Origin of the sequence: Rouxiella silvae, assembly GCF_002093625.1 — a bacterium.
Lineage (GTDB): Bacteria > Pseudomonadota > Gammaproteobacteria > Enterobacterales > Enterobacteriaceae > Rouxiella > Rouxiella silvae.
Map to the genome: position 1 here is coordinate 1 of NZ_MRWD01000044.1, position 48857 is coordinate 48857.

Below are 48857 nucleotides of genomic sequence, written 5' to 3' on the forward strand. Positions count from 1 at the left end.
GTTATATTAATTCTTTGATTTTAATTCGATTAATGAAAACAACCCTTTTTATTTTAAATAGACTTGGGCATAATACTCACAAATAACGTAATCAAAACTAATTCAATTAAGAATATTAAATTCTGGAGACTCCTCGTGCTTAAAGAAGACATGATCAAGCAGCTCAATGAACAACTGAACCTTGAATTCTACTCGGCAAATTTATATTTGCAGATGAGTGCCTGGTGCAGTGATAAAGGTTTTGAAGGAGCGGCTGCATTCTTGATGGAGCACTCTCGCGAAGAGATGGACCACATGCATCGCCTGTTCAAATATGTCAGCGATACCGGCGCACTGCCGCTGTTGGGCACTATCGAAGCACCGCGCGCAGATTTTGAATCACTGTCTGACGTTTTCCATCTTGCTTACAAGCACGAGCAGCTGATCACCGAAGAGATTAACAAACTTGCCGACCTGGCAATGACCACCAAAGATTACTCTACCTTCAACTTCCTGCAGTGGTATGTCGCAGAGCAGCATGAAGAAGAGACTCTGTTCAAATCTGTGCTCGATAAACTCGGCCTGGTTAGCAACACCGGCAACGGCTTGTTCTTTGTCGATAAAGATCTAAAGAACATGGTGGGTCAATCGCCGATAGCCTAAGTTTTCTAAGTCTTGCATCAACGCAGAGCCTGATGATCACGCTCTGCGTTTTTTATTTTATCCTTAGTATTCATAAGATTATTCCCGCTCCCTCCCTGAACTTTTCGTGCGAAATCTGCGCAATTCTCTCATTCAGTAATCATTACCCATTAATTTTGACAGAATCTAGCGGCGGTTTGCGCTAAAGTTGCGCGTAAATTTCATGTTCAGCTAGCCAAGGATAAATTGTGTCTATTAAAAAACTGATGCGTCTGCGCACTTTCGGTACTGCCTGCGTTTTAGCTGCGGGTTTGATTTCACAACAGGCTTTTGCCCACGCCCATCTTAAAAGCGAGACTCCGGCGGCAGACAGCCAAGTCAGCGTTGCGCCAAGTGAACTGACATTAGGTTTCAGCGAAGGTGTCGAGCCAAACTTCAGCAAAGTTGAGGTTAGTGGTCCAGATAATAAATCTGTTAAAACCGGTGAGTTTAAGCTGGCCACCAACGACAATACTCAGGTTTTAATCTCCCTGCCTGCGCCGCTCACCAGTGGGAAGTATGTCGTTTCATGGCATGTTGTTTCCGTTGACGGACATAAAACCCAAGGTAAATACAGCTTCTCGGTGAAATAACGACATGAGTTTGGCGTCGCTTTTTGTTCTATGCCGATTTGTGCACTTTATTTCAGTGATGCAGCTCTTTGGTGCCTGTGTTTTTACCCGACTTTTATCGCCGGAAGGATTTTCGGCGGTTTTAGCGCGTAAAAACCAGACGCTAATTTTGACGTCAGCCTTCGTCTCGGCGTTTACCTCATTCCTGATGCTGGCAGTTCAGGCGGGAGTGATGGGCAACGGCTGGACAGACACCATCAACCTTAATGTTTGGTTGCTGGTACTGACTACCACCTTTGGTGATGTTTGGCGCTGGCATATGTTGATGTCAGTTTGCGCACTGTTACTGCTTCTCATCGACAGACTACCTGGGCGGTATCTGCTAGTGCTGCTGCTCAGTGCGGGAATGCTGGTAGGGCAGGCGCTGATCGGACACGCGGCGATGCGTGAAGGAGCGATGGGACTTTTGCAGCGCGCCAACCATGCATTGCACCTGCTCAGCGCAGCATATTGGTTCGGCAGCTTGGTTCCTTTGCTAACCTGCATGGCATTGACTCATCAATCCGCTTATCGACCGGCAGCAATTGTGACACTGCTGCGCTTTTCGACCTGGGGTCATATTGCCGTAGCCGTTGTGATATTGACCGGTGTAATTAATGGCGGACTGATTCTGCAACGTTGGCCCACCAATATGCATTCACCGTATGAATTACTGTTAGTGTGTAAAACCTTGCTAGTGGCAGTCATGGTCGTTGCTGCGGTCTATAACCGTTACCGGCTTGTACCGCAGCTTGCGCATCACTCGCCTCTTGCGCAGCAGCGAACAATAGCAGTTTGCTGGTTAGAGCTGGGTTTAGCCCTTTTGGTCATTGCTTTGGTAAGCCTTTTTGCTACCCTGTCTCCCAATTAAGCATCCAGATAATGCGTCATGGATGAGACTGGCAACAAGATTGATTTTGAAAAAGTGAAACGAGGAAGAGTCATGAAGAAAACACTGCTGGGGTGCCTGTTGTTCACCCTTTCTGCCAGCTGTTTTGCAGCCCCGCAAGTTGTTACCGTAAGCCGCCTGGAATATGGGAAAGCATGGGCCTTTACCCGTGAAGAAGTCATGCTGCAGTGTCGACCTGGTAAAGCCCTGTTCGTGATTAATGACAGCACGTTGGCCCAGTATCCTCTCAACGACGTTGCGACGCAGCTGGTCAAAGAGGGCAAGGTCAGCGCTCAGCCGTTGAGTATTATTCAGTTAGATGACCCTAAAAATCCCGGCCACAAAATGAGCCTGACTCCGTTCATCGAACGCGCCGTTACACTCTGCTAATTTTTGCACTCTCCAGAGGCTGACCCGTCGGCCTCTAAAAATTCCTGTTAACAAAGCTTACAGGGGTTAAATTCACAATGTTAATAGTATGTTTTGCGAATGTTGTCACAAAACCTTACTAATTTCGCAAAGTTATTATCACCACGCGTCAAACTTGCTGGTAAAGCATCCATCCTCGGCTACGCTTTAAGTTGTAAGGCTTAACCGCCTGCATCAATGCCAACTTTTAGCGCACGGCTCTCTCCCAAGAGCCATTTCCCTAGACCGAATATAGGAATCGTATTCGGTCTTTTTTTATGTTTTTGATTTATATGAATAAAAATTAGTGATACACGAAAATACACGAAATTTCCACGAAATATCATATTCGGTCTTTTACAGCATCTCGTATTCCTTGCCTCTTGTATCGAGGTATTTGTCCGTCATTTTCTCCGATTTATGCCCCAATAATCGCCTCGCAAAATCCTTTCCTTTCTCCTTCTCATATAGCCGACCAGCCAGGCTCCGGATCTCATGGAACGTTGGCGCATTCTCCTCAAAAACCAATCCACTCGCCTTCCTTGCTGCAACAAACTTCTTTGTCAGGCTATCTGGATGAAGGTAGCCATCTTGGCTGTTTTTCCTGAGCCCGGCACTAACCATAAAATTAGTGGTGCTGGCCTGACGACATTGCTCAACGATCTCACCAAGCTTTAGACCAGCTGCTTTTAGTTCCAGCTCCAGGGGGATCGAAAGCATTGCTCCCGTTTTTCCCTGTTCGATTTGCAGACGGCCATTTACAATGTGATCAAAGCGAAGCATTGCTACATCTTCGCGTCTCTGTCCTGTGGCCAGAGCTAAATCCATAGCCAGTGAGAACCATCGTGGCAAGGTGTCCGCCGCTCTCCTGATTGCTCTGTACTGCTCCAGCTCCAAGCGCTCACGTTTAACTGTGACCTTAGCTGATCGAGTTGGGCTTACCGGATTTGACACAACATGGCCCTCTACGACCGCTTCTCTGAATACGTCCGATAAGACGGAACGCATGGTTGCCGCCATTGATGATTTATCCTGAATAACCCAGGTTTCAAGAAATTCAGCAATATGTTTAGTGGTGACTTTGCTTAATACAATAGCGCCCATTCTTTCATCAATTACCGAGAGTTGGCCCTTACGCACTTTGTTTGTGTTTTCTGCTAATTTTCGCCTTTCGAAAATCACCGCATACCGTTTCAACCAGCTTGAAAGAGTAAGTTCGTCACCGCCTTTCAGCTTCTCCAGAAGGAGTACGGGCGAGTAGTTTTTATCGATGTAATTATTCGCCTCAATAGCCTGAGAAATAGCGTCCCTGCGAGCGATTACTCCTAAAGCAATTTCTTTACCTGTCAGCGGATTACGCCAGTAGTATGATTTATACTTTTTACGGTAAGTGAGATTTTTAGGTAAGTTTGCATCATACCTTGCGGGCCGCCGTGTCATTGATCACCTTCTGCATAAAAGCGCTTTTTGCTGGCTTATTGCTTTGTGCTTCTTTAATTTTCTCACCAGTTTTCACATCGGTGGGATTTACGTAAATCGCGTCTGTTCGAACTACGTATTGCCTGCCGTGCTTTTCAGGTGCCGGATAAATCTTCCCGTCACGGGCCCACCGCTGGAGTGTCTGCACCGTGGGTTTGTACTCTTTGTATTTGAGATCTCGCCACTCTTCTAACGTGAGCCACTTGCTCATTACGTCATATGCGGCCAATTGATTGCTTTTAGCGGCTTCTGGGGTTGGGTGTTCTCCGGCGGCCTTGGCGGTTTTTTGATTCATGGTCTTGCCTCTGTATTATGCGGGATATGGCGGTATCGGCGGCGATACATGCCCGGTCTATATCCTGCTGATTGATGGTCTTTTTTCTGATGCTGAAAGAGAGCTTCCCGATCTTTAAATCGAAATCAGTAAGTAGGCATTTGCCTGATTGCCATGGTTGCATTGCCGGGTCCTTTTATTGGTTTCCGGCAATGCTATCCAAGTGGGGTGGCTATTTCTGATTATCGATAATCAGTTTTGGGAAAGCCTGCTTTTCTCGGGTGAGCTTAACTTTTTCAGGAAAATGAAAACCCAGCTCGCTCCGGCTTTGAACTTCGATAATGCCGGTGGAACCGTCCGGAAACTGCACATGGACGGCATCTCCTTTTGAGAGGTACATTCTTAACATAATGATCCTTAATTCGGCCCCGCGGGACCGATGGCATTAACGAACTTGGAGGCTACGTGAACCGATTTCGATGTGTGCGCCAGGTACCTCAACGCCACTCTCAAGAGCTTCTTTGATGGCTTTTTTGTCCGGCGCGGAAATCATCTGCACATCAACTAACTCGTCTGGCAGGAGCTCCACGTTGTCTATGACTACGCTGGCCACGCCTTTACGTGCGGTGAATGTGTTAACAGGCGTTTTCAGCTTATCCAGCCCGGCAGCCAGCAGGCAACTGAGCACGTACTGCCGGAGGTGCTTAGCTTGATTTTCAAAGCTTCTTTTGCGGTCTGCCAATCGCTTGGCTTCCTCATCACAGGTTTTTGAGAGCCCTTCAAGGTTGCGGATAAACTTAAACGTATTGTCCAGCTTCTCCTCGAGCATGCCCTCAATGCTCTCGAGAGTGTCCGCAATCATCTCAGGAGTCAGCTCCTCTGAGGTTTCCAACAGTTGCTGTAATTTGTTGTAGTCTGCGGCTAATGCGATAGCTGTTGTGCTCATGCTGTTTCCCCTTGAAGTTGGTTAATGCGGGCAGTTTTGATTTCTGACAGGCGGCGGAGTCGTCCGGCGAGATACTTAGCTCGTTCTGGATCGCCTTTGGCTTCTGCATCTTTGCGGTGAATATCAATCTCACGGGCCACTGTCTTGAATATTTTCTCGGCCTCATTAGTAGTGACAGCCTTTTCAATGCTGGTGGCATTCTTACTTAGCTTTTCATCAAATTCAGTGCGTGCGGTGGCAATGTCCTCAGCTTTATCGCTGGCGTTCTTAAGGGCAAATTCCTGCTTAACCTCGTTGCGATAAGCTTGATCATCGTAAAGACCCAAGAACACATCTGCAGAAAAGCCAAGTAGCGATAGAGCCTTTTTGACTGCGTCGGTTAGAGACTTTTTAGGAGCTTCGCCATCGGTAGTTAATCCGTATTTGGTGTTGTAGAGATACTCTGTACAACCATAGGATTGGATGTGGCATTTTTCCCCATCCAGCCGATACCAAAAATCAATCAGTACCGTATGATTCAGCTCGCATACCGCATTTCCGTCGGCATCACGTACTATTCTGCTACCAGCAGGTTTACCAGAATCATCGGTGATCTTTTCGGTGATAGGCGCTCCTTTATCAAAGCGCTCCTCATCGATGTTGTAACCCCAGCCTTTTCCTATAGGGCCGAAAATTTCTGTAGCGCGCATCATCATGTAGGTACCGTTGATCGAAGTGCCGCCGCCGTTATTGCTAAAGGCCTTGGTAAATTTCTCATCGGTCTTTTGCACGCTCCGCCAGATGCTTAGATTTTTCTGGGCATCTACCGGGAGTTTTTCGATTTCTTTATCGAGGTTTTCAATAGCGGCCGGGGCTGCTTCTTGAACCTGCACTAACTGTTTCTCGACTTCTTTTGCGGTGCTAGCTTGCTCGATGACAACTGCAGCAGCGGCAACCTCAGGCTTACCTTCTTGTTGTTGCTTTTCAATCAGCGGCTTATTTTCACTAGCCTTTTCGCCCGTCAAACCCTCTATGCTGAAAGCGCCATTACCCAGATTTTGAACTGTGACTTCTGCCTCAGGTGGCTTGGCACCTAGGTTTGATAGGTACGTAGCAATGACATGCGAACGTTCGAGGTTATTAACGGTATTCAGAGGCTTTCTTTTGCATAACTCTTGGACCAGACCGACAATTACTTCACGGCTGTGACATGTCACACCATCAACGGCGCGTATTGATCCAGAGAATGCGCGGAAAGATTTATCCTCGTTCTCTCTGAGCATTTCCCGTGCCTGATTGACTAGCGCAGGTGAAGGGGAGGCGATGTCCACTCCGCAAAGCGCCATAGCTATGTCCATATCAATTTCTTGCAGTGTCCGTGCGGGAGTACTTGCCGGTGCGGGGCGTTCAGTTGGTTTATTCACCCAGTGTTGAGCGAATGCCAATACCTTAGATACGGACAACACCGGGTTATATTTTGCATAGATAGCCTGAATCAGTTCGCGCATCGATGCCGGATACATTTGCTCGAGTGCTTTGATTTGTGAGAGAGCTTCAACGATGGTGCGGAACTGGATATCCGATTCATCATCAGCCAGTGCATCGCAGATCATTGAGTAATCAGATCCCTCAATTTCGTCTTGCTCGAAGAAGATGACTGCGGCGATCTTCTCCTTGAGGGATAGCTTTGCCACATCGAAGGGGCCAACATCTTGGCTTTCTTCATCAGCCTGCGCAATGACAACAGAGCGCCATATGCCATCGACATATTCGTTATCGATAGCAAAACGCTCGTCAAATTTGTCGAGTGCCGGCCGATTTGAGCCGTGGGCATCTTCTGTGACTTTTGGTTCGTTAAAGTTATCAGTAGCTGCAGGATATGCGTCATCTAACATCATGATCGCTTTGCCTTTGGCTCCTTTTAGTGAGTTGGCCTCTATAGCTATGGCCAGTGGTATGGCACCGGCCTTAACTGCCTTTTTGTTGGGTTCGAAAACACAGACATAAACTGTCATTTTGGTCTTGCCTCTTGGTCATGAAAAAATGGTCAGAACGGAAGATCGTTTGAATCGTCGTAAGCTGGCGCTGCTGGGATGTAGTCAATGCATAGCAATGATTGGACCTGGTCTTCCAGCAAGGCTTGTTTATGATTTGCGACTGCCAATATCTTTGCTTGAGATGAGCGCAGTTTTGCCACCTCAAGAGAAAGAATGTCATCGGGCTGTGGGACGTTAATGGTGACTTCAACGATACCTAATAGCACTGAATCTTCGGTATATTCAGAGCTATCAAACTCGCTGATTGATAGGTCGTATTCTTTGGTGTAAGAATTACGTTTTGCGGTGATAAACACTGGTTTTGTCAGCGTCTTAGGTAGTGCTCTCATAGCAACTCCTGATATACTATTTTCAAGGTCGATGGCGTAAGCCGTTGGTCTTGCCTCTGTTTACGGGTTGGTCCCCGTAAGCAATTCCCGGTTAACTTTGGTCGGTGACCCGGGGTAATCAAACCCACTTCGGTGGGTTTTTTTACGTCTGCATTTTGGTGCGGCTCTTTACCCGCCGTCAGAACGTGATAACTAAACTCATCAAACAGCTGCGCCGTTAATTACTCTCCGCAAATCATCCTAGTGTTCATATGCCCCAGGCGGCTACTTCGTGGGCTATCCGTGCCTACTTTGCGGTGTTTCGTTTTGATGGGACTAATGATGCTACTTTTGGTAGTGGTAGTCAACTACAAAAAGTAGAAAGTAATGACGTGAGATATTCCACTTGAAGTTAAGTGTTGATTCACAAAGAATTTAAAAGCCGACGGTGTCGGCTAGAGGTATTAGTAAAAGTCGTTAAATTGAAGGGGTAAGTGCTTGATTAGTCTTCCAAATATGAAAAGTTCATGCATTTCATTTGGCTCAATATAGAAAGGGGGGTAAGTCGGATTATCGGATAACACGGCTAGCTTTCTACCTTTAATTCGTTGTAATCGCTTAATGAAAGTTGAATCTTCGAAGTTAAAAACATATACGCCGTCACCAATGAAATGGTCAATTTTTGAATCAATAAAGAGCAAGTCTTTAGGTTTTAATGTTGGGGCCATACTATCACCATCAACATTTATCAGTTTTATACCTTCAAGCGTTTTTCTGCCAAAGAGTTCATATATTCGCTCCTTGGGGATCTCCATAGACCTGATTATTTCTGGAAAATCTGTGTTTTTGTAACCTGTTCCAGCAGAAGCGAAAACGTCTAACTGCTCTAATCTTTCTGTGTCTTTTTCAACTAAAACAATAGTGTCACCACCAACGCCATAATCTAAATACGCTGGCGACACACCGAAGTGATTGGCGATTTTAATCATCTTTTCGTCTCTGGGCTTCGCTGTGCCCATGGTATAACGCCGCGCCATCTCATATGAGACACCACATACATTTTTTAACGCTGACACCGACACATCTTGCTCAATCATTAGGCGATTAAGTCGGCTCGCGAAATCTTTATATTTTTCTTCATCTTCTACCATACGTAGAAGGTTACTTAGTTCTAGGAGTTTCGTCATTTCTATTTTTTGTAGTTGATTTTATCTACTTAAAGTAGCATTATGATTTCAATTAACACTCGGAGATCGTTATGTCTACTAAATCAAAAAATATTACACATGAGGCCGTGCGGGCGATTGGCTCAATTTCAGCCGTCTCTCGTCGCTTTGACTTCAAGTCTGTCCAATCGGTAGCAAACTGGATTAATCATGATCAAGTTCCTGCGGAAAGAGTTATTCAACTTTGTGCTTGGGGTAATTGGAAGGTTACGCCCCATGAATTACGGCCAGATATTTACCCAAATCCGGGAGATGGCGTCCCCGAAGTTTCATTAGCTTAATCATCAGCTATCTAAAAATCTGATTATCAATAATCAACTTGCGACAGGAGACGCATATGGACATCAACTTACTAAAAACCGAGTTGGAATCGTGGGCGGCAGAAGTAGGGCAAGAGCACGTAGCAATTGAGGTTAGCCGCTATTTTTTACTTCTTGGCGGTGGCCCACGCGTTCGGCTTCATCAAATTGAGCACAGCGGTGTCGCCGATTGGCGGGCAATAAATAACAACCGGCAGCAGATATTTAGATGGCTTCGCGGAGATTCACGCGCTTCAGCTCAAAAGCTTCAAGAGCTGGCCCCTGCGATTCAGGCCGCACTGCCGGCAGAACGACGAGCAAAACTAGATGGCGATGTATCGATGCTTTACCTGGTCTCGATCGCCATTCGCGAGTTTGCCGCTGCGATCATCGCCATCCTTCTAGATGACCGTGACATGTCACAGCGATTAGCAATAGCAAACTCGGCAATGGCAGCTATGGCACCAGTATTACAACTGCGGACGACCACCGCGTAAACAGAGGCAAGACCAATGCACAATTCGATGAACCAGATCACTTACCGGAATGGTTTCCAGCTTAATGGCCAACCGGCTACGGTTGAGGAAATTACACCGATTTTTGAAAAACGCCGTGCTGCCGCGCTTACTGTTTGGGAAGAATACGAGCAAAACAAAGCGCAGCTGCGCCAGATGCTGGATCTCTCACCAGAAGAGTATCAGCGGGCATGTCGCCAGATAGCTGACGCATTAGGGATTTGAATCTATGAGTATGACCCTAATGGCCAAGGCTATGAGCGTCAAAGTGGGTAGCCCTTTGCGTAAACTGGTACTGATTAAGCTGGCTGATAACGCCAACGATAAAGGCGAGTGCTGGCCTTCGTATGGCCACGTAGCTGAACAGTGTGAATGCAGTAAAAGCTCGGTAAAGGAACATATCGCGGCATTGATTAAGATGGGCTTTATTTCGAAAGAGAATCGTCTTGGTGTGAATAATGGAAAGGGGAATACCTCAAACGTTTACTACCTGACCCTTGAAAACCCTGTGCCGCGAGAAAGCATAGCCCCTGTGCCGTCAAAAAGCACAGGTGGGGTTTCTGCTGACTCCCCTGTGCCGTCAGAAAGCACACCCCCTGTGCCGCCTGCTGGCACCAGAATCAGTCACTCTTTTGAACCAGTCAATGAACCTATTGATACTCCGTCTGCTGACGCAGACGAACAGGAAGCGCCAAAAGTTAACGCAATAGATTTCACCAACGTTCTGTCGGCATATCACGAAATCGTGCCTGAAATGCCAGCGGTAAAACTTCTGACCGACTCTCGCAAAAAGACTTTCAGGAACTTCTGGAAGAAATTCAATTTCAATCAGGCTCGTTGGGAGGCGTATTTAACATACATCGCCGGTAACTGCCGCTGGATGCTGGAAGATAGGCCAAATGGCAACGGTGGATTCTGGAAGTGCAAAAACTTCGACTACCTGATGACTGAGCGCTGCTATGTGGCCGTGAAAGAGGAGCGTGCCAATGACCGATAACGTTATCGCATTACTGCCGCATAACATCGAGGCTGAACAGGCCGTGCTCGGTGGTCTGATGCTGAATACTGATGAGGACCGCTGCCAGACAGTCCTATCTATCCTGAAGCCTGACACGTTCCATTTGAGAGGTCATAGAGCCATTTATCTGGCATTGCGTGGATTGATCAAGACCCATCAGCCGACTGACCTCATTACCGTTAGCCACGCTCTTGAGTCGAAAGGGGAGTTGGATCTGATCGGCGGCTTCGGATATCTGGCCCAGCTTTGCCAGGTGCCAAGTGTGGCCAGCATGGTGAATTACGCGAGGATAGTCCGTGACAAAGCCGTGCAGCGCTACACGCTTGAAAAACTCTATTCCTGTATCGAGCTGGTTAACGCAAATAATGGGCAAGACATCGAGTCAAAACTATCCAGCGTCCAGCAGATGATTACCGCAGTCACCGATCATGCTCGTACTGGCCGAAAAGGGGGATTGCGTCCCGCCAGTGATGTAATCGGCGATTGGGTTGATGATATTGATCGCCGGTTTAGCGATCCGGATGGTGCGGCGGGGTTCACCCTGGGAATTGAAGATTTGGATCGTCTCATGGCACCTAAACAGACGCTTCGCGGCGCGCTGGTTGTAGTCGGTGCGCGGCCCAAAATGGGTAAGACATCCACCTACAACAAAATCGCCACACACTTTGCCCTTAATCATCGAGTGCCGACACTCGTTTTCAGTCTGGAAATGACAGACCGAGCGATCATTGAGCGCATGGTGGCACAGGAAGCCAAGGTGAATTCTGAAATCTTCTATGTTGGTGCGAAAAACGATAGCGATATGGCTCGAGCCATGGCGAAAGCGGGGGAGCTGGCAGAATCTAATCTAATGATCGATAGCACGCCCGGTGTAACGCTGGCTCACATTGAGGCGGAATGTCGCAAGGTAAAGCGGCAGCGCGGAGATATCGGTCTGGTGGCTGTAGATTACCTCACGTTAATGAAGCCCGAAGCAGCTGAGCGCCGAGACATTGCTTACGGTGATATCACTACCGGCCTAAAGAACCTGGCTAAGGAGCTGAATTGCGTGGTGCTGCTGCTGACCCAGCTTAACCGAAAATTGGAAGAGCGCGCAGATAAACGCCCACACCCTTCAGACAGTAAGGACTCTGGCCAGATTGAGCAGGATTGCGACGTATGGATCGGCCTCTATCGTGATGCCATCTATAACAAAAACTCAGACCCCACCTTAATGGAAATGATATTGCGTCTGAACCGCGAGGGAGCCAGTGGGACGGCGTACTCAAAAATGGTTGATGGCTCAATCAGAGATATAACCCATGAGGAGGGTGAAAGGCTGGCCCAGACAGGGCAAGAGCGTACAAACCGTTATAGCAAAAAATCCTTAAGCGAAGAATTCTAAACCACGCCTGACCAGCGTTTAAACCAAAGAGGCAAGACCAATGCACTCAGTTAACGATCTGATCGTAGACACTCGCTCAATTTTTGATGACGGCCGCGATTACACCGCGTGCGTACTGGACAATATCAACGCAGCGGCGCGTGCCAGAACCCGGACAAGTTATGTCCCACCTATTAAAGCAGCCCAAGTATCTAAGCCTGTAACTGAATCTGGCCCAATAGTGAAGATTGGGGAGCGTGCCAGCTATGGCCGTAATGTTTGCCGTGGCATTTACGAATTAGAGCTGCGTGGCCGCTCGGCTGACTACATCGCGATAGCTTTACGCATGCCACTTGGCCGTGTTGAGCACATTCTCAAACACGACACGGGAACTCGCAGAAAAATCTATCAAGAAGTGAATAGCGTACCGGCTCCGGCAGAGCGCGAAATAATGAAGCGCATGGCCGCAGAGACCAGGGCGTAGCTATGGGCCAGTCAGATTATCTACCACCTGGATTACCCCATAATCGATGTGAATGGCCGCAGGATCTTAGAGATTTGGAAAACCTCGATATGCGAGCCAGCGGTTTAATCAAAAACATAGTTTTGAAAAAGATCACCCGAGGCAGTGTTGAGCAGCAGATTAAGCAGGTTGACGAGCGGTACCGGGATCATTTCAAAGCACGCCTGAATTACTGGCGCGAATACCACGTAAACAGAGGCAAGACCAAATGAAAGACCAAACAGTAGAAAGCCTGATGCAAAAACTTGATGAAGCAACCACCCTGATTAATAAGCTGCGCCGTTCAGCAAAGCATTACCAGCGTGAGTGCTATACCTGGCGGCAGTGTGCACAGAAAGCAGAGGCCGAACTAGCCAAGCCTAAAGGCGACGCGGTGCCGGTGGCTTACTTGTACCAGTACGCTGGATGTGAAACCTGTGAGGGATTCAGAGACTGGCGCGAGGAGTTGAGTAGAGAGAGACCGCCTGAATGGATGATTAAAACAGGTAAGGTCACTGGATTAGTTGAGCTATTCACCCACGCCCAGCCGGTGCCGGTGGTTGTGTTGCCTCCCGCACCGACTGGTCATGATTGCCCTGAACACATTCAAGACCCTTTTTCTTGGGCGTGCGGCGCAGAATGGATGCTTATGCGTGTGCAGGATTCGCTTAAATCTGCCGATGGCGAGGGGGAGTTATGAGAACTGACGAACTAAAACAGCACATTGAAGAAACTGGGGAATCTGCATTTGAAATTCTATCTGATGCGCTGCCAAAGGTTTCAGCCAAATTTTATCGCCTTGAAAAGAGTATGGCTAAGTTACTTGATGAAGTTAGGGAGCATTTCCCAGAAGCTATATTTTACACGTCCGGTGGAGATGGTTTTGCGCTATCCCTTGGCGATACCCACTCTGGAAGAGGATGGCAACCAAACAATGAGCTTGTCGCAGTATTTGCTACTAAATTACATGTGGCGGGGGGTGACTGGTGATGAGCGATAAAATCAGTGAGCGTAAACCAGATGGCGGCCTTCAAGAGTGGATTGATTTCTACGAGATGGCTGCCGATGGCGACGAAGCCCCTACCGAACTATTGATGCTGCTTATCGAATTGCGTGCTCATCGCCGCCGCGCCGCCGAGGTTAAGCCGGTTGAACTGCCGGAAGCTGACTTAGTTTACTACACGGTAACGGATACGTTCGGGGATGAGGGATGCATGATGATCCCATTATCACTGGCGATAGCAGCCATCAAAGCCGCTGGCGGCACCGTGGCGGGTGAGTGATGGCTAAGTCCGCAGCAGAGCGCAAAGCCGCGCAGCGAGCACGGCAGGCCGCAGGCGGTGGCCGCAAGATGGAGCTGGTTCTCGATGAGCAAGAGGTGATCATGCTGGCGCAGAATTGCGCCCTTCGCCGCCCTCAGCGTGAGCCTTACGACATGGAAGAGTACATCACCATGCTGATACGCAAAGACAATACCGAGTTGCAAGCGCAGCTGGCAGAGCAGTCAAAGCGGAGCTGTGTCCGTTGTGGTGACCAATTGCCTGGTGATGCTGGTGGCTGCCCATTACACGGTGAGGCTGCATGCTGGCAGAGTTGGGGATGGCAAGAGTTGAAATTGAAAAATTGCTAAATAGATTTTGAAAGCTTGCATCAAGGCCCACAATAGGTGGGCCTTGATGTTTAGTGTCCCTGAGTGATCGCCACGGATTTAAAGATTTGAATTCCGATCCAAAGTACAGCAGGGAGGCCCAACAAAATACTTACGACCCATATAATTATAGATGTTTTAGATTCTGCAATTTTAGTTGTAACATCCGACGAACTTTTTTCAATAGCACCTTTAAGTTCAATGCTTTGACTTGCTAAACTTTGGTCAAATAGTGTTTTCTGATTATCAATCCTGACTGATAACTGATCATTCCGAACATCAATTTTATCAGCGATTTTTTCAAATCCTTGATCGATTTTATCGCTTAATCGCTCAAATTTTGAGTCATAGGAAGAAATCTTAGATTCAATTCCTGACAGTGACCCACGGATACCAGTCAATGTTGAATCAATTGAGTCGACTTTCCTTTCGAGACTTTCGAGACGTTTTTCCATGTTGGAACCTCCATTATCTCCTCCACCAAGACTGTTGGTTTGTGTGGGAGGAGACTTCAATACTGGACTTACACCAGTTTGAAAGTCAGCAATAAAACTGCTTAAGCTTTCTTGCACACCAGAATGACTTTCTTGAAGTTTCGTCATCGATGTCATCAACCAACTAATTTGACTGCTTTGGGTGCTTCCGCCGCCAGGCACTGGAGCGTTAGGCGTGGGTACACCGTTGTCTGGGGTATTATCAGAAGGCATAGGCGCCATTTTTACAGCCCCTTACTCGTCAGCCACTCCCAAACACCCCTGTTGTGGAACCCAAAATACGAAGCAAACAATACAACAATTACAGTTCCACCTTCACCATTACTAAAAGCTGCTTTTTCACAAAGCTCCTTAGGAGTATTGATCATAGCTGAGCTCACAAACCATTGCTTGTCGTCAACCTTGTAAATATCACTCGGAGGAAAAGTGTTGTTTAATTTTTTTTCAACTTCGACAGGGGTGCTTGTTGCTACCACTGAAAAGACGGGCATTACTACCTCCAACCGTGCATGTAAAACTATAAGTTCTACAGTATAAATTCTTGTATTATTCAAGACAATGAACCGTCTGAAAGGTTCACGCAAGATATTTTAAATGTTATTCTAACATAGACGACATGAACAATCGTTAAACTCATCAACAGCTGTGCCATCAACCGGAGAGGAAGATGGCTCAGTATTCTTTTATCAAATCACAAGGCGGCGTGCTGCTTCCGGCAACACCGGATACAGTCGATTTCGTCAGCAATAAGCTTAAATTAGGCGCGTTACTCACAGCCGATTTTAAGCGTGTCCGCAATCCAGCATTCCACCGCAAGTTTTTTTCCCTGCTCAATTTAGGCTTCGAGTATTGGGAACCGGTCGGCGGTACGATATCCCCATCAGAAAAAAGGCTGCTTCGCGGATACGTTAGGCATCTGGCCTCGTACGCTGGAAGCGAAGATGCGCTAAGCGCAGTTGCGGATGAGTACTTTGCAACGGTCAGCTCCCGCCGCGCCGCAAACATTTCAACAACCAAATCATTTGAGGCTTTTCGCCGTTGGGTAACCATCGAAGCGGGGCATTTTGACGTCTTCCAATTGCCGGACGGCTCTCTGCTTAAAGAACCGCGTTCGATCTCCTTTGCCAAAATGGACGAGCTCGAGTTTAACGACCTTTTCAAAGCTACCCTCGACGTTCTTTGGACCTTCATTCTTTCAAAGTCTTTCACTGACCAGCAAGCTGTTGAAAACGCCGCATCCCAACTTATGGGGTATGCCGCATGAGCAAACTGCGAAAAGAGGCAAAAGGGCGCGAATGCCAAATACGGATCTCCGGCATATGCAATGGCAATCCTGAAACTGTGGTGCTGGCGCACTATCGCCTTTCGGGAACGTGCGGTACCGGAATTAAGCCGGATGACGAGCAGGGCGCGCATAGTTGTAGCGCATGCCACGACGAATGCGACCGCAGAACAAAGTTCATTGATGCCGACACAGCTCGGCTTTATCACGCTGAAGGGGTCATGAGAACCCAATACATTCTAAAAAGAGAGGGAAAGCTATGATTTATCCTGAGAACGTTGGCCCTGCAGGGGATGAATTGCATTTGAAAACCCTCGAGAGCATTTGGCTGGTGGGTAAATTGAAGATGTGGGGCCGCTGGTCGCGGATCAGCAGCAATAGTTCTGTAAATGGGGTATTCGCTCGGCTGCTGGCCAAAGATAAAATCAGTAAGACCGCACTGAACTCAGCTATTAAAAAGCTGAATCAGGCCGGGATATCAAAAGAGGAGCTATTCCAGTATTTCGGAAACCTCGATCAGCAAAAGACGCATAGCAGCCTGACGCACTGTACCGATACCGAGGGGCTGCTGATTGATGGAGTCATCGGTGTGGCCTTATTCGATACGCCTGGGCTGATTACTATCGTGAAAGATCGTTATGTTAAGGGGTTGAGCAAAAAGGAGATGGCTGAGGACTTACAGGCGGCATTCCCTAAACTTTCATTACGCACCTGCCAGCGCCGGATCGACACCTGGTTAGTTGCAAGTGAGATCATTCTCTTTACGGCGATGTTCGAGGCTTTTGAAAAAGGAATTGAGCAAGACGATAAAAAAGCATTGACTATTTGACATTAAAATATAGGATTTGTGTATAAGCTCGCGCAAATGCAACGCAAGCGAAGGACTCGAAAGGAACCCGCCACTGTGCGGGTTTTTTTATACCCAAAATACACCCTCAAATTTGTAAAGCTGCCACTTTGGCGGCTTTTTTCGTCTTAGCGCCTTGCCACCCACTCCCCTGCAGGTTTGTTCTCCGGTTGGGCGCTATTCCCCCTGACTACAGAACACAGCCAACATTAGTTGGAGGTGGAGACTATGAAAATGAACCAACAAGGTGACAGCTGGTGGACGCATTTCTGGGCCACATTGACGGCATTGGCCAGCGCTGCGGGCCTGACAACGGAACAGTGGATTTATGTTTTGTGCGCCATTTTCGGTGCAGTGCTTTCGTTTAATTCTTACCGTAACAATAAGCGCGCATTGAAAGCGCGTCAGATCCAGGATGAGAAACGCACTAATGCCCTGCAGGCTTATTTGGCTGGCAGGAAAAATAACAGCGCCGTCGATCCTGCAACGGTCGCAGGCGAAGTGAAAAACGTTATTGGCGAACTGGAAGAGGCAGATCACTAATGGCCATGTCACCGGAATTACGGAGCAAGATAGTTAAGTTAGGCGGAGCAACCGCATTAACAATAGCGATTGCGCTGCTCGGTGGACCGGACGGAGTAGAAGGCCAAAGGAGCACGCCATATAGGGACGTCGGCGGAGTCTGGACCGTATGCAGCGGAATAACAGGTCCTGACGTGATTCCCGGTCACCATTATTCTGACAAAGAATGTGATGCATTATTAAACAAACACTTGGCCCCTGTGAAAGTGGCCGTAGACGCAGCGGTCAAGATCCCGATCGACAATTACACGCGTGCTGCACTTTACTCGTTTGCTTATAACGTCGGTGTGACTGCATTCCGGCGTTCGTCTCTGCTGCGTCACGTTAACGCCGGTGACACGCTGGCCGCCTGTGATGATCTGCGCAAATGGGTTTACGTGAACAAGCAGCGTAACCGGGGGTTGGTGAATCGGCGCGAAATTGACAGGCAGGTATGCCTGCTGGGGCAAACATGATTAACAAAATCGCCGTTACCCTGACTGCCTTAATAATCGTGATATTTGGTGTGCTGCTTTTTTTCGCGTTTCACTATCACGGCAAAGCGGTTGCCGCCGCGGGCCAGATATCTCAACTGCAAAGCGATAACAGCTTGCAGAGCCAAACCGTGTCCACCCAAGCATTCAACTTTCAGCTATCAAACAAAATCGCCGCTGCAGCACAGCAATACGCGGTAAAGGTGACGGGAGACAGCCAGGAGAGAGAAATTGAATATCGCACAATCCTTAAAACGGAGCAGACCTGCTCTCTGGCTATTCCTGCTGATATCGCTAACGGGCTGTACGACTACGCGAACCGTCTACGTGCCAGCGCAATGTACACCGATACCAGCGGACCTGTTAAAGCCGTTGTTAGTGCCACTACCTCCCGCCGAATAACGTATTGCCAGGCTGTCCTTTGGATAGACCCGTTACTGACCCTTATTGACCAAGGCAACAATCAGTTGGCGAGCATTCGACAGTTTGAAAAAGAGAGGAAGTGATGTTCTCTAAAATTCTTGCATTTCTAACATCGATTTATTTGAAACCAGCCGCACCGGCTACCACAACTCAGGAACCTACCATGTCCAACGTTCTCGTATTGACCCTTATCGCTAATGGCGCCATCGCTGACGGCTCTGCTGTGAATACCATTCAAGCCAAAGTAACCGACGCTACCGGCGTGGCCGTTGCTGCTCAAATCGTCAGTCTGACCGCAGGTGCAGGCGTAGGTGTTAACATTCCAGCATCACTGGTTACTGACGCTAACGGCGTGGCTTCGGTAAATATCACCAGCGCAACTGCCGGCACTTATAACGTTACCGCGACACTGGCAGATGGTACGTCTCAAAACGTATCAGTGCTGTTCAACGCAGTAACATTAATCGGCACTGCTACAAGCGCAGCAACCCTGACGGCAGCAACCGCTACCGCTGCAGCACTGTCTCCGCTAGCTGAGCTCAAAGCGAAAACCGAGGCGTTCTTTGAGTTCGTTGAGCACGGCATTGAGGTATTGGGTGAGGAGGCAGAGGCCGAGCTAGTTTCTTTGAAAGAGAAGTATTGGTAAGATATCAATGATAAGTGATGAGTAATTTCGTCGTGAAAATTTGCTAATCAAAACCCTATCAGAAGACAAAAGAGAACGATATTCTAAGTGATATTTAACCTTCTAAGGAAAGCTTAATGTCATCTTGGGAATGTCCGTATTGTAGTAGATTAGCAACTGTAACAGCAGTAACCGGAAAGAAAAACGGTTTTGGATTCAGTGCTGATACAAAGTATGGCCCTCTTTACTTTTCCAGCCATGTGCACCTTTGCCCCAACCCAGAATGTCAAGAGTATACTTTTAAGACTGTTGTGCATGAGGGGGAAGTACACAATGGACTTGTCTATCAAGGGGAGAAAGTACTCCACACTTGGGTAAATAAGCCCCAAGGAATAGTAAAAAATTTTCCAGAATATATACCAAAAGTTATTTTGGATGATTACGAAGAAGCAGCACTAATCAAGGATTTATCACCAAAGGCGTCTGCAACGTTAGCCAGACGCTGTTTGCAAGGGATGCTTCGAGACTTTTGGAAAGTTAAACCAGCAAGGCTTGTAGATGAAGTTCTGGAAGTAAAAGAAAAAATATCACCAGATACCTGGCAAGCAATTGATGCAGTCAGGAATATTGGCAATATCGGTGCTCATATGGAAAATGACATCAATAAAATTATTGATGTCGATCCTGAAGAAGCTGAGCTGCTTATCCAATTAATCGAGACCCTAATCAAAGACTGGTATATAGATAGACACGAACGGCAAAAAAGAAACCAAAGCATCATTGATTCAGCTGCTAAAAAGAAAGCTGAAAAAAAAGCATCATAAACTACCGCCTACGGGCGGTTTTTTATTGCATCACCGAGTAGCTTTCCGAGGCTACTGCGTAATGCGCAAGCAAAGTTACCGGGGGCACCTACCTGCTCACCCTGAGTTTGGCTGCTGGTAGCTTTTTTAATAAGGGCAGAAACAATGTCAAAGCCAGAGGAAAGCGGCCTCGAGCGCGATTACTGTGCCGGGCAGCTCACCCTGAGAGACATGGCTGAGATATACGGCATCAGTGAAGGGGCGATAAGAAAGCGCGCCAAAAAAAACGGATGGGTACGCAAGGAAAAATCTGGTACGCAAAAAAGTACGCAGGAACGCAAAAGCGGTACGCAAAAAAAAGAGGTGCGTACCAGCACCAAGACAAACAAGAAAGAGCCATCATCGGATACTGACCCGCCCCAAATCGAGGAATACAACGAAAGCGACGAAGTAGGGTTAGAACCGCGCAGATACGGGCTCAACGAAATCCAGCGGCGATTTGTTAATGAGTACCTCATCGACTTGAATCGGACAGCGGCCTACAAAAGAGCAGGAGGGAAGGGCGAGGGTAATACTGCCTACGTCAGCGCAAGCCGAATGTACAGAAATGCTAAGGTGAGCCGAGCGATAAGTGATGCGCTGGAAGCCAGGGAGCGCCGGACTCAAATAACCCAGGATGCAGTCCTGAAAATGTGGTGGGACATCGCCACTGCTGACGCCAATCAGATCACTGAGTACCGCCGGTTGTGTTGTCGTCACTGCTGGGGCTTCGGCTTTCAGTACCAATGGCGGGATGCTGTAGAGCACGAAGAAGCTGGCGAGAAAGCAAAGGCCGCGAAGAAACCGCCTCCACGCGATAACGGTGGCTATGGCTTCGATGCCACGCTTGACCCTAACCCTGATTGTCCGCGATGTAACGGTGCTGGCGAGGGGCGTGCTCATTTCCACGATACGCGCGATCTGAATGGAGCTGCGCGACGCTTGTTCGCTGGTATCAAAGAAGGCAAGTTCGGTATTGAGGTCATCACCCGCAATCAGGATGATGCCTTGAAGATGGTCGCCCAACATCTTGGTATGCTGAAAAACAAAACCGAGATCAGCGGACCCGATGGCAGCCCGGTAAAAACGGAAGCTGTTACCATGACCCCAGAGGAAGCGGCAGAGGCTTATCGCCGTTTAATGGGATAACTGCCGGAAATACCCGTTTCGCCCTAAAAAAACGCTATACAAAATCACGCTACTTTTATGCATGATTTATGCAGGCAATTTTTACCGTTCGCTCCCTGAAAACTATTGAAAAAAAGGCACTCAGTCGTTTTGCTCGGTGAGTGCCTTCGGCGCGGTGCGGGTAACATCCATTATGTTAAAAAGTAGCTACATCCGCTCATTTACGACAATCAAGAAGACCTGTGGGCTTTTAAGGTATCTGATAGAAATTCGCTGTTCATTACGGTGTTATCAAAAAACCAAACGACATGGATTACGTTGCCTCGGATGTTTACTACGGTCATTTTCGGGCCGCCTGAATTTAAAACAACAACATCCCCGACATTAAATTGCACGGTCATATAAACCTCATTTTTTTAAAGAGATTTAAATATGTATCTGATTAATCAATAACGCAAGAAATGAGATAAAAATGCCAATCCCGTTCCCGTTTGACTTCAAAAATCCGGACTACGGGCAGGTATTCGAATGGCGCATGGAGCGGCTGGAGCGCCTGAGAAAGCAGCCCGAGATGCTCCCAGCGATGAGGGCGTTTTATAAAACCAACCCCGCCCAGTTCATCATTGACTGGGGCATGACCACCGACCCCCGCAACATCGACTACGGCCTACCGGTTACGATCCCATTTCTGCTTTTTCCAAAACAAGAGGAGTGGATCCACTGGATTATGGACCGCCGTGAGAACATGGAGAACGGCATCACCGAGAAGAGCCGCGAAATGGGCCTGAGCTGGACGGCAATCGGGATGGCGTGCTCTCTGTGTTTGTTCAACAAAGAAATGGTGATCGGCTTCGGCTCCCGCAAAGAGGAGTACGTGGACAGCACCGGCGACCCTAAGGCGCTTTTCTGGAAGGCTCGGAAATTTGTTGAGACATTGCCGGTGGAGTTTCGCGGCTCCTGGAATGACAAAAAGCACGCACCCTACATGCGCGTTGAATTCCCTGAGACTGGCGCTGTTATCAAAGGCGAGGCGGGGGACAACATCGGGCGCGGCGACCGTACAACGCTTTATCTCGTCGATGAGGCGGCATTTCTCCAGCGGCCACTACTTATCGATGCTGCACTATCGCAAACAACACGCTGCCGTATCGACCTCTCCTCGGTCAACGGCATGGCTAACCCATTCGCACAGAAGCGCCACGGCGGCAAAATACCGGTGTTTACGTTCCATTGGCGCAGTGATCCGCGCAAAGACGATGCCTGGTACCAAAAAGAGTGCGCCAAAATCGACAACCCGGTTGTGGTGGCTCAAGAGCTCGACCTCAACTATGCGGCCTCAGCCGAGGGCGTGCTCATTCCTAACGAATGGATTAGGGCCGCCATCGATGCACATATCAAACTCGGCATACAGCCGACCGGTAAACGCCAAGGAGCGATGGACGTCGCCGACGAGGGCCGCGATAAAAATGCCTTCTCAACTCGTCACGGCTTCTTGCTTCACGACGTCGTGGAATGGTCCGGCGTTGGCAGCGATATTTATGCCTCATCTGAGAAAGCCTTTGGGCTGTGTGACCTACACGGTCTCGACGAGTTCCGCTTTGATGAGGATGGGCTCGGCGCAGGTGTACGCGGCGATGCTCGAGCAATTAACGAAATCCGCAAAGCGGAGCGCGTGCGCTACATACTGGCCACTCCATTCCGGGGCAGCGCTGCAGTATTCGATCCAGATGATGAAGCGGTGCCAGGTGACAATGGGCAGGCCGCCCGAATCAACAAGGACTTCTTCGCCAATGCCAAGGCGCAAAGCTGGTGGCATCTGCGCAAGTTGTTTAGAAACGTATATCGCGCCGTGGTGGAGGGTATGGAGTACAACCCTGACGAAATCATTTCTATCAGTGGCGATATCAAAAACCTCGACAAGCTGATTATCGAGCTATCACAGCCGACCTATTCAATAAACGGGGTGGGGAAAATCATCGTGGATAAACAGCCGGAAGGAACCAAATCACCGAACCTATCTGACTCAGTGATGATCAACTACGCGCCAATGGATACCTCAATGGATGTCTGGAACAAATTAGGAGGCCAGTAATGGCACGCTCTAAACCGGTCGCCACTGCTGACTCTTACGATAACTTCGTTGCTAAAGTCGGAATGCAGCAGCAAAACCAGCATGCCGCGTCTACCTATCGCGCCAACTACACCAGTCGAAACCGTCTGCTTATTGAGTGGGCCTATCGTTCGTCGTGGATCATTGGCGCGGCGATAGATTCTATTGCAGATGACATGACCAAAAAAGGCGTTCGCATTACTTCGGAAATCGACCCTAAGCGCCGTGGCGTGCTCGAGGCTGAATTCGAGGTTCTGAATATCTGGGACTGCCTGAGCGACACAATTAAGTGGGCGCGGTTGTATGGTGGCGCAATGGCCCTGGTCCTCATCGAAGGGCAGGCACCACTTACCCCACTCGAAATGAACAAGGTAGGCAAGGACAGCTTCAAGGGTTTAATCGTTCTCGACCGCTGGATGGTGAACCCGAACTTTGGCCGACTGATTAAAACCCTGGGGCCAGACCTTGGCAAACCAGAGTTTTACGACATCGTTACTTCTGCGCAGGGATTGCCTGCATGGACAGTCCATCACAGCCGCCTTATTCGCTTTGATGGTGTAACCCTGCCTTACCAGCAGTCGCGCACGGAGAACGGATGGGGAATGTCTGTGGTTGAGCGCATTTTTGACCGCCTGACCTCTTACGACAGTACCAGCGTCGGTGCTGCGCAACTTGCTTATAAAGCGCATTTGCGGACGATGAAAATCAAAAAGCTACGTGAAATTATCGCGATGGGCGGCAAGCCTTTTGATGCGCTGGTAAAAAATATGGACATGGTCCGCCAGTTTCAGACTAACGAAGGTTTAACACTGATAGACGGAGAGGATGAGTTTGAAACGCACACTTATGCTTTCGGTGGCCTGGCTGACTTAATCGCAGAGTTCAAAGAAGAAATCTCCGGCGCGACGGGGATCCCTCTGGTACGCCTGTTTGGGCAGTCGCCTAAGGGCTTCTCTACCGGTGATTCCGACTTAGCCAACTATTATGACGGGGTGGGCACCAATCAGGAGCGCCGCCTCCGCCAGCCCATCCGCATGCTGTTTGACATCATCCACCGCTCTAACTTCGGTGAGCCGCTCCCGGATGATTTCACGTTCGAATTTAACCCGCTATGGCAGATGAGCGAGGTAGACCGCTCAACAGTTGCCACCAACATGGCAAACGCCATCTCGACACTAAGTGACCGTGGCTTGCTCCCTACCAAAGCGGCAATGACTGATATCAGAGAGCTGGCAGACGTAACCGGCGTAGGTTCGTCAATTACCGATGAGGATATCGATAATGCAGAAGACAGCCCGCCGCCAAGCGCGAAAGACATCGGAGTTAAAGGCCCATCCGAAGGCGGTAGAGAATCAGTATCAGAAAAGCCTACGGGCGATAGCGCGAGAAGTGGGAAAGATAATCCACGACGGCTACGATGGTTCCAACGATTCGGTAACTGAAATCATGGACCGGCTGGACCAGTACAGCGCGATTATTGGTGACTGGGCGGACAATGTAGCCACTAACATGGTGCTGGCCGCCAATAAAATCGATGAAACTGCATGGAAGGCGCGTAGCCAGGCAATCAGCAAAGAATTGCACAACGTCATCAACAACACGCCTGTTGGCCACGTCATGCGGTCTATTGTTGCCGAGCAGGTGAAGTACATCAAAAGCCTGCCTATCGAAGCTGCTGACCGTGTCTATGACATCCAAAATCAGGCAATAGAGCTGGCGGCCAATGGCGGTCGCTCAAGCGAGCTTGCTGCCGAAATCATGCGAAGTGGTGAAGTTGCCGAATCCCGCGCCAAGTTGATTGCCCGTACTGAAGTGGGACGCGCCACACAGGCATTGACGCAGGCGCGAGCGTTATCAGTTGGTTCTGAGGGTTATATCTGGCGAACGTCTGAGGATGGCGATGTGCGGCACTCTCACTACTTAATGGAGGGCAAGTTTGTACGCTGGGACTCGCCGCCTACGTTGGACGGTATGACCGGACATGCGGGATGCCTACCGAACTGCAGATGTTATGGGGAAGTCGTTATCTCAGAAATCTAAACTATATTTAGATTTCAAACGATAATCGAATGTATGGAGCATGGAATGAAAACTTGGTTTATGGCATATGAATACACAAACGAAGAGCGCGTTGCCGTTAAAAGTTTTACTTTTATCACGGAAAATGAAGAACACGATCTTCCTAAACAAGTTGATGACTTTATCAGGAATGAAGCAGGTGCATTGGGTTTTGGGACTAGTGCCATAGCTGTGACTGCATTGAACATTGTTTAAAGCATATCAAACGACATAGGTCGCCATATGGCGGCCTTTTTTTATGCCCGCGATTCAGCAGGTGAACAATGAAATATTTCTTTAATACTCGTCTGGGTAACACGCGTTACCAATTGGCGGACGGCTCCGTATTGTTCAAAGACGTGCCGATTGCCCGCACGGGATCGCAGGTTTACGGCGCTGACGAGCTACCAGACCTCGAAACAGACAAAAACGGCCTGATAACCGTTCATCGTTACCCTGAGGAAGTTTTCAGCGCCGAGACAATAGCCTCGTTCGAAGGGATGGCTGTCACAATTGGTCACCCCAAAGATTTCGGCGGCAATATCATTTTCGTCTCGCCGGGCAACTGGCGACAACTGGCGAACGGCCACATTCAAAACGTTCGGCGCGGGACCGGTGACCAAGCCGATCTCATGCTGGCTGACGTTATCGTTAAAACGCAGGACGCCATTGAAGCCATCGATGCTGGTGACGATGAGGTTAGCTGCGGTTATGACGCCGAATACAAAAAAATCTCGCCGGGCGTGGCATCACAGTACGCCATTACCGGTAATCACCTGGCTCTCGTCCCTAACGGGCGTGCCGGTTCACGTTGTGCATTGGGAGACAGCATGCCTGTTACTAACTCAAAAAACTGGTTCACACGCCTGACCAAGGCGCGTAAAACCAACGACGCCAATGAAATGGCAAATCTTATCGATAACCCGCCAGACGACATCACCGGCGACGACGGTGGCGTAGAAACCACGTCCACGGCGGGTGGTGTGGTAAACATCCATCTTGGCCCACAACAGCCTATCCCCGGTCCAGCATTGGCCGGTACCGGTGATGCAGAGGAAGATATCCCCGCGTGGGGAAAAGCGCTTATTGAAGCCGTCTCCAAGCTCACTGGCGCTGGCAATTCAGAACCGACCGGCGATGAAGACGAAGAAGAGAAAAAAGAAGAGGAGGGGAAAATTACCGGTGATGCCGCGTATCTGGCCGACCTTATTCAGCCAGGTATCCAACTGCCCGAGAAAGCCAAGCTAACGGCATTTAAACGCAGCGTGCTGGCTGGTGGCGATCAGAAAATTGTTCGCTCTATCGTTGGTGATGCCGATATCTCCAAATTGCCTAAGCGCACTGTAGACATGGCTTTCAAAGCGGTCTCCGAGCTTTCCAAAACCCGCAATACCAAAACCACCGACGCCGCTCGCGCAATGGGTGATGCCACTCGCAGCACCATTGCCGGCTTGAATCAGGCCGCTCAGGACTTCTGGGCCAAACGAGGTTAATTCCCCATGGTTGCATATTTAAAACGGATGCCTGCGGGCATTGCCGGGGCGGTTTCACGCCCGCAAGACCTCACCGTTGAGCCAGTGATGCTGGACTCTACGAACCTTTTCTCAGCCTACGGCCTTGGCGGCAAATACTCCGGCGGCAAGTTTGTGCCGATTGTTGCCGCTGATACAGCAGCTGTATTGGCAGGAATTTACGTCCGCCCATACCCAACTATGTCGCAGCCAGATACCGTGCGCCAAATTGGCACCGGTAAGAATTACATGGGCGATTGCATGAAGCGCGGTTACGCCAGCGTGAATATCGGCGGTGATGCTTCGGCGGTTACGCTCGGTGGCGCGGTGTATATGCGAGTGGCGACACCGTCCGCACTGAGTCCGCTCGGCGCGTTCTTGTCTGCGGTAGATGGTGCCAACACCGTCCAGATCACTAACGCTTATTTCACGGGTCCTGGCGACGCCAGCGGCAACATCGAAATCGCATTTAATATTTAAGGACTCTACAACATGATGACTTTTGACCAGGCGACGATCGACAGTACCGGCGCCTTCCTTGTAGGTGAGCTTGAGCGGCTCGACCAGACGCTGAATATGCCGCTTGTCGCTTATACCTGGTCGCGTGACGTTCAACTGCGCGAAGACGTTTCTATTGCCGATGAAATCAGCTCATTCACGCAATCGGGCTTTGCCGCTGCTGGTGCGCCTGCTTCCAACGGCAAGAACTGGTTGAGCAAAACCGCGACCGCAATCCCAGGCATTAACGTGGATATCGGTAAGCAGGGTTTCCCGCTGAGCCTTTGGGGTATGGAGCTGGGCTGGACACTTCCCGAGCTACAAGCCTCGGTTCAAGTGGGCCGCCCGGTTGACTCCCAGAAATATGAAGGGATGCAGCTTAAATGGAACATGGACACCGATGAGCAGGTTTATATCGGGGATACCGGTCTGGGCGTTAATGGCCTGCTGAACCTTTCCCAGGTTACTCCGACGAACGCTACAAAAACCTTTGCGCTATCTTCGGCGGACGAAATGCGCGCCGCGATTAACACGTTGCTGACCGCCGGATGGGTTAACTCAGGCTATTCAATCGTACCAGGTGATCTTCTCGTTCCCCCTGAGCAATATGCGCTGATGGCCAGCACAATCGTTTCCACAGCCGGTAATCAGTCTTTGCTGACTTATCTCGCAACTAACACGATTGCCTACCACCAGAACGGCCGACCTCTGAATATCCGCCCGGTTAAATGGGCTAAAGGGACAGGAGTCGGCGGTACCGACCGCATGATGGCTTACACGAATGATAAAAAATTCGTGCGCTTCCCTATGGTCCCCCTGATGAGCGTTCCGATCCAGTATCGCGGTATTTATCAGTTGGTGACTTATTACGGCAAGTTGGGTGCGGTTGAACCGGTGTATACCGAAACTCTCGCGTACATGGATGGCATCTAAATTCTAGCCCCGAAAGGGGCTTAAAAGAGGCAGCAATGAAAACGATTTACGTGTTGAAAGCGTTCAACTTTAACGATGGTACTGGACCGGTAAAACCTTACAGTGCGGGATTTCATGATGTCGAAGACGAGATTGCCGAGCATTGGTTTGTCAAAGCTCATCTCTCTCCGGACGGTAAGGCACCTACATCTGAAAGCGGTACCCGTATCACGGAGCTTGAGGGGCTGCTGGCGGTACAAGCCGCGTTTGTCGGAGAACTGCAGGCGGCTGCGGAAATCAAGGACACTCGCATTACGGAGCTTGAGGGGCTGCTGGACACATCCAAAGAACAGGTCACCACTCTGACGGCACAAGTTGCGACATTATCAGGCGGTGAAACTAATGGCAGTAAATCAAAGTCTACCGACACCAAGTGATTTCCGAGTCCTCTTCCCTCAATTCGCTGATACAACCAAATACCCTGACCTGCGGATAGCTGCCCGCCTGGCTGTGGCGGATCGGCTGCTTAATGAGAACGTCACCGGTACTGATTTATTCCCGTACTACTCCGGCCTGTTTGTCGCGCATTACATGTACCTCGATGCTGCTGACAGTCGCTCAACGGCAGTCGGCGGTGCGGGTGGGGCCAATAGTGGGGTATTGACGTCAAAATCCGTGGATAAGGTTTCCATGAGCTATGACGCCAGCATGACGATGAACCCTGATGCCGGTTTCTGGAACAACAGTCGCTACGGGTCGGAATTTTGGGAATTGATGATGCTGTTTGGCGCGGGCGGGATTCAACTGGGGGCACCATGAAAAGCGGCCTGACGGTAAGGCTGGATAACTCAAAAGCTATTCTGGATGCGTTGAAGACTATTGGTAATCGTGACGTGCTGGTGGGCATTCCACAATCAGCAGACGAACGGCCACCGGAGGAAGGGGAGAAACCAACCTTTGGTAACGCCGCGATCGGCTATATCAACGAGAAGGGCTCACCGGCGCAAAACATTCCGCCGCGTCCGCACCTGGAGCCCGGCGTTCAATCTGTTCAACCCCAGACTGTTGAAAAACTTAAAGCTGCCGCGCTGGCGGTGCTTGAGGGCAATAGCGGGGCTGCTGAGCGGGCGCTGGAATCAGCGGGCATCATCGCCAGCCAGGCGGTTAAGCGTTACATGACGATCACAGGCTTCACGCCGCTGGCAGATAGCACGCTGGCGGCCAGAGCACGACGTGGGAGAAAGGGGGCAGCGAAGGAGTTGGAAAGCCGCGCTGCTGGTAACGACCCGGATAATGCCAACGCCCGACCGCTCATCGACACCGGCGAATACCGCAACTCAATCACCTACGTTGTAAGGGCCAAAAATGCCAAATCTTGATGTGTCAGAAATCCTCTTCGATCCTGATTTTGCGGATTTCTCACTGATGGTCACTCGTAACGCTCAGACCGTTGATAGTGATGGATTTGCGGCGAATGCCACGACTAAGACAACGTTTACCGGCGTCGTTACTGTCGATCGCTCCCTGGAGGCGCAGCGCCGTATGGCTGGACAGGTGGTTAACGGTGCAATTTTGATTGTGACGCAATTCCGGCTCACTCAGGGCCAGACCGGTATTGACGCTGACATTGTGACCTATCAGAACCGTGATTACCGCGTGACTTCTGTTGACCCTTATACGGCATATGGTGCTGGATTCGTGCAGGCGCATTGCGAGCTGCAACCGTTTGATGGAGGTACGCCTATTGAGCAATGACAGTACTGCAGCTGGTTGGCTGACTCCGACCGGCGATCCGCCAGACACCGATGAATCACTCGAGCGAAAACTCAGTCAGTGGGTCAAGGCATTGTCCGGGCTGCCAGATGGAATGGTGCGGCCACGGTGGACACCCGTTCAACCAGCGCAGCCAGCACAAAGTGTTAACTGGTGTGGTTTCGGTATTTTGAGCATCACCGGTGACGACAATCCAGCCTTCGTGAATCAATCAGATGATTCAACTGAGATGTGGAAGCACGAGCAAATCGAGTGCATGACCTCGTTTTACGGTCCGGGCAGTCAGGGTGTTGCATCTCAGTTCCGTGATGGCCTCAAAGTCTCGCAGAACAACGCACAGCTAAACACACTGGGTTTATCACTCGGTGAGTACAGCAAACTGGTATCAGCCCCCGAGCTGATTAACCAGCAGTGGGTACGACGGTACGACATGACCATATTTCTGCGCCGCAAACTTATCCGCACGTACGGCATTAAATCCGTTCTCGGAACAAATTTCACAATAACCACTGGAGATTAAATCCATGTCAGGATTATCCGTCAGTCGCATTTCTAATGTGACTGTGACTCTATCCGCCAAGGCTGCGCAGGGGTTTAACTTCGGCTCTATGCTTATCCTCGGCACATCGACCGTCATTTCGATTGCTGAGCGCCTGCGGGCTTATACTGCCGCTGATGACGTTGGCGCCGACTTCGGCGTAGACAGCGAAGAATACAAAGCCTCTGTGATCTGGTTCTCCCAGTCCCCGCAACCCACCCAGGTGTATATCGGGCGCTGGGTTAAAACCCTGGCCGCCGCCGAGGCTGGCGCAGTTGAGACACTCCTCGAGGCTGTGAATACGCTGCTGGGCTATACGTCTTGGTATGGCCTGCATATTGCCGACACTGTCGATCCAACCAATGCAGAGCTCATTAGCGTTGCTGCCGCGATTCAAGCCTCAACGATTTCCCGCGTGCTGGCCTATACAACGCAGGATGCTGCGGTGCTGGATTCTACTTCAACCACCGATATCGCCGCTCAAATGAAGGCTGCTGCCTACGGTCGCACCTTTGGGCAATATTCATCCTCAAGCCGCTATGCAGCCATTTCTGCTTTTGGTCGTGCTTTTACCGTGGACTTCACCGGCAGCAATACGACGATCACCCTCAAATTCAAAACAGAGCCGGGCATTACTTACGAAACGCTGACCGAACCACAGGCTGACGCTCTCGAAGCTAAAAACTGCAATGTTTACGTGCTGTACAACAACGATACGGCAATTCTTGAGCAGGGCGTGATGGCTAACGGCGATTTCTTTGATGAGCGCCACGGACTTGACTGGCTACAAAACACCGTGCAGACGGCTGATTACAACACCCTCTATACCTCAACCACCAAAGTTCCTCAGACCGACGCAGGGACAACCACGCGCATGGCAAACATCGAGCTTGCGCTCGAGCAAGCTGTGACAAACGGATTGTTTGCGCCAGGGAAATGGACCGGTGGCCCGATTGGTCAACTTAATACAGGTGACAGCCTTACCAAAGGTTATTACATGTATGCCGACACAGTAGATAACCAGTCACAGGCCGACCGTGAAAAGCGTAAAGGGGTCGCCATTCAGGTGGCCGGTAAGCTGGCTGGTGCCGTGCACTACGGCTCTGTCGCAATCACCGTCGTTCGTTAAGGGGTAAATAATGTCAACTTATAGCTTTATGGATATTTCCGTGAGCCTTACCGGGCCATCGGGAAGCATTGACCTCGGCGCGGGCTCTGCGAACTCGGACGAGGGTATTACCGTTGCGATGGGCGGCGCCAAAAACACCATGACCATCGGTGCCGATGGCGAAGGCATGCACAGCCTTCATGCTGATAAATCGGGGACAGTAGTTGTAAGCCTCCTAAAAACATCCCCACAAAATAAAAAGCTCTCGCTGATGTATAACGCGCAGATCCTTTCCTCAGCTCTCTGGGGAAACAACGTTATTGTCGGCAGGAACTTGGCTTCCGGGGATATCGTTACAGCGCGCAGTTGTGCGTTTCAGAAAATACCGGACTGGAAAAACGCCAAAGACGGCTCGATCGTCGAGTGGGTTTTTGACAGCCTGAAAATTGACGAAGTGCTGGGGAGCTACTGATGGAATTTGAGATTAAAGACCAGCAGTACCGCACGGCCAAGTTGAGCGTATTCGACCAGTTGAAAGTCTCCCGTAAGCTGCTGCCGGTATTATCCGGGCTGTTGGGCGATTTCCATGGGATTAAAGCTGCTGCTGATGGCGGTGACGTCTATAAGGCGATGGAAACCGCGCTACCCAAAATCGCCGAGTCGCTGGCCAGCATGAGCGAGGAAGATACCAACGCGATTATTTTCCCGTGCCTGAAAGTGGTTTCTCGCAAGCACCTCAAGTCATGGGTGCCGGTTTTCAGCGAAGACAGCCTCAACTTCGATGATATTGAGCTGATGGACATGCTGCAGCTGGTGGCCCGCGTGGTGGGGGATTCGCTTGGAAATTTTTTCAGCGGACTCCCCGGCAAAGAGACTGCGGACCCGTCGCTACAGGATTAACGCTCGATGTGATGCCCGATGGCACCGATATGATTTGGAAGGTAACCAGAGCGTACCAACTGGACCCGAAAGACCTCCTCTCCGGTGCAATCGACCTCTGCTACATCTCAGAAATGCACGATTACCTCACGCTCGAGGAAGACAACGAAAACCGGGTAACTCGCTGGAGACAGGCTAATGAACGCTGAAACAATTAAGGACTTTCTGGTTTCTCTGGGTTTTCAAGTTGACGACGCAGGAGCCAAAAAGTTTGATTCGGTGCTGGCGGGCGTCACGACGAACGTTTTTAAAATGGCGGGGGCGGTCGAGGCGGCCGCCGGTACCGTCATGCTGTTTACCACGAAAATTGCGGCGGGTCTGGATAACCTCTACTGGGCTTCTCAGCGCACCGGCGCGTCCGTGGCTGGCATCAAGGCGTTGGGCTATGCGGCATCACAAACAGGCTCAAGCGCGGAAGCGGCGAGGGGTTCTCTCGAGAGCCTGTCCCGCTTTATGCGCAATAACCCAGGCGCGGAAGGTTTCCTGAATCGCCTTGGCGTGCAGACGCGTGACGCCAGCGGCAATATGCGGGATATGTCGTCTGTGTTCACTGGCGTTGGCCAGCAACTCAGTAAAATGCCTTACTACCGCGCCAATCAGTACGCCGAGATGTTCGGCATTGATGAAAACACGCTGATGGCCATGCGCCGGGGGCTTGGTGGCTTCAATGCTGAATATTCGGCAATGGCAAAAGCGATCGGCTATAACGCCGACCAGGCGGCGGTAAGCTCGAATAAATTCATGACGTCGCTGCGTGACTTCGGCGCAATGGCGGGCATGGCGCGGGATAAAATTGGCTCGACCCTCGCTAATGGCCTGGCTGGTTCAATCGATAATCTCCGCAAACAGTTCCTCGAAAATTTCCCCAAAATTGAGGATACGATCACCCGTGGTGTGAATGGTCTGCTGTGGCTGGCGGGAGTAATCGGCCAGGTGATATACCGACTCATCCAAGCTGCTGGCGATATACGGGACTGGTGGGGAACGCTCGACAAAGGCACTAAGCAACTAATCGAGACGTTCGGCGGCCTGATTCTCGCCTGGCGCATCCTCAATAGCGCTTTTGTTATGTCGCCAATCGGAATGGTCACTCTCTTGGTTGGCGCTTTAATTGCGCTTTACGATGACTATAAAACATGGAAAGAAGGTGGCAAGAGCCTCATTGACTGGGGGAAATGGAAGCCTGAAATAGATTCTGCGCTGGATGGCATCGACAAGCTATGGACCGAAATTAACCGCCTTAAAAATGAGCTGTTGGATCTTTTCGGCATCGACCCCAAAACATGGTCCATTAAATTTGAGTTTACCAGTCTTACTAAACAGTTTGGTGAGCTCACCAAGATGCTCGGCACGATCAGCGACATCGTTAATGCAATTAACGAGGGTAGATGGTCCGATGCTGCAAGCCTGGCTAAGAAGCTAATGAATCAGGGAGGAGACCAGCCTGATGCGCTGCCGGGCGTCACCGGTGTAGCGACCCAAAATAGAAACTGGTTGCTGGATAAATACTTCCAGATGAATGATGCCGTGAACCGTTTCTTCACTCTCCATGCTGGCAATGATGGCTTACTCCCATCTGGCGGGTTAGCGAGTGGTGTAAAACGGCCTCAGGCCACCGCTGCGGGATCTGCTTTGCTAGGGTGGTTAAGCCCGACGCTCGACAAACTGGAAGCGCTCTACCACCTACCCGCAGGCTTACTTAAAAGCGTCGCTATCACCGAGTCAGCTGGAAACCCTAATGCCGTTTCTGGCGTGGGTGCACAAGGTCTTTTCCAACTAATGCCCGGTACCGCGAAGGATCTGGGGTTGAAGGGTGGAGATGCTTTTGACCCTGTGAAGTCTGCCCAGGCGGCCGCAAAATATTTAGCCCAACTCATGAAGATAAATGGCGGTGATCTCAATAAAGCATTGGCCTCTTATAACTGGGGCGTCGGTAATGTGCAGAAATACGGCATGGCGTTAATGCCTCAGGAGACGCGGAACTATGTTCCACGCGTGATGAGTAATATGCCTGGTGTCGGCACAACAATTTCACAGGAAACCAATATCCACGTGCATGGCGTCTCCGACCCAGTTCGCGCTGGGCAGGAAGTGGCTCAGAGGCAAACTAACGTTAATTCACGGTTAACGCAGCAGACGGGGGGAGGTGCAAGCTAATGGACATTCTTTCTACGCTGTTCCAGCAGTCGTCTAGGAAAATAGACCTGATAATTCCAAATGTTGTTGTGTCTGAAAAACATTCAGATGCACTGGAAATAACAGAGCACCCGGTGGAAATTGGCGCTCCCGTTGCAGATCATGCCTATAAAAGACCCTCTGAGGTCACAATGGAGATTGGTTTTGCGGGGGGCGGGTCACTTTTAGACGGTCTGGATACTTCGTCGGTTGGACTTTCTCTCGGCACAAGCCCGCAGGAGATGTATCAGAAAATACTCGACCTGCAAGCCACTCGAGTACCCTTCAATGTAATTACGGGCAAAAAGAAGTACAGCAACATGCTTATCCGGGGTATTGATGTCACGACCGACAAGACCAGTGAGAACGTGTTGATGTGCGTTCTCACACTGAGGCAGGTGCTAATTTCTCAAACTCAGACCGTTTCTGTAGCTGATAAATCTGATATGGCCAATGGTGTGAGCACTTCTGCTGTACAAAATAGCGGCGTTAAAACAGTCATCCCTACAACAACCTCGATACTTCAGAAGCTGGCAACATTCCTGGGGATTTCATTATGACTATGACGGCCAATGAAATTCCTCTATCGCCGGATAATCAGAAGTTCAGCATCACGCTTAACAGTGTTTCTTACCGGATGAATATCATCTGGCGAGATACACCTGGCTGGGTCATGGACCTGCAGGATAGCTCTGGCGTGAATTTGATTGCCGGAATTCCTCTTGTGACTGGTGCTGATCTGCTGGGTCAGTATGGGTATCTGGGTCTTGGGTTCTCGCTTTTGGTTATGTGCGACGACGACACACAGGAATACCCAACAAAGACGGATCTCGGCACCGGCAGTCATCTCTATTACGTTTTGCAAAGCTAAGGGGCAACGATTGAGCCAGAACTGGATGCGGCATTTTGAACTACTGCTAACGGATGATAGCGGGAAGGGGATCAGCCTATCTGACTTCAAAGTCACGTTTGATATTGAGTGGTTCAATATCAAATTTTCCCGCGTGGCCACCATTAAAATTTATAACCTTTCCCAAGCCACTAATAATCGCATTTTGGGGAAGGAGTTTTCCAAGCTCCGGATCATAGCGGGTTACGATGGGCTGGCCCAAGCAGTTGATCAAAGTCAGGTCGGCGTGGTTACGCAGGTCCCTGCTAATCAGGTCGGGCAAACCAATGGCCAGAATTATGGGCAAATTTATGATGGTGATATCCGTTTTAGCCTGACAGGTCGAGATAACCCCACCGACACCTACGTGTTAATTCAGGCCGTGGACGGGCATCAGGCGCTTATGGGGGCTGTGGTCACAACGACCCTTGCGGCGGGGTATACGGTCGCCGACGTGCACGCAGCGACAATGCAAAGCTTCAGCCCGTTCGGCGTAGTGGCGGGTATCACCGGCGACATGCCTACGACTGTCTTCCCACGGGGGCGCGTGATTTTTCAGGCAGCTCATAAGACGATGGATAATATCGCGCAGCAGTGCGGAGCTACCTGGCAGATTGTGGAAGGCAAGGTTCAGCTAATCCCGGTTAACAAATACATTCAGGAGGCGATCGTACTTAACAGCAACACAGGCCTAATCGGTATGCCTCAGCAGACTATGGGTGCTGGTGTTAACGTTCGCTGCCTGATTAATCCCAATATCCGTGTTGGCGGTCTGATAGAGTTGGACCAGACATCAGTCTATCGCGCGGCGCTGTCATCGAACGACATACAGATGTCTGGGGGGCGTATCTCGGAAAAGGACGATAACGGCAATAAGGTTGTGAGCGGTGTAGCCAGCATCCCACCGGCCAGTGTGGCCACGGATGGCGTTTATATTGTTCAATCAATATCCTATACTGGCGATACAAGAGGCCAAGCTTGGTACATGGATATGATGTGCTTTGCGCGTGGTTCAAAAGATCTTCTTACTGGTTCTGCCTTAAACAAGGGAGTAGTGAATGACTAGTCGTTGCTTGATTATTGCTCTAACTTTGATGTTCTCATCTTCAAGCATGGCTGCATTCGTTTGTGGTGGCTGGAAGTTAGACGTTAACAGCGCTGGGGAAACCACTCTCAATGGACAAGTAACCGACACACAAAAAATCACGTTCTTAAAAAAAGATGGTGATTACGCGAACATTAAAATGGACATGGCTCTATCCAGCTCAAGAGATGGGAACATGTACGGCTTCGAATTTATAAAGAGGGCTGGGAGGGCCTTTTTGAACGTTCAGTTGCTCCAGGCTAGGATGGATGCACCGAAGGTTTTTGGCACGTTTGACTGTCATAAAGTTAATTGATACTTAACGTTTCATAAAGTTTAGACCATGGATATAATGCAGGAATTACAGATAAATCCTATGGCGGCATTATGGAATACATTCCTTTAGATTCGTATGTGAAGAAGAAAACTCGAGCAATTTTGTTTCTTTTGATTGCATGTATAGCCCTGAGCTTGAAGGGCGGGGTTCATCCTGGATTAGTTACAATTGTCGCTATCATTGGATCTGTAATTTACTCTTACATGAAAAAAACTTACTACCCAAAAGTGTGGTCTAAAACTGTAGGGAAGCTGGCTTATAGCGCAAGAGAGCTAGATGAGGACAATTTTAAGAAGGAAATAATTAGGCACCTTCCTGTATTAGCAAGAAAACGTAATATGTTAATTACTAGCGATGATTATGGAAATATAATAGTTGATCCGTGGGTGAAGGAGAAAAAATATTATATAAGCAAACTAAACTACTTCCCTCATGTAACACCTTATTATTCAGGAATGGATGACTTTGATCAGTTCTTAATCCTAGATGAAATGATTGATGATTATCTTCAATTTAATGATGTTGAATCCATAAACATTATAGATATGACACCAACAGAATATGAGCACTATTGTGCTGATGTTCTTAGAGACCAAGGGTGGGAGGCTAGAGTCACTAAAGGATCGGGGGATCAAGGGGTGGATGTACTAGCAGAAAAAAATGGAGTTACTATTGCTGTTCAGTGTAAAAAGTACTCATCCCCAGTCGGAAACAAAGCCGTTCAAGAGGTTGCTGCTGGAAAAGGATTTTACGGTGCTGATTATGGAATGGTTGTTACAAATAATACTTATACAGCGTCGGCTAAACAACTCGCTAATTCGCAATTGGTTTTTTTACTTCATCATGATGATCTATATTCAATAGATGAGCTTATAGACGTCGGTGTCAATGTAGCTTGATAGAACCCGCCTAGTGCGGGTTTTTTTATGGAGTTTTTCCCATGCCTGTTTCTAACTCTGCCCAAACCGGCGATACCGCCGCGTTAACTGAGGCGCTAGCCAAGGACATATCGTCCAACCTTCGCGTTTCAATGCCAGGCATCATTCAGTCATTCGATCCGGGTGACGATACCCGAGGCCCGACGTGCGTTGTGTTACCTGCAATCAAAGGCACAAAGACTGACTCGGACGGGAACGTCACCTCGGAGGATTACCCGCTATTGGTGGACGTGCCGATGGTATTCCCTCGCGGGGGCGGCGTCACGCTGACTTTCCCTATCGGTGAAGGTGATGAGTGCCTGCTTGTGTTCTCTGACCGCTGCATTGATTTCTGGTGGCAGAGTGGCGGGGTACAGGAGGCAGTCGATAAACGCCAGCATGATTTATCCGATGCTTTCGCTATCGTCGGCCTACAGTCTGGCGCAACGAAAATCAGCAATATCAGCACGACGGCTGTGCAGCTGCGCACCGATGATGGCGCGAGCTTCATTGAGTTGAAGCAGGGCGGCGCGGTAAACATCAAATCAACCTTGGTGACGATTGACGGCGATGTGCAGGTTAATGGCGCCATAACCTCGACCGGCGACCAGACAGCGGCAGGTATCAGCCAGACCGGACATGTTCATGGCGGCGTCGAGTCAGGGGGCAGCAACACAGGAGAGCCGCAATGAGATACCGACGAGAAGACGCAGACGGCGATTACACGTTTGGACAGGGTGACAACACCTGGTTGATTAACTCCCCTGACGCGGTGGCACAGGCCATCAAAACCCGATTTCTGCTCTGGTACGGTCAGTGGTTCCTTGATACCACGACCGGTACACCGTGGATCCAGTCCGTATTGGGAAAGCAAAACCCAACGGCTTACAACATGGCCATTCGCCAGCGTATTCTTGAAACCCAGGGTGTTAACTCAATCACAGCTTTTAACACCACCGTGGACAGCTCCACGCGGCGCGTAACCTTCACCGCAACCATTGACACCCTCTACGGGACGACGACAGTCACAAGCGAGGCATAATGGCTCTTGATTTAGACACGTTGGGGCTCGCCTCCACGGTGACCGCCTCAGGGATAAGTGCGCCTGATTACCAGACAATCCTCACGACAATAACCGGCTACTTCCAACAAATTTACGGCACTGACTCCTATCTTGATCCCGATAGCAAAGATGGGCAAATGGTGGCGATTGTGGCGCTGGCCATCAATGACGCGAACAACGTAGCCATTGCCGTTTATAACGCATTTTCTCCAGCGACCGCTGTCGGTACTGGGTTATCCAGTAACGTCAAAATTAACGGCATCACGCGCCGTGCAGCCACCAACTCAACGGTAGACCTCACCCTGACCGGCACCGTGGGTACCACTATCACCAACGGCACAGCGAAGGATGCAAACGGCATTGTTTGGAATCTGCCGGCCAGCGTGGTTATCGGTACCGGCGGTACAGTCGTGGCCACGGCAACCAGTGCGACATCTGGTGCAGTTGCGGCACTTGCTGGCACTGTGACGTTAATAGGGACGCCCACGCGTGGCTGGGTCTCGGTCACCAATATACTGGCGACCACTGTGGGTACCGCAGCAGAAACCGATGCAGAACTGCGCGTACGGCAGACATTGAGCACTGCATTGGCCTCTGTAACGCCGTTTGACGCGGTTGATGGCGCGATTGCCAACGTATCAGGCGTGACACGTCACAAGCTGTTTGAGAACGATACGGAAGAAACTGACAGCAATGGCCTTCCGCCTCACTCAATTTCGGTCATTGTGGAAGGTGGCGACGCCAGCACTATCGCCAATACAATTCGTGGCACTAAAGGCCAGGGAGTGGCGACCTATGGCACGACGGCCATTACCGTGGCTGATAAGTATGGCAATCCTCACGCTATCAACTTTTCTCGCCCGGTAGACGTGCCGATTTTTGTCGCCATTACATTGCAGGCGTTCACGGGTTACACATCACAAATCGGTGACGACATAAAGACGGCAGTAGCTGCGTACGTCAATGCCCTGGCGATCGGCGATAGTGTCCTGCTAAGTCGAATGTATTCCCCGGCGAATCTCGGTGTTGTGAGCGGCGGCAACGCGAAGTATTACGACATCATTGAGTTGGCGATCGGCACTTCTGCCGCTGGTGTTGCTGCTGCCAACGTCACTATAGCCTATGACCACTCGGCATCATGCCTTACAGACAACATCGCGCTGACGGTGACGTCATGAGTAAGTACACCGATCTCATCACCAACTATCACGCCGGAAAGCCTAAATTTGTCAGCCACGTAGACCTATCCACGCGGCCACTAACCGACGTCGGGACGGCCATTACCAGCCTTATAGCTGCATTTGATATCGATACGGCTGTGGGTAATCAACTGGATATTATCGGGTTGTGGGTAGGGCGTTCACGGCGTGTGAGTACGCCAATCACCGGTGTTTATTTTTCGTGGGATACGGAGCGTGTTGGATGGGATCAGGGGGGGTGGCAGGGGCCATACGATCCGGATGATGGCGTTATTGACCTCAGCGACGAAATCTATCGGCTTGTGCTGAAAGTTAAGATAGCCATTAACAGTTGGAACGGCCAGAACGACTCCATACAGGAGTTCATCAGCGGCATGCTTTTAGGCTCCGGCCTGAGAATGGCGATTGTTGATAATCAGGACATGAGTATTTCAATCTGGCTGCTCCCTGACCAAAATATTTTTATGAACGATACGGACCGCTTAATTTTTGATTCAGCCCTGAATCGCGGCCCCTTCATTGTGTTACCTGCAGGTTATACCTCATCCCGACTCGATCTCAATCCGCTTGACCAAGTCAATAGCGAACTCTTTTGGGCTATCCAGAATGGTTACATGACAATTAAAGCGGCAGGAGTTCGCGTGCGTGAAATTCAGATGCCGTCTGAGGGGTATCAATTTTTTGGGTTCGATATCGACAACGACTACGTATCCGGCTGGGATAGCGGTGCATGGGGAGAAGATCTTTAATGGCAGCAAACAACTTTAAACCGTTCGCTACGGGTTCCGGCGCGAATATTACATCACAGGCAGATTGGGAAGCGCTTGCGGCGCTGGCGACTGGATTTTCGTCAGGCAAAGCATCTTCAGCTCAGATCAACAAAGCGTTAAGGCAAAGTTCATTTATCTCGGCAGCAGTCGCGCAATTCATTGCAAATACCCTGAATGTTGATGTTCTTGATGATGGTGACCAGGCGGGTTTTGTTACCGATCTAATCAGCGCACTGCGAACCGACACCACGAAAAATCTACTCCCTGTATTCATTAGTCAAACCAATGGCTATATCGCCATGCCAGCCCTTCTGGCGGGAGTGAAAACAACTTTCTACATCCAGTTCGGAACTTTTACAGGGACCACGGACAGTACGGGCAATAATGGCGTCTACGAGAATTCAAACATCAACGTTGTGTGGCCGGTAGCTTTCCCAAATGCGAACCTTGCAGTAATTACGGGTGGTTCATCTGATGTTGGCGGGGTTGGTATGCAGGAAATGGCCTGGAGCCTGAATAAAGGAAAAACAGGTGGAACATTTGGCGTCCAGTGCAGAGCGCCATCATCATCTATGACAGGCTCATATATTGCCATCGGATATTAACAGGAAGCCATTATGCTTTTTTCTGAAACTACTCAGGCATTTTATGACAAGAATGCAAATTATGGCAGCAATATGCCTGCTGATGCCGAAGAAATTACCGGCGATGAATATGCGCAGTTCTATGCAGCCGTTAATTCTGCAAGACGAGTTTACAAAAGCGCCAGCGCTTTTGTTATTAGCATCCCTCAGCCTGATAAATATTACACATGGGATGAAAATACTTCCTCGTGGAAGATTACCGCCGCCATGTCTCAGCAGCGAGACAATGACGCAGCAAGTGCTTTGAAACAAACGGCATCCTCTGAGGTGACGCGATCGAGCACGCTAATAAGTATTTTGTCAGACAAGGTCGAGTTACAGGACTTTTCTGGAGCAGAAACATCTGATTCGGTGACTGCGACACTTACCATCTGGAAGAAGTACCGAATAGATTGCAACAGCGTGGTTACCGGGTCGGCAACTGAATTACCGATGGCACCAGATGCGTAATCGATTGAGCTTACTAAATTTTTGATTATGCAGGAATTTTTTATTGAGGTGTCAATGAATATTTTTAATTCAGAGGTGGCTTAATGGCTAACCGATACAATACTAACAGTGAAGTCCCCTCGAATACACTGCCAGACTTGAACGACAACATGCTGGTGTTTGACGCGTTTGTAAATCAAGAGTCGGGGTCGGTAATATCAAGGAAGGGGGTAGACATCCCCGTATTACAAGAGCAGGTTGGCGGGCGAATTGATGCTCTAACCGCAGATGCTCAGGCGGCGCTTACCGGCGCTCAGGCCTCTGCTAATGAAGCGGCACAGTCGGCAGCAGCCTCGGGCATCATCGCGAATAATCTTGGACTACCACCAGGCGCAGGCCTTGTGGGATATAAGAGAGGAGTTTCTTACCCAGTTAACTCTGCCGGTAGTAAGTTAAGTCGTTGGATTGATATCGAGGATTACGCTGATAGCAATGCTGCTTCTGGTGATTGGCTTAGTACCATCCAGACCGCGATTAATACTGCAATTAATGAGGGAATTACCGAAATACGTGGGCAGGGTAGTTACGCTATTTCAAATACTCTAAATATTCAGAATATCCAGAGTAAAGGCATAAACCTGTACCTGAAATCACTCAGCGTTACTGCAGATTTCCCGACTAATACCTCCTTTTGGGATGCAACCCCAATGATAAACGTGGGGGATATGGTGAGTAATATCACCGGGCTGAATATTTTTATTCAGACTTTAGATGGCGGGGGTAAGGCTGATGGTATCAGTGCGATCGGATATGGCTATGCATTGTGCCACATTCATGTGGGGTCTTTGACCAATTGCATTGCCGGTATGCGCCAGGGTAAGCATCAGTGGCCTAATGCCTCAAACTATGTTACCGGTGATAACTGGGCCAATAACCGCGTTGGTATTTACCTTGCTGATGGGACAGGACCCAATGCCCCAATAACAGAAGGCTGGCATATTGATATCAAATTCATGCCAGTAAACTCGTGGGGGGCTATTTGGTATCGCCGTTCCGGGCGTTATGGTCGGTTCAATAGCGATGTCGATTTCAACGGGCAAAACCTTTCGATCTACCAACTCAGCAATACTACCGGTCTTGATTTAATCTGGGATACGCAGCAACTTAAACTCACTAACGGTACGAATACCGCAGAGTTTCTGTTTTATTATATGTACCAGGGTTATTTCTATATTGTCATTGGCGAGGATCATAAATGTTCTGCGATCGATGCCGAGGGCCCTCCTAGTTTCTCAGTGGGGGACACACTCAGCTGCACGACAATCAGCGGGGTAGCGCTCGGAGTGGGCACCGTTAATGTGTGTCGTGATAATGCTTCTGGAACCAACTATTTCGATATTCTTCACGATTTTGAACGTGGGACTTTCGGGAAGATTTTGGTGATGTGTGGGTATGCTGCGGGGATTATCGGAGGGATTCAACAGTCATCCAGCTTTCAATTCCAGAATAGCTTTAATGGAGCAACGGACAGCCTCCGAGGGTTCGGTGTAAGTAACTCAGGTTCGACCCTGGCATTTTATAATTATGCTATTTCAAATAACCCATATTCTAATATTACTTCAGACTATGTGAATTTTGAGAAAAAGCTTTACCTCAAAGACCACCGTATAGTCGGCGGCGAGGTTGAGGCCGTTATCGCCCGGAGCACGACAGACTACACAACATTATTAAATTTTTCCGATACCAGCACTGATAAACGAGCCGATGAGGGCGCCAAGTTCCATGTGGAAATCCTGACTAACTATGATGGTTGTGGAGCTTCATTTAATATTAATGTGAAAGCAGCGGGTATTATTCAGGTAACTAAACCCACCATGTTAAATGGTGCGTTTAAATTCCGCATAGTGACCGTGCTCAGTTCAGACGGTACCAGTGTGGTCGGCTCAGCGTTACAAATTCGCCAGGAATCACAGGACTTTATTAGGTTTGTCATAAATATTACGAGGCTCTGAATATGTCTGACCCCTTACAGGTAACCACCTTATTTGATATTGAACAGAACCACACCCCAGCACCGGGTGAAGTTGGAAAGATAGAGTCGCTTAACGGCGACCTCTACGCAATTAATTACTGGCTTGCACAGGCTATGAGTGCTGGCAGCCTGGCTGGCGTATGGGATGGGTTAAGCGTTGGCGGTCGAATTACACAAGACCCGAACGCGGCTCAACATTTGGGGCCAGATGTATTGACGGATCTTGCTATTACTCAGATATCTGACGTAACGGTTGATGATGAAACAGCTGCAGTAAAAGCAATTCATGCTAACCAACAAACTATCATGAATAACCTTAATAATATTGTGGCGGGTATTAACTTGCGAACGCAAAATTACAATATTCTTCTCCAGTATTTGATCAACTACTCAAGTTTAAAAGCATAACCAAGAAGTATCTCGAATTTATCAGGATGTTTTTTGTGCTTTAATTCTCCTTTAAGGATTAATCATGGCAATCACCGGAATATATATTTTCAACGGTATTACAGTTCCAGCGGCTTATGCTGTTATAGATGCAATTGATTTCAGAGCAACTTCAGCATTTGTAAGTTTTAAAGTTTATGCATCAGTGGATGCCTATATCATGGGCACTCCACCATTGAAAAGCGTTCCAATGAATATGGCGTATGATGGTACAACTGCGCCAATCGATACTTTCGAGAATGCGGCGATAGCCTCGGGAAATTTTTCTGGATTCACAAAAACAGAAACAGTCGTGATAAAAGTTCCGGATTTAATGAATCGCTCTGAGGGACAATTAGGGGGCGCGGATCCATTGGTAAGTTGATGTCATTTTCTTTCCCTCAGCTAGTTCGATGGCTACTCCAAAGCGTGCGTAAATATTCATGTAAAGGGCAGGATATAGGTTGAGGGAATTTTTTGATGATGATGTATTGATAGTAAATGCTGAAGAATCGATATCGAAAATTTCACGACGATTTTCGAAAATGGTAGTAACTTTATGATTTTAAAAGATTGCTAAGGACAGTGTTTGAGTGTAAAAAACGACCCGGCCTCAACCTAACCAATTGAATTTAAATGATAATTAATAGGTAAAGCAAATAAAGGAATCGTATTCGGTCTTTTTTTTGTGGGATTTTTAAAACAACGACTTATATTAAAATCAATGAGTTAATCCCACCCTGTTGCCTCCTGTTCTACCCTGTAGGATCTTCTGCCGCCATTTTGTCGCCACTTTTGGCCGGTGTTTTACTGCCTAAAATCGACAGTGGATTGTTAGTTAGGGCGTCTTCCAGATGGTCTGGAGCAAAGTGGGCATAACGCATGGTTACCCTGATATCCGAATGGCCTAGGATGCGCTGCAGTACGATGATATTGCCTCCGGCCATCATAAAATGACTGGCGAAAGTATGGCGTAGAACATGGGTCATCTGGCCTTCTGGTAATTCAATGCCGGTAAGCCTGATAACCCGATAGAACTGTTTATAGCAAGGCTCAAAAGTTTTATCTTTGCAGGCCAGCAGGTCGTCATACAGGGCTTGGCTGATAGGTACCGAGCGGTTCTTTTTGCCCTTGGTATTGATGAAGGTAATTTTATTGGGGGAGAGCTGGGAGCCTTTCAACTTGGCGGCTTCGCTCCAGCGTTCGCCGGTAGACAGGCAGACTCTGACTATGAGGGTTAACTCAGGATTGCCGTGAAGCTCGCATGCGGCCATCACCTTTTCGACCTGCTCTAACGTCAGCCAGGCCATCTCTCTTTCAGGCTGGTCAAACTCGCGGATGTTTTCCAGTGGGTTAGGGTAGTTGAGTTCTCCTAGGCGCTTAAGCTCATTAAACACGGCGCGCAAAAAGGCGTGCTCGCAATTTACGGTGCCGGTAGTGACTTTGCGTGATTTCTCGCTGGTATTAAAACCGTTATCGATTAGGCCACGCAGGCGGCGATCGCGATAGTGCGCCCAGTCTTTTGCGGTGATGTCGATGGCAACAGGGTCACCCATGCCTTTGCAAATTATCCACAGTTTACCGAGGCGGCCTTTCTTGTCACTAAGTGAGCATCCATGCAGTTTGTACCACAGCTCGACTAACTCGCTGAGTTTGCGGTTATCTTCTTTTTCGCCCAGCCAAGGTTTGGCTTTGGCCTTATCAAGCTCATATTGTTCGTAGGAGACGGCTTCGCCTTTGGTACTAAACTGCTTCCTGACTCGTTTCCCATCGCGTCCGGTCGGGTAAAATTCACATAGCCATTTCCCTGTGGGAAGCTTTCTAATTGCCATCGTACGACCTCATAAAAACATGAGGCAAAAATACTGTATATAAAAGGGTCTTCCCCTGTTGTGGTGGCTGAGGGCATTATAGGGGGCAGTTTGGACATCGAAAATTATTGTACGTTACGACTGTTTTTGCGCCTTTATACTTTGGCTGGACGCAGGCGACGAAACTTACCGAAAGCCGGTGTTCTGATGCCCCGCCAGAGATAATCCCCAGTCAGATTGATATGCTCCCAGCCCAGCGGCGAAAAATGCGACTGCAACTGCTGTATCGCGGATACCTGAGTTGTTCATAACACGGTCAACAATTTTCTCATTCATGCCCGTCTGGCAGACGCGATAAGCGTAATTGAGCCGGAAAGTTCGACAGCATAACTGACAGCGATAACGCCGTGCCCGTTAATGGTATCTGTACGTTCACATGACGCGGGTAGGAACAATATGCTCAAACGGCCATATCACCCGAGGCCTGAAGGTAATGTTCTCAGACCTTCCCGCCCACTCAAGAGTGAACCGGTTAATCTAGCGACCTCACGATGCCCCCAATAAATGGGTCTGAGCAGATGACCTCCTATTTGGAACAGCGAGGTAGCCCAGGCAAATTTGAATGTGGATAAACATCAGTTATAGTGATCAGTGTCCATTCACGGGCTAATATAAAGGTGCATAACATGGTAGATAAAGAGCATTTACAATCTTTCGTTGATGAATTTTTCCTCCAAAATCAGGCTATTAAGCAGATTATCATTTTCTCGCTGAACGATAATGAAGTCTTGTTATCTACTCCGGACTTCCCACTATCCACCGAGCTTTTAACCAAAGACATTATTCCTTACTTTGAACATCAAGAAGTATGGCAAGATAATCTCCTCGACGAAGGTTTTACACTTAATTGGGCTGAAATAGATGTAAATATGTTTGATGCACCTAGCAAGGATAGAAAAAGCACTTTACAGTTCTTTAAAACAAACAATTTGATGGTTTTCATCATTTGCGAAGGCAGTGGAAATGACCTGGTATACGTAGGGAGAACGTTGCGTAGCGATCTCATAGATAGTGGATTTAGTGAACCCGAACCCGATGAATAAGATTGATGTTAAATATACCATATAAGGCTATCTTCTCTGTCGTTATTAAAACGTCATGAAATAGTTCGTATAACTGATGGGCAGGTTGATATTCCTGGGAGAGTGTCCGCTTATTAATTTAGCCAGAGAATAGACCGTCCGCGTAATGGGGGCACCACCCGAGATCTTGGTTTTCACCTTGTGCCGGCTGAGACCGGCAGCCAGCGAGGGTGACCACCCCTGATAGAATTAAACGCCGTCCTCCTCCTTTTTTACGGCTAAAAAAGCGTTCTCCGCGGAGACGTTCCACGTCAGCGAGTGAAAGAAGTTTTCCGCACCATCATTGTCATAACAGCAGCCTTTACTGGCCCCGAGAAATAACATGTTCCGGGCGTTTACACCGCCAGAATCCTATTTTCAGCGCATCACAGGTCAACTGCTCTGTCATACGCGCGACATCGACCAGCCAATTACTGAACGAAACCACAAGTCGGTGCCCTCCGTCAGGTACAACTAGCCTTCGTTTGTGCGCAGATAAGATGACAGCCAAAGTAGAGCGGAGCAAAAAACAGTCTTACCGTACAATAATTTTCGATATCCAAACTGCCGCCTATCGTGGCAATCTTGATTTTCTGAGGAGCCTGCTATGGACGAAAAGTCCCTCTATGCACACATTCTCAACCTGTCCGCGCCGTGGCAGGTTAATTCTCTTTCCCTCGATAAAAATTCCGGTTCTGTGACAGTCACCGTCGGCATCGCTGCGCACGCACAGTTAACCTGTCCTACCTGCTGCAAATCCTGCCCTATACATGACCATCGACACCGTAAATGGCGTCACCTCGATACCTGCCAGTTCACCACGCTGGTTGAGGCGAATGTTCCTCGCATTGACTGCCCTGAACACGGTTGCCAGACACTGCCAGTTCCCTGGGCTGTCCCTGGGAGCCGGTACACGCTGCTGTTCGAGTTCTTTGTCCTCTCATGGCTCAAAATTAGCACGGTAGATGCGGTCAGAAAACAGCTCAAGCTTAGTTGGAATGCCGTTGACGGCATCATGATGCGTGCCGTTAAACGGGGTCTTGCCCGGATAAAAAAGCCTTTATCGGCCCGCCACCTCTGCGTGGATGAAGTGGCCTTCAAAAAAGGTCATCAGTACGTCACCGTTATCTCTGACCGTCAAGGGCGGGCCCTTAAACTGACCGATGACCGCGGTGTTGAAAGCCTTGCCAGTTATCTGCGTAATCTGAGCGATCGCCAGTTGGATGAAATAAAAACGTTGTCGATGGACATGAACATGGCCTATATCAGCGCCGCGCGGATCCATCTTCCCAATGCCGTGGATAAAATTGCTTTCGATCACTTCCATGTGGCAAAAACGCTCTGCGCCGTTGTTGATAAAACACGTATGGCGGAAATGAAACGCATCTCGTCGTCAGACAGGAAAGGGGCACACCGCTCGCGCTATCTGTGGTTTTACGGTAAACAGAACCGGCATGGACGAAGGGCGGAAAGGTTGGAAGTTGCACGTCTGGTATTACCCGAAACTAGCCAATGTTGGGTAATGAAAGAGCTTGCCCGTGACCTGTGGCACCGGCGTTATTGTAAGCACACCCGTTTTAGTTCCACGCACTTTTTGAGATTTCCGTATTTTCGGCCATCAGCCTGTACTCTTCC

Annotated in this window: 68 protein-coding genes and 1 pseudogene; 57 read left to right on the forward strand and 12 right to left on the reverse strand. The window is 49.2% G+C overall.

Annotated features, from left to right (window positions below; translation table 11 throughout):
- The first annotated feature begins 135 nt into the window (after window positions 1–135).
- The 4 genes from ftnA to BS639_RS16965 all read left to right on the forward strand — a co-directional run bounded on the left by ftnA (window position 136) and on the right by BS639_RS16965 (window position 2550).
- Window positions 136–642 (forward strand): non-heme ferritin, encoded by a 507-nt coding sequence (ftnA, locus tag BS639_RS16950; protein WP_055778627.1) that lies wholly within the window; start codon window positions 136–138, stop codon window positions 640–642.
- A 245-nt stretch (window positions 643–887) separates the two neighbouring features.
- Window positions 888–1253, forward strand: coding sequence for a copper homeostasis periplasmic binding protein CopC (copC, locus tag BS639_RS16955; RefSeq protein WP_055779484.1), 366 nt, complete (start codon window positions 888–890; stop codon window positions 1251–1253).
- Window positions 1254–1257: 4 nt separating this feature from the next.
- On the forward strand, window positions 1258–2142 hold the full coding sequence (gene copD / locus BS639_RS16960) for a copper homeostasis membrane protein CopD (RefSeq protein ID WP_084983692.1): 885 nt from the start codon (window positions 1258–1260) through the stop codon (window positions 2140–2142).
- Between the two features lie 72 nt (window positions 2143–2214).
- On the forward strand, window positions 2215–2550 hold the full coding sequence (locus BS639_RS16965) for a YebY family protein (RefSeq protein ID WP_055778620.1): 336 nt from the start codon (window positions 2215–2217) through the stop codon (window positions 2548–2550).
- A gap of 375 nt (window positions 2551–2925) precedes the next feature.
- Here BS639_RS16965 and BS639_RS16970 read toward each other — a convergent pair whose 3' ends face one another.
- The 7 genes from BS639_RS16970 to BS639_RS17000 form a co-directional block, all read right to left on the reverse strand.
- The gene (locus BS639_RS16970) at window positions 2926–4008 is read right to left on the reverse strand and encodes a tyrosine-type recombinase/integrase (protein WP_084983693.1); all 1083 of its coding nucleotides are present in this window, start codon (window positions 4006–4008) and stop codon (window positions 2926–2928) included.
- Window positions 3983–4342 (reverse strand): excisionase, encoded by a 360-nt coding sequence (locus BS639_RS16975; protein ID WP_233427693.1) that lies wholly within the window; start codon window positions 4340–4342, stop codon window positions 3983–3985. Before BS639_RS16975 ends, BS639_RS16970 begins: the two co-directional genes overlap by 26 nt.
- Before the next feature lie 211 nt (window positions 4343–4553).
- The gene (locus BS639_RS25010; protein WP_173882108.1) at window positions 4554–4730 is read right to left on the reverse strand and encodes a hypothetical protein; all 177 of its coding nucleotides are present in this window, start codon (window positions 4728–4730) and stop codon (window positions 4554–4556) included.
- 36 nt (window positions 4731–4766) lie between these two features.
- A complete protein-coding gene (locus BS639_RS16985; RefSeq protein WP_084983695.1) occupies window positions 4767–5267 on the reverse strand; it encodes a siphovirus Gp157 family protein in 501 nt (166 codons plus the stop codon).
- Window positions 5264–7261 (reverse strand): hypothetical protein, encoded by a 1998-nt coding sequence (locus tag BS639_RS16990; protein WP_084983696.1) that lies wholly within the window; start codon window positions 7259–7261, stop codon window positions 5264–5266. The genes BS639_RS16985 and BS639_RS16990 overlap by 4 nt, the downstream gene beginning before the upstream one ends.
- 32 nt (window positions 7262–7293) lie before the next feature.
- Window positions 7294–7632 (reverse strand): hypothetical protein, encoded by a 339-nt coding sequence (locus BS639_RS16995; protein WP_084983697.1) that lies wholly within the window; start codon window positions 7630–7632, stop codon window positions 7294–7296.
- A gap of 443 nt (window positions 7633–8075) precedes the next feature.
- Window positions 8076–8762 carry an XRE family transcriptional regulator gene (locus BS639_RS17000; protein ID WP_233427695.1) on the reverse strand — a complete coding sequence of 229 codons (687 nt, stop codon included), beginning with the start codon at window positions 8760–8762 and terminating at the stop codon, window positions 8076–8078.
- A 107-nt stretch (window positions 8763–8869) separates the two neighbouring features.
- On the opposite strand from BS639_RS17000, the gene BS639_RS17005 reads away from it, so the two are divergent.
- From BS639_RS17005 to BS639_RS17055, 11 genes are read left to right on the forward strand one after another with little or no spacing between them, the layout of a single operon-like run.
- On the forward strand, window positions 8870–9118 hold the full coding sequence (locus tag BS639_RS17005; protein ID WP_084983699.1) for a transcriptional regulator: 249 nt from the start codon (window positions 8870–8872) through the stop codon (window positions 9116–9118).
- Window positions 9119–9174: 56 nt separating this feature from the next.
- Window positions 9175–9633 (forward strand): toxin YdaT family protein, encoded by a 459-nt coding sequence (locus tag BS639_RS17010; protein ID WP_084983700.1) that lies wholly within the window; start codon window positions 9175–9177, stop codon window positions 9631–9633.
- A gap of 15 nt (window positions 9634–9648) precedes the next feature.
- Complete coding sequence (locus BS639_RS17015; protein WP_084983701.1) at window positions 9649–9876, forward strand: hypothetical protein; 228 nt, start codon at window positions 9649–9651, stop codon at window positions 9874–9876.
- Between the two features lie 4 nt (window positions 9877–9880).
- A complete protein-coding gene (locus tag BS639_RS17020; RefSeq protein ID WP_084983702.1) occupies window positions 9881–10648 on the forward strand; it encodes a helix-turn-helix domain-containing protein in 768 nt (255 codons plus the stop codon).
- Window positions 10638–12053, forward strand: coding sequence for a replicative DNA helicase (locus BS639_RS17025; protein ID WP_084983703.1), 1416 nt, complete (start codon window positions 10638–10640; stop codon window positions 12051–12053). Before BS639_RS17020 ends, BS639_RS17025 begins: the two co-directional genes overlap by 11 nt.
- Window positions 12054–12093: 40 nt before the next feature.
- Window positions 12094–12516, forward strand: a complete 423-nt coding sequence (locus tag BS639_RS17030) for a hypothetical protein (RefSeq protein ID WP_084983704.1) — start codon at window positions 12094–12096, stop codon at window positions 12514–12516.
- Between the two features lie 2 nt (window positions 12517–12518).
- Window positions 12519–12767 carry a hypothetical protein gene (locus BS639_RS17035; protein WP_084983705.1) on the forward strand — a complete coding sequence of 83 codons (249 nt, stop codon included), beginning with the start codon at window positions 12519–12521 and terminating at the stop codon, window positions 12765–12767.
- Window positions 12764–13234, forward strand: a complete 471-nt coding sequence (locus BS639_RS17040) for a hypothetical protein (protein ID WP_084983706.1) — start codon at window positions 12764–12766, stop codon at window positions 13232–13234. Before BS639_RS17035 ends, BS639_RS17040 begins: the two co-directional genes overlap by 4 nt.
- Entirely contained in the window at window positions 13231–13524 is a 294-nt protein-coding gene (locus BS639_RS17045; protein ID WP_084983707.1) for a hypothetical protein, read from the forward strand. The genes BS639_RS17040 and BS639_RS17045 overlap by 4 nt, the downstream gene beginning before the upstream one ends.
- Entirely contained in the window at window positions 13524–13817 is a 294-nt protein-coding gene (locus BS639_RS17050; protein ID WP_084983708.1) for a hypothetical protein, read from the forward strand. The genes BS639_RS17045 and BS639_RS17050 overlap by 1 nt, the downstream gene beginning before the upstream one ends.
- Window positions 13817–14164: a hypothetical protein gene (locus BS639_RS17055; protein WP_084983709.1), complete on the forward strand. Its 348-nt coding sequence runs from the start codon at window positions 13817–13819 to the stop codon at window positions 14162–14164. Before BS639_RS17050 ends, BS639_RS17055 begins: the two co-directional genes overlap by 1 nt.
- A gap of 50 nt (window positions 14165–14214) precedes the next feature.
- Here the strand turns inward: BS639_RS17055 and BS639_RS24740 are convergent, their stop codons facing one another.
- Both BS639_RS24740 and BS639_RS17065 read right to left on the reverse strand, forming a co-directional pair.
- Window positions 14215–14898, reverse strand: a complete 684-nt coding sequence (locus tag BS639_RS24740; RefSeq protein WP_139804126.1) for a coiled-coil domain-containing protein — start codon at window positions 14896–14898, stop codon at window positions 14215–14217.
- Window positions 14899–14900: 2 nt separating this feature from the next.
- Entirely contained in the window at window positions 14901–15167 is a 267-nt protein-coding gene (locus BS639_RS17065; protein WP_084983711.1) for a hypothetical protein, read from the reverse strand.
- A gap of 176 nt (window positions 15168–15343) precedes the next feature.
- Between BS639_RS17065 and BS639_RS17070 the strand changes: the two genes are divergently transcribed.
- The 9 genes from BS639_RS17070 (at window position 15344) to BS639_RS17110 (ending at window position 20899) form a co-directional block, all read left to right on the forward strand.
- Window positions 15344–15940 (forward strand): DUF1367 family protein, encoded by a 597-nt coding sequence (locus BS639_RS17070; RefSeq protein WP_084983712.1) that lies wholly within the window; start codon window positions 15344–15346, stop codon window positions 15938–15940.
- Window positions 15937–16221: a DUF1364 domain-containing protein gene (locus BS639_RS17075; RefSeq protein WP_084983713.1), complete on the forward strand. Its 285-nt coding sequence runs from the start codon at window positions 15937–15939 to the stop codon at window positions 16219–16221. The genes BS639_RS17070 and BS639_RS17075 overlap by 4 nt, the downstream gene beginning before the upstream one ends.
- Window positions 16218–16787 carry a DUF1133 family protein gene (locus tag BS639_RS17080; protein ID WP_084983714.1) on the forward strand — a complete coding sequence of 190 codons (570 nt, stop codon included), beginning with the start codon at window positions 16218–16220 and terminating at the stop codon, window positions 16785–16787. Before BS639_RS17075 ends, BS639_RS17080 begins: the two co-directional genes overlap by 4 nt.
- 246 nt (window positions 16788–17033) lie before the next feature.
- Window positions 17034–17348: a hypothetical protein gene (locus BS639_RS17085; RefSeq protein WP_084983715.1), complete on the forward strand. Its 315-nt coding sequence runs from the start codon at window positions 17034–17036 to the stop codon at window positions 17346–17348.
- Window positions 17348–17842, forward strand: a complete 495-nt coding sequence (locus tag BS639_RS17090; RefSeq protein WP_084983716.1) for a lysozyme — start codon at window positions 17348–17350, stop codon at window positions 17840–17842. Before BS639_RS17085 ends, BS639_RS17090 begins: the two co-directional genes overlap by 1 nt.
- Complete coding sequence (locus tag BS639_RS17095) at window positions 17839–18366, forward strand: hypothetical protein (protein ID WP_084983717.1); 528 nt, start codon at window positions 17839–17841, stop codon at window positions 18364–18366. Before BS639_RS17090 ends, BS639_RS17095 begins: the two co-directional genes overlap by 4 nt.
- An 80-nt stretch (window positions 18367–18446) precedes the next feature.
- Window positions 18447–18929 carry an Ig-like domain-containing protein gene (locus BS639_RS17100; protein WP_158086938.1) on the forward strand — a complete coding sequence of 161 codons (483 nt, stop codon included), beginning with the start codon at window positions 18447–18449 and terminating at the stop codon, window positions 18927–18929.
- 116 nt (window positions 18930–19045) lie between these two features.
- Window positions 19046–19732, forward strand: coding sequence for a DUF4145 domain-containing protein (locus BS639_RS17105; RefSeq protein WP_084983719.1), 687 nt, complete (start codon window positions 19046–19048; stop codon window positions 19730–19732).
- 144 nt (window positions 19733–19876) lie between these two features.
- Window positions 19877–20899 (forward strand): terminase small subunit, encoded by a 1023-nt coding sequence (locus BS639_RS17110; protein ID WP_084983720.1) that lies wholly within the window; start codon window positions 19877–19879, stop codon window positions 20897–20899.
- Between the two features lie 209 nt (window positions 20900–21108).
- Here the strand turns inward: BS639_RS17110 and BS639_RS25300 are convergent, their stop codons facing one another.
- Complete coding sequence (locus BS639_RS25300; protein WP_084983721.1) at window positions 21109–21279, reverse strand: DUF2158 domain-containing protein; 171 nt, start codon at window positions 21277–21279, stop codon at window positions 21109–21111.
- A 71-nt stretch (window positions 21280–21350) separates the two neighbouring features.
- Here BS639_RS25300 and BS639_RS17120 point away from each other — a divergent pair, with 71 nt between their 5' ends.
- The 31 genes from BS639_RS17120 to BS639_RS17270 all read left to right on the forward strand — a co-directional run bounded on the left by BS639_RS17120 (window position 21351) and on the right by BS639_RS17270 (window position 44675).
- Window positions 21351–22970 carry a TerL protein gene (locus tag BS639_RS17120; protein ID WP_084983722.1) on the forward strand — a complete coding sequence of 540 codons (1620 nt, stop codon included), beginning with the start codon at window positions 21351–21353 and terminating at the stop codon, window positions 22968–22970.
- Window positions 22970–24430 (forward strand): DUF1073 domain-containing protein, encoded by a 1461-nt coding sequence (locus BS639_RS17125; protein ID WP_084983723.1) that lies wholly within the window; start codon window positions 22970–22972, stop codon window positions 24428–24430. The genes BS639_RS17120 and BS639_RS17125 overlap by 1 nt, the downstream gene beginning before the upstream one ends.
- Complete coding sequence (locus tag BS639_RS17130) at window positions 24378–25028, forward strand: phage head morphogenesis protein (protein WP_173882109.1); 651 nt, start codon at window positions 24378–24380, stop codon at window positions 25026–25028. The genes BS639_RS17125 and BS639_RS17130 overlap by 53 nt, the downstream gene beginning before the upstream one ends.
- A 45-nt stretch (window positions 25029–25073) precedes the next feature.
- Window positions 25074–25262: a hypothetical protein gene (locus tag BS639_RS17135; RefSeq protein ID WP_084983725.1), complete on the forward strand. Its 189-nt coding sequence runs from the start codon at window positions 25074–25076 to the stop codon at window positions 25260–25262.
- 68 nt (window positions 25263–25330) lie between these two features.
- Window positions 25331–26539: a DUF2213 domain-containing protein gene (locus tag BS639_RS17140; RefSeq protein WP_084983726.1), complete on the forward strand. Its 1209-nt coding sequence runs from the start codon at window positions 25331–25333 to the stop codon at window positions 26537–26539.
- Between the two features lie 6 nt (window positions 26540–26545).
- On the forward strand, window positions 26546–27037 hold the full coding sequence (locus tag BS639_RS17145) for a structural cement protein Gp24 (RefSeq protein ID WP_084983727.1): 492 nt from the start codon (window positions 26546–26548) through the stop codon (window positions 27035–27037).
- 12 nt (window positions 27038–27049) lie between these two features.
- A complete protein-coding gene (locus BS639_RS17150; RefSeq protein WP_084983728.1) occupies window positions 27050–27988 on the forward strand; it encodes a DUF2184 domain-containing protein in 939 nt (312 codons plus the stop codon).
- A 35-nt stretch (window positions 27989–28023) separates the two neighbouring features.
- Window positions 28024–28404 (forward strand): STY1053 family phage-associated protein, encoded by a 381-nt coding sequence (locus BS639_RS17155; protein ID WP_084983729.1) that lies wholly within the window; start codon window positions 28024–28026, stop codon window positions 28402–28404.
- Window positions 28370–28786, forward strand: a complete 417-nt coding sequence (locus tag BS639_RS17160; RefSeq protein WP_084983730.1) for a DUF4054 domain-containing protein — start codon at window positions 28370–28372, stop codon at window positions 28784–28786. The genes BS639_RS17155 and BS639_RS17160 overlap by 35 nt, the downstream gene beginning before the upstream one ends.
- Window positions 28783–29346, forward strand: coding sequence for a hypothetical protein (locus BS639_RS17165; protein ID WP_084983731.1), 564 nt, complete (start codon window positions 28783–28785; stop codon window positions 29344–29346). The genes BS639_RS17160 and BS639_RS17165 overlap by 4 nt, the downstream gene beginning before the upstream one ends.
- Window positions 29333–29722 carry a head-tail adaptor gene (locus tag BS639_RS17170; protein WP_084983732.1) on the forward strand — a complete coding sequence of 130 codons (390 nt, stop codon included), beginning with the start codon at window positions 29333–29335 and terminating at the stop codon, window positions 29720–29722. The genes BS639_RS17165 and BS639_RS17170 overlap by 14 nt, the downstream gene beginning before the upstream one ends.
- Window positions 29697–30260, forward strand: a complete 564-nt coding sequence (locus BS639_RS17175; RefSeq protein ID WP_407690314.1) for a phage neck terminator protein — start codon at window positions 29697–29699, stop codon at window positions 30258–30260. Before BS639_RS17170 ends, BS639_RS17175 begins: the two co-directional genes overlap by 26 nt.
- Window positions 30261–30264: 4 nt before the next feature.
- Window positions 30265–31407, forward strand: a complete 1143-nt coding sequence (locus BS639_RS17180; protein ID WP_084983734.1) for a DUF3383 family protein — start codon at window positions 30265–30267, stop codon at window positions 31405–31407.
- 10 nt (window positions 31408–31417) lie between these two features.
- Window positions 31418–31858, forward strand: a complete 441-nt coding sequence (locus tag BS639_RS17185; RefSeq protein ID WP_084983735.1) for a phage structural protein — start codon at window positions 31418–31420, stop codon at window positions 31856–31858.
- Window positions 31858–32286 (forward strand): phage tail assembly chaperone, encoded by a 429-nt coding sequence (locus BS639_RS17190; RefSeq protein WP_084983736.1) that lies wholly within the window; start codon window positions 31858–31860, stop codon window positions 32284–32286. The genes BS639_RS17185 and BS639_RS17190 overlap by 1 nt, the downstream gene beginning before the upstream one ends.
- A gap of 113 nt (window positions 32287–32399) precedes the next feature.
- Complete coding sequence (locus BS639_RS25305; protein WP_407690315.1) at window positions 32400–32474, forward strand: DUF6889 family protein; 75 nt, start codon at window positions 32400–32402, stop codon at window positions 32472–32474.
- Window positions 32464–34482, forward strand: coding sequence for a transglycosylase SLT domain-containing protein (locus BS639_RS17200; RefSeq protein WP_084983737.1), 2019 nt, complete (start codon window positions 32464–32466; stop codon window positions 34480–34482). Before BS639_RS25305 ends, BS639_RS17200 begins: the two co-directional genes overlap by 11 nt.
- Window positions 34482–35060, forward strand: coding sequence for a phage baseplate protein (locus BS639_RS17205; protein ID WP_084983738.1), 579 nt, complete (start codon window positions 34482–34484; stop codon window positions 35058–35060). The genes BS639_RS17200 and BS639_RS17205 overlap by 1 nt, the downstream gene beginning before the upstream one ends.
- A gap of 2 nt (window positions 35061–35062) precedes the next feature.
- A complete protein-coding gene (locus BS639_RS17210) occupies window positions 35063–35371 on the forward strand; it encodes a phage baseplate plug family protein (protein WP_084983756.1) in 309 nt (102 codons plus the stop codon).
- 10 nt (window positions 35372–35381) lie between these two features.
- The gene (locus BS639_RS17215) at window positions 35382–36455 is read left to right on the forward strand and encodes a baseplate hub protein (RefSeq protein ID WP_084983739.1); all 1074 of its coding nucleotides are present in this window, start codon (window positions 35382–35384) and stop codon (window positions 36453–36455) included.
- Entirely contained in the window at window positions 36448–36789 is a 342-nt protein-coding gene (locus BS639_RS17220; protein ID WP_084983740.1) for a hypothetical protein, read from the forward strand. The genes BS639_RS17215 and BS639_RS17220 overlap by 8 nt, the downstream gene beginning before the upstream one ends.
- A 71-nt stretch (window positions 36790–36860) precedes the next feature.
- A complete protein-coding gene (locus tag BS639_RS17225) occupies window positions 36861–37709 on the forward strand; it encodes a restriction endonuclease (protein ID WP_084983741.1) in 849 nt (282 codons plus the stop codon).
- Between the two features lie 41 nt (window positions 37710–37750).
- Entirely contained in the window at window positions 37751–38419 is a 669-nt protein-coding gene (locus tag BS639_RS17230) for a Gp138 family membrane-puncturing spike protein (RefSeq protein WP_084983742.1), read from the forward strand.
- Window positions 38416–38769, forward strand: coding sequence for a hypothetical protein (locus BS639_RS17235; protein WP_084983743.1), 354 nt, complete (start codon window positions 38416–38418; stop codon window positions 38767–38769). Before BS639_RS17230 ends, BS639_RS17235 begins: the two co-directional genes overlap by 4 nt.
- Window positions 38769–39968, forward strand: a complete 1200-nt coding sequence (locus tag BS639_RS17240) for a baseplate J/gp47 family protein (RefSeq protein ID WP_084983744.1) — start codon at window positions 38769–38771, stop codon at window positions 39966–39968. Before BS639_RS17235 ends, BS639_RS17240 begins: the two co-directional genes overlap by 1 nt.
- Window positions 39965–40738 (forward strand): DUF2612 domain-containing protein, encoded by a 774-nt coding sequence (locus BS639_RS17245; RefSeq protein WP_084983745.1) that lies wholly within the window; start codon window positions 39965–39967, stop codon window positions 40736–40738. The genes BS639_RS17240 and BS639_RS17245 overlap by 4 nt, the downstream gene beginning before the upstream one ends.
- Window positions 40738–41364, forward strand: a complete 627-nt coding sequence (locus BS639_RS17250) for a gp53-like domain-containing protein (RefSeq protein WP_084983746.1) — start codon at window positions 40738–40740, stop codon at window positions 41362–41364. Before BS639_RS17245 ends, BS639_RS17250 begins: the two co-directional genes overlap by 1 nt.
- Window positions 41365–41376: 12 nt before the next feature.
- Window positions 41377–41853: a tail fiber assembly protein gene (locus tag BS639_RS17255; protein WP_084983747.1), complete on the forward strand. Its 477-nt coding sequence runs from the start codon at window positions 41377–41379 to the stop codon at window positions 41851–41853.
- A gap of 83 nt (window positions 41854–41936) precedes the next feature.
- Window positions 41937–43844, forward strand: coding sequence for a hypothetical protein (locus BS639_RS17260; protein ID WP_084983748.1), 1908 nt, complete (start codon window positions 41937–41939; stop codon window positions 43842–43844).
- A gap of 2 nt (window positions 43845–43846) precedes the next feature.
- The gene (locus tag BS639_RS17265; RefSeq protein ID WP_084983749.1) at window positions 43847–44272 is read left to right on the forward strand and encodes a hypothetical protein; all 426 of its coding nucleotides are present in this window, start codon (window positions 43847–43849) and stop codon (window positions 44270–44272) included.
- Window positions 44273–44336: 64 nt separating this feature from the next.
- Entirely contained in the window at window positions 44337–44675 is a 339-nt protein-coding gene (locus tag BS639_RS17270; RefSeq protein ID WP_084983750.1) for a hypothetical protein, read from the forward strand.
- A 370-nt stretch (window positions 44676–45045) separates the two neighbouring features.
- Here the strand turns inward: BS639_RS17270 and BS639_RS17275 are convergent, their stop codons facing one another.
- Window positions 45046–46122 carry a phage integrase gene (locus BS639_RS17275; protein WP_084983751.1) on the reverse strand — a complete coding sequence of 359 codons (1077 nt, stop codon included), beginning with the start codon at window positions 46120–46122 and terminating at the stop codon, window positions 45046–45048.
- Between the two features lie 249 nt (window positions 46123–46371).
- A pseudogene (locus BS639_RS25355) lies at window positions 46372–46509 on the reverse strand (IS1 family transposase); the annotation flags it as partial.
- Between the two features lie 278 nt (window positions 46510–46787).
- Between BS639_RS25355 and BS639_RS17280 the strand changes: the two are divergent.
- Together BS639_RS17280 and BS639_RS17285 are read left to right on the forward strand one after the other, a co-directional pair.
- Window positions 46788–47204, forward strand: a complete 417-nt coding sequence (locus tag BS639_RS17280; RefSeq protein WP_084983752.1) for a profilin — start codon at window positions 46788–46790, stop codon at window positions 47202–47204.
- A 625-nt stretch (window positions 47205–47829) separates the two neighbouring features.
- Window positions 47830–48857: ISL3 family transposase (locus BS639_RS17285; protein ID WP_084983753.1), on the forward strand; the 1028-nt coding region annotated here is incomplete at its 3' end.

Bases quoted from the DNA above. Each gene is read 5' to 3' on its own strand.
- copC (WP_055779484.1), top strand. From the start codon at position 888: ATGCGTCTGCGCACTTTCGGTACTGCCTGCGTTTTAGCTGCGGGTTTG.
- copD (WP_084983692.1), top strand. From the start codon at position 1,258: ATGAGTTTGGCGTCGCTTTTTGTTCTATGCCGATTTGTGCACTTTATT.
- BS639_RS16965 (WP_055778620.1), top strand. From the start codon at position 2,215: ATGAAGAAAACACTGCTGGGGTGCCTGTTGTTCACCCTTTCTGCCAGC.
- BS639_RS16970 (WP_084983693.1), bottom strand. From the start codon at position 4,008: ATGACACGGCGGCCCGCAAGGTATGATGCAAACTTACCTAAAAATCTC.
- BS639_RS16975 (WP_233427693.1), bottom strand. From the start codon at position 4,342: ATGAATCAAAAAACCGCCAAGGCCGCCGGAGAACACCCAACCCCAGAA.
- BS639_RS25010 (WP_173882108.1), bottom strand. From the start codon at position 4,730: ATGTTAAGAATGTACCTCTCAAAAGGAGATGCCGTCCATGTGCAGTTT.
- BS639_RS16985 (WP_084983695.1), bottom strand. From the start codon at position 5,267: ATGAGCACAACAGCTATCGCATTAGCCGCAGACTACAACAAATTACAG.
- BS639_RS16990 (WP_084983696.1), bottom strand. From the start codon at position 7,261: ATGACAGTTTATGTCTGTGTTTTCGAACCCAACAAAAAGGCAGTTAAG.
- BS639_RS16995 (WP_084983697.1), bottom strand. From the start codon at position 7,632: ATGAGAGCACTACCTAAGACGCTGACAAAACCAGTGTTTATCACCGCA.
- BS639_RS17000 (WP_233427695.1), bottom strand. From the start codon at position 8,762: ATGGTAGAAGATGAAGAAAAATATAAAGATTTCGCGAGCCGACTTAAT.
- BS639_RS17005 (WP_084983699.1), top strand. From the start codon at position 8,870: ATGTCTACTAAATCAAAAAATATTACACATGAGGCCGTGCGGGCGATT.
- BS639_RS17010 (WP_084983700.1), top strand. From the start codon at position 9,175: ATGGACATCAACTTACTAAAAACCGAGTTGGAATCGTGGGCGGCAGAA.
- BS639_RS17015 (WP_084983701.1), top strand. From the start codon at position 9,649: ATGCACAATTCGATGAACCAGATCACTTACCGGAATGGTTTCCAGCTT.
- BS639_RS17020 (WP_084983702.1), top strand. From the start codon at position 9,881: ATGAGTATGACCCTAATGGCCAAGGCTATGAGCGTCAAAGTGGGTAGC.
- BS639_RS17025 (WP_084983703.1), top strand. From the start codon at position 10,638: ATGACCGATAACGTTATCGCATTACTGCCGCATAACATCGAGGCTGAA.
- BS639_RS17030 (WP_084983704.1), top strand. From the start codon at position 12,094: ATGCACTCAGTTAACGATCTGATCGTAGACACTCGCTCAATTTTTGAT.
- BS639_RS17035 (WP_084983705.1), top strand. From the start codon at position 12,519: ATGGGCCAGTCAGATTATCTACCACCTGGATTACCCCATAATCGATGT.
- BS639_RS17040 (WP_084983706.1), top strand. From the start codon at position 12,764: ATGAAAGACCAAACAGTAGAAAGCCTGATGCAAAAACTTGATGAAGCA.
- BS639_RS17045 (WP_084983707.1), top strand. From the start codon at position 13,231: ATGAGAACTGACGAACTAAAACAGCACATTGAAGAAACTGGGGAATCT.
- BS639_RS17050 (WP_084983708.1), top strand. From the start codon at position 13,524: ATGAGCGATAAAATCAGTGAGCGTAAACCAGATGGCGGCCTTCAAGAG.
- BS639_RS17055 (WP_084983709.1), top strand. From the start codon at position 13,817: ATGGCTAAGTCCGCAGCAGAGCGCAAAGCCGCGCAGCGAGCACGGCAG.
- BS639_RS24740 (WP_139804126.1), bottom strand. From the start codon at position 14,898: ATGGCGCCTATGCCTTCTGATAATACCCCAGACAACGGTGTACCCACG.
- BS639_RS17065 (WP_084983711.1), bottom strand. From the start codon at position 15,167: ATGCCCGTCTTTTCAGTGGTAGCAACAAGCACCCCTGTCGAAGTTGAA.
- BS639_RS17070 (WP_084983712.1), top strand. From the start codon at position 15,344: ATGGCTCAGTATTCTTTTATCAAATCACAAGGCGGCGTGCTGCTTCCG.
- BS639_RS17075 (WP_084983713.1), top strand. From the start codon at position 15,937: ATGAGCAAACTGCGAAAAGAGGCAAAAGGGCGCGAATGCCAAATACGG.
- BS639_RS17080 (WP_084983714.1), top strand. From the start codon at position 16,218: ATGATTTATCCTGAGAACGTTGGCCCTGCAGGGGATGAATTGCATTTG.
- BS639_RS17085 (WP_084983715.1), top strand. From the start codon at position 17,034: ATGAAAATGAACCAACAAGGTGACAGCTGGTGGACGCATTTCTGGGCC.
- BS639_RS17090 (WP_084983716.1), top strand. From the start codon at position 17,348: ATGGCCATGTCACCGGAATTACGGAGCAAGATAGTTAAGTTAGGCGGA.
- BS639_RS17095 (WP_084983717.1), top strand. From the start codon at position 17,839: ATGATTAACAAAATCGCCGTTACCCTGACTGCCTTAATAATCGTGATA.
- BS639_RS17100 (WP_158086938.1), top strand. From the start codon at position 18,447: ATGTCCAACGTTCTCGTATTGACCCTTATCGCTAATGGCGCCATCGCT.
- BS639_RS17105 (WP_084983719.1), top strand. From the start codon at position 19,046: ATGTCATCTTGGGAATGTCCGTATTGTAGTAGATTAGCAACTGTAACA.
- BS639_RS17110 (WP_084983720.1), top strand. From the start codon at position 19,877: ATGTCAAAGCCAGAGGAAAGCGGCCTCGAGCGCGATTACTGTGCCGGG.
- BS639_RS25300 (WP_084983721.1), bottom strand. From the start codon at position 21,279: ATGACCGTGCAATTTAATGTCGGGGATGTTGTTGTTTTAAATTCAGGC.
- BS639_RS17120 (WP_084983722.1), top strand. From the start codon at position 21,351: ATGCCAATCCCGTTCCCGTTTGACTTCAAAAATCCGGACTACGGGCAG.
- BS639_RS17125 (WP_084983723.1), top strand. From the start codon at position 22,970: ATGGCACGCTCTAAACCGGTCGCCACTGCTGACTCTTACGATAACTTC.
- BS639_RS17135 (WP_084983725.1), top strand. From the start codon at position 25,074: ATGAAAACTTGGTTTATGGCATATGAATACACAAACGAAGAGCGCGTT.
- BS639_RS17140 (WP_084983726.1), top strand. From the start codon at position 25,331: ATGAAATATTTCTTTAATACTCGTCTGGGTAACACGCGTTACCAATTG.
- BS639_RS17145 (WP_084983727.1), top strand. From the start codon at position 26,546: ATGGTTGCATATTTAAAACGGATGCCTGCGGGCATTGCCGGGGCGGTT.
- BS639_RS17150 (WP_084983728.1), top strand. From the start codon at position 27,050: ATGATGACTTTTGACCAGGCGACGATCGACAGTACCGGCGCCTTCCTT.
- BS639_RS17155 (WP_084983729.1), top strand. From the start codon at position 28,024: ATGAAAACGATTTACGTGTTGAAAGCGTTCAACTTTAACGATGGTACT.
- BS639_RS17160 (WP_084983730.1), top strand. From the start codon at position 28,370: ATGGCAGTAAATCAAAGTCTACCGACACCAAGTGATTTCCGAGTCCTC.
- BS639_RS17165 (WP_084983731.1), top strand. From the start codon at position 28,783: ATGAAAAGCGGCCTGACGGTAAGGCTGGATAACTCAAAAGCTATTCTG.
- BS639_RS17170 (WP_084983732.1), top strand. From the start codon at position 29,333: ATGCCAAATCTTGATGTGTCAGAAATCCTCTTCGATCCTGATTTTGCG.
- BS639_RS17175 (WP_407690314.1), top strand. From the start codon at position 29,697: ATGGAGGTACGCCTATTGAGCAATGACAGTACTGCAGCTGGTTGGCTG.
- BS639_RS17180 (WP_084983734.1), top strand. From the start codon at position 30,265: ATGTCAGGATTATCCGTCAGTCGCATTTCTAATGTGACTGTGACTCTA.
- BS639_RS17185 (WP_084983735.1), top strand. From the start codon at position 31,418: ATGTCAACTTATAGCTTTATGGATATTTCCGTGAGCCTTACCGGGCCA.
- BS639_RS17190 (WP_084983736.1), top strand. From the start codon at position 31,858: ATGGAATTTGAGATTAAAGACCAGCAGTACCGCACGGCCAAGTTGAGC.
- BS639_RS17200 (WP_084983737.1), top strand. From the start codon at position 32,464: ATGAACGCTGAAACAATTAAGGACTTTCTGGTTTCTCTGGGTTTTCAA.
- BS639_RS17205 (WP_084983738.1), top strand. From the start codon at position 34,482: ATGGACATTCTTTCTACGCTGTTCCAGCAGTCGTCTAGGAAAATAGAC.
- BS639_RS17210 (WP_084983756.1), top strand. From the start codon at position 35,063: ATGACGGCCAATGAAATTCCTCTATCGCCGGATAATCAGAAGTTCAGC.
- BS639_RS17220 (WP_084983740.1), top strand. From the start codon at position 36,448: ATGACTAGTCGTTGCTTGATTATTGCTCTAACTTTGATGTTCTCATCT.
- BS639_RS17225 (WP_084983741.1), top strand. From the start codon at position 36,861: ATGGAATACATTCCTTTAGATTCGTATGTGAAGAAGAAAACTCGAGCA.
- BS639_RS17230 (WP_084983742.1), top strand. From the start codon at position 37,751: ATGCCTGTTTCTAACTCTGCCCAAACCGGCGATACCGCCGCGTTAACT.
- BS639_RS17235 (WP_084983743.1), top strand. From the start codon at position 38,416: ATGAGATACCGACGAGAAGACGCAGACGGCGATTACACGTTTGGACAG.
- BS639_RS17240 (WP_084983744.1), top strand. From the start codon at position 38,769: ATGGCTCTTGATTTAGACACGTTGGGGCTCGCCTCCACGGTGACCGCC.
- BS639_RS17245 (WP_084983745.1), top strand. From the start codon at position 39,965: ATGAGTAAGTACACCGATCTCATCACCAACTATCACGCCGGAAAGCCT.
- BS639_RS17250 (WP_084983746.1), top strand. From the start codon at position 40,738: ATGGCAGCAAACAACTTTAAACCGTTCGCTACGGGTTCCGGCGCGAAT.
- BS639_RS17255 (WP_084983747.1), top strand. From the start codon at position 41,377: ATGCTTTTTTCTGAAACTACTCAGGCATTTTATGACAAGAATGCAAAT.
- BS639_RS17260 (WP_084983748.1), top strand. From the start codon at position 41,937: ATGGCTAACCGATACAATACTAACAGTGAAGTCCCCTCGAATACACTG.
- BS639_RS17265 (WP_084983749.1), top strand. From the start codon at position 43,847: ATGTCTGACCCCTTACAGGTAACCACCTTATTTGATATTGAACAGAAC.
- BS639_RS17270 (WP_084983750.1), top strand. From the start codon at position 44,337: ATGGCAATCACCGGAATATATATTTTCAACGGTATTACAGTTCCAGCG.
- BS639_RS17275 (WP_084983751.1), bottom strand. From the start codon at position 46,122: ATGGCAATTAGAAAGCTTCCCACAGGGAAATGGCTATGTGAATTTTAC.
- BS639_RS17280 (WP_084983752.1), top strand. From the start codon at position 46,788: ATGGTAGATAAAGAGCATTTACAATCTTTCGTTGATGAATTTTTCCTC.